Source organism: Pseudomonas soli (assembly GCF_900110655.1).
In the GTDB taxonomy this organism is placed as follows: domain Bacteria; phylum Pseudomonadota; class Gammaproteobacteria; order Pseudomonadales; family Pseudomonadaceae; genus Aquipseudomonas; species Aquipseudomonas soli.
Window position 1 is genome coordinate 1 of record NZ_FOEQ01000003.1, and the last position, 57,671, is coordinate 57,671.

Annotated in this window: 49 protein-coding genes and 1 pseudogene (1 of these 50 running past the window's edge); 30 read left to right on the top strand and 20 right to left on the bottom strand. The window is 64.4% G+C overall.

Features of this window, described 5'->3' with window-relative positions; translation table 11 throughout:
- Positions 1-388: 388 nt before the first annotated feature.
- A complete protein-coding gene (locus BMY03_RS07960; protein ID WP_094010762.1) occupies positions 389-1,609 on the bottom strand; it encodes a CaiB/BaiF CoA transferase family protein in 1,221 nt (406 codons plus the stop codon).
- A gap of 15 nt (positions 1,610-1,624) precedes the next feature.
- On the bottom strand, positions 1,625-2,806 hold the full coding sequence (locus BMY03_RS07965; RefSeq protein ID WP_023630017.1) for an acyl-CoA dehydrogenase: 1,182 nt from the start codon (positions 2,804-2,806) through the stop codon (positions 1,625-1,627).
- 163 nt (positions 2,807-2,969) lie between these two features.
- Here BMY03_RS07965 and BMY03_RS07970 point away from each other — a divergent pair, with 163 nt between their 5' ends.
- From BMY03_RS07970 to BMY03_RS07990, 5 genes are all read left to right on the top strand, one after another.
- Positions 2,970-3,869, top strand: a complete 900-nt coding sequence (locus BMY03_RS07970; RefSeq protein ID WP_094010763.1) for a LysR family transcriptional regulator — start codon at positions 2,970-2,972, stop codon at positions 3,867-3,869.
- A gap of 438 nt (positions 3,870-4,307) precedes the next feature.
- Complete coding sequence (locus BMY03_RS07975) at positions 4,308-5,429, top strand: Re/Si-specific NAD(P)(+) transhydrogenase subunit alpha (protein WP_094010764.1); 1,122 nt, start codon at positions 4,308-4,310, stop codon at positions 5,427-5,429.
- Positions 5,430-5,440: 11 nt separating this feature from the next.
- Entirely contained in the window at positions 5,441-5,755 is a 315-nt protein-coding gene (locus BMY03_RS07980) for an NAD(P) transhydrogenase subunit alpha part 2 (RefSeq protein WP_023631272.1), read from the top strand.
- Between the two features lie 2 nt (positions 5,756-5,757).
- Positions 5,758-7,194: an NAD(P)(+) transhydrogenase (Re/Si-specific) subunit beta gene (locus tag BMY03_RS07985; protein ID WP_023631271.1), complete on the top strand. Its 1,437-nt coding sequence runs from the start codon at positions 5,758-5,760 to the stop codon at positions 7,192-7,194.
- Positions 7,195-7,387: 193 nt separating this feature from the next.
- Positions 7,388-8,881 carry a succinyl-CoA:acetate CoA-transferase ScpC gene (locus BMY03_RS07990; RefSeq protein ID WP_094010765.1) on the top strand — a complete coding sequence of 498 codons (1,494 nt, stop codon included), beginning with the start codon at positions 7,388-7,390 and terminating at the stop codon, positions 8,879-8,881.
- Positions 8,882-8,982: 101 nt separating this feature from the next.
- On the opposite strand, the gene BMY03_RS07995 is transcribed toward BMY03_RS07990, so the two are convergent.
- Positions 8,983-10,650 carry a putative bifunctional diguanylate cyclase/phosphodiesterase gene (locus BMY03_RS07995; RefSeq protein ID WP_094010766.1) on the bottom strand — a complete coding sequence of 556 codons (1,668 nt, stop codon included), beginning with the start codon at positions 10,648-10,650 and terminating at the stop codon, positions 8,983-8,985.
- A 256-nt stretch (positions 10,651-10,906) separates the two neighbouring features.
- On the opposite strand from BMY03_RS07995, the gene rep reads away from it, so the two are divergent.
- Positions 10,907-12,916, top strand: coding sequence for a DNA helicase Rep (gene rep, locus BMY03_RS08000; protein ID WP_094010767.1), 2,010 nt, complete (start codon positions 10,907-10,909; stop codon positions 12,914-12,916).
- Positions 12,917-13,137: 221 nt separating this feature from the next.
- Positions 13,138-13,710, top strand: a complete 573-nt coding sequence (locus tag BMY03_RS08005; RefSeq protein ID WP_011536381.1) for a xanthine phosphoribosyltransferase — start codon at positions 13,138-13,140, stop codon at positions 13,708-13,710.
- Positions 13,711-13,749: 39 nt separating this feature from the next.
- Here the strand turns inward: BMY03_RS08005 and BMY03_RS08010 are convergent, their stop codons facing one another.
- The 5 genes from BMY03_RS08010 to dadA form a co-directional block, all read right to left on the bottom strand.
- The gene (locus tag BMY03_RS08010) at positions 13,750-15,612 is read right to left on the bottom strand and encodes an acetyl-CoA hydrolase/transferase C-terminal domain-containing protein (RefSeq protein ID WP_094010768.1); all 1,863 of its coding nucleotides are present in this window, start codon (positions 15,610-15,612) and stop codon (positions 13,750-13,752) included.
- Between the two features lie 145 nt (positions 15,613-15,757).
- Positions 15,758-16,162 carry a c-type cytochrome gene (locus BMY03_RS08015; RefSeq protein ID WP_038707641.1) on the bottom strand — a complete coding sequence of 135 codons (405 nt, stop codon included), beginning with the start codon at positions 16,160-16,162 and terminating at the stop codon, positions 15,758-15,760.
- A 154-nt stretch (positions 16,163-16,316) separates the two neighbouring features.
- Positions 16,317-16,865 carry a cupin domain-containing protein gene (locus BMY03_RS08020; protein WP_023629132.1) on the bottom strand — a complete coding sequence of 183 codons (549 nt, stop codon included), beginning with the start codon at positions 16,863-16,865 and terminating at the stop codon, positions 16,317-16,319.
- A gap of 108 nt (positions 16,866-16,973) precedes the next feature.
- Positions 16,974-18,047 (bottom strand): alanine racemase, encoded by a 1,074-nt coding sequence (gene alr, locus BMY03_RS08025; protein ID WP_094011052.1) that lies wholly within the window; start codon positions 18,045-18,047, stop codon positions 16,974-16,976.
- A 164-nt stretch (positions 18,048-18,211) separates the two neighbouring features.
- Positions 18,212-19,513, bottom strand: coding sequence for a D-amino acid dehydrogenase (gene dadA, locus BMY03_RS08030; protein WP_094010769.1), 1,302 nt, complete (start codon positions 19,511-19,513; stop codon positions 18,212-18,214).
- A 156-nt stretch (positions 19,514-19,669) separates the two neighbouring features.
- Between dadA and dadR the strand changes: the two genes are divergently transcribed.
- Positions 19,670-20,158: a transcriptional regulator DadR gene (dadR, locus tag BMY03_RS08035; RefSeq protein ID WP_003258963.1), complete on the top strand. Its 489-nt coding sequence runs from the start codon at positions 19,670-19,672 to the stop codon at positions 20,156-20,158.
- Between the two features lie 4 nt (positions 20,159-20,162).
- Here dadR and BMY03_RS08040 read toward each other — a convergent pair whose 3' ends face one another.
- Complete coding sequence (locus BMY03_RS08040; RefSeq protein WP_023630241.1) at positions 20,163-20,516, bottom strand: YkgJ family cysteine cluster protein; 354 nt, start codon at positions 20,514-20,516, stop codon at positions 20,163-20,165.
- 117 nt (positions 20,517-20,633) lie between these two features.
- Here BMY03_RS08040 and BMY03_RS08045 point away from each other — a divergent pair, with 117 nt between their 5' ends.
- Entirely contained in the window at positions 20,634-21,926 is a 1,293-nt protein-coding gene (locus BMY03_RS08045; RefSeq protein ID WP_094010770.1) for an NAD(P)/FAD-dependent oxidoreductase, read from the top strand.
- Here BMY03_RS08045 and BMY03_RS08050 read toward each other — a convergent pair.
- Positions 21,923-22,153, bottom strand: a complete 231-nt coding sequence (locus BMY03_RS08050; protein ID WP_031314941.1) for a DUF1127 domain-containing protein — start codon at positions 22,151-22,153, stop codon at positions 21,923-21,925. The genes BMY03_RS08045 and BMY03_RS08050 overlap by 4 nt on opposite strands.
- Positions 22,154-22,329: 176 nt before the next feature.
- Between BMY03_RS08050 and BMY03_RS08055 the strand changes: the two genes are divergently transcribed.
- The 3 genes from BMY03_RS08055 (at position 22,330) to BMY03_RS08065 (ending at position 26,487) form a co-directional block, all read left to right on the top strand.
- Entirely contained in the window at positions 22,330-23,760 is a 1,431-nt protein-coding gene (locus BMY03_RS08055; RefSeq protein ID WP_023630244.1) for an aminotransferase-like domain-containing protein, read from the top strand.
- A gap of 60 nt (positions 23,761-23,820) precedes the next feature.
- Positions 23,821-25,371 (top strand): phospholipase D family protein, encoded by a 1,551-nt coding sequence (locus tag BMY03_RS08060; protein ID WP_094010771.1) that lies wholly within the window; start codon positions 23,821-23,823, stop codon positions 25,369-25,371.
- A gap of 204 nt (positions 25,372-25,575) precedes the next feature.
- Positions 25,576-26,487 (top strand): LysR substrate-binding domain-containing protein, encoded by a 912-nt coding sequence (locus tag BMY03_RS08065; protein ID WP_023630246.1) that lies wholly within the window; start codon positions 25,576-25,578, stop codon positions 26,485-26,487.
- Positions 26,488-26,571: 84 nt separating this feature from the next.
- On the opposite strand, the gene BMY03_RS08070 is transcribed toward BMY03_RS08065, so the two are convergent.
- From BMY03_RS08070 to ycaC, 3 genes are all read right to left on the bottom strand, one after another.
- Positions 26,572-28,542, bottom strand: a complete 1,971-nt coding sequence (locus BMY03_RS08070) for an amidohydrolase (protein WP_143067534.1) — start codon at positions 28,540-28,542, stop codon at positions 26,572-26,574.
- Positions 28,543-28,752: 210 nt separating this feature from the next.
- On the bottom strand, positions 28,753-29,304 hold the full coding sequence (locus BMY03_RS08075; RefSeq protein WP_038707131.1) for an antibiotic biosynthesis monooxygenase: 552 nt from the start codon (positions 29,302-29,304) through the stop codon (positions 28,753-28,755).
- A 57-nt stretch (positions 29,305-29,361) separates the two neighbouring features.
- Positions 29,362-29,991 carry an isochorismate family cysteine hydrolase YcaC gene (gene ycaC, locus BMY03_RS08080; protein WP_046853656.1) on the bottom strand — a complete coding sequence of 210 codons (630 nt, stop codon included), beginning with the start codon at positions 29,989-29,991 and terminating at the stop codon, positions 29,362-29,364.
- A 242-nt stretch (positions 29,992-30,233) separates the two neighbouring features.
- Between ycaC and BMY03_RS08085 the strand changes: the two genes are divergently transcribed.
- On the top strand, positions 30,234-31,661 hold the full coding sequence (locus tag BMY03_RS08085; protein ID WP_094010772.1) for a mechanosensitive ion channel domain-containing protein: 1,428 nt from the start codon (positions 30,234-30,236) through the stop codon (positions 31,659-31,661).
- 123 nt (positions 31,662-31,784) lie between these two features.
- Here BMY03_RS08085 and amaA read toward each other — a convergent pair whose 3' ends face one another.
- Positions 31,785-33,071 (bottom strand): L-pipecolate oxidase, encoded by a 1,287-nt coding sequence (gene amaA / locus BMY03_RS08090; RefSeq protein ID WP_094011054.1) that lies wholly within the window; start codon positions 33,069-33,071, stop codon positions 31,785-31,787.
- Between the two features lie 143 nt (positions 33,072-33,214).
- The gene (amaB, locus tag BMY03_RS08095) at positions 33,215-34,705 is read right to left on the bottom strand and encodes an L-piperidine-6-carboxylate dehydrogenase (RefSeq protein ID WP_094010773.1); all 1,491 of its coding nucleotides are present in this window, start codon (positions 34,703-34,705) and stop codon (positions 33,215-33,217) included.
- A 136-nt stretch (positions 34,706-34,841) separates the two neighbouring features.
- Here amaB and BMY03_RS08100 point away from each other — a divergent pair, with 136 nt between their 5' ends.
- Both BMY03_RS08100 and hglS read left to right on the top strand, forming a co-directional pair.
- On the top strand, positions 34,842-35,741 hold the full coding sequence (locus tag BMY03_RS08100; RefSeq protein WP_094010774.1) for a LysR family transcriptional regulator: 900 nt from the start codon (positions 34,842-34,844) through the stop codon (positions 35,739-35,741).
- A gap of 145 nt (positions 35,742-35,886) precedes the next feature.
- Positions 35,887-37,272, top strand: coding sequence for a 2-oxoadipate dioxygenase/decarboxylase HglS (hglS, locus tag BMY03_RS08105; RefSeq protein WP_094010775.1), 1,386 nt, complete (start codon positions 35,887-35,889; stop codon positions 37,270-37,272).
- Positions 37,273-37,333: 61 nt separating this feature from the next.
- On the opposite strand, the gene BMY03_RS26950 is transcribed toward hglS, so the two are convergent.
- The 3 genes and pseudogenes from BMY03_RS26950 to BMY03_RS08115 all read right to left on the bottom strand — a co-directional run bounded on the left by BMY03_RS26950 (position 37,334) and on the right by BMY03_RS08115 (position 40,425).
- On the bottom strand, positions 37,334-38,203 hold the full coding sequence (locus BMY03_RS26950; protein ID WP_371920595.1) for a methyl-accepting chemotaxis protein: 870 nt from the start codon (positions 38,201-38,203) through the stop codon (positions 37,334-37,336).
- Positions 38,201-39,313: pseudogene (locus BMY03_RS26955) on the bottom strand (Cache 3/Cache 2 fusion domain-containing protein); the annotation flags it as partial. The pseudogene BMY03_RS26955 and the gene BMY03_RS26950, both read right to left, overlap by 3 nt.
- Before the next feature lie 182 nt (positions 39,314-39,495).
- Complete coding sequence (locus tag BMY03_RS08115) at positions 39,496-40,425, bottom strand: LysR substrate-binding domain-containing protein (protein WP_038707125.1); 930 nt, start codon at positions 40,423-40,425, stop codon at positions 39,496-39,498.
- A gap of 155 nt (positions 40,426-40,580) precedes the next feature.
- Here BMY03_RS08115 and BMY03_RS08120 point away from each other — a divergent pair, with 155 nt between their 5' ends.
- From BMY03_RS08120 to BMY03_RS08145, 6 genes are all read left to right on the top strand, one after another.
- Positions 40,581-41,969: a NorM family multidrug efflux MATE transporter gene (locus BMY03_RS08120; protein ID WP_094010777.1), complete on the top strand. Its 1,389-nt coding sequence runs from the start codon at positions 40,581-40,583 to the stop codon at positions 41,967-41,969.
- Between the two features lie 353 nt (positions 41,970-42,322).
- Positions 42,323-42,535: a DUF1127 domain-containing protein gene (locus BMY03_RS08125; RefSeq protein WP_011531561.1), complete on the top strand. Its 213-nt coding sequence runs from the start codon at positions 42,323-42,325 to the stop codon at positions 42,533-42,535.
- Between the two features lie 297 nt (positions 42,536-42,832).
- Entirely contained in the window at positions 42,833-43,150 is a 318-nt protein-coding gene (locus tag BMY03_RS08130) for a DUF2388 domain-containing protein (RefSeq protein ID WP_023631742.1), read from the top strand.
- Positions 43,151-43,236: 86 nt separating this feature from the next.
- Positions 43,237-43,530, top strand: a complete 294-nt coding sequence (locus BMY03_RS08135) for a DUF2388 domain-containing protein (protein WP_094010778.1) — start codon at positions 43,237-43,239, stop codon at positions 43,528-43,530.
- Positions 43,531-43,565: 35 nt separating this feature from the next.
- A complete protein-coding gene (locus BMY03_RS08140; RefSeq protein ID WP_038707122.1) occupies positions 43,566-43,886 on the top strand; it encodes a DUF2388 domain-containing protein in 321 nt (106 codons plus the stop codon).
- Positions 43,883-45,841 carry a DUF7844 domain-containing protein gene (locus BMY03_RS08145; RefSeq protein WP_094010779.1) on the top strand — a complete coding sequence of 653 codons (1,959 nt, stop codon included), beginning with the start codon at positions 43,883-43,885 and terminating at the stop codon, positions 45,839-45,841. The genes BMY03_RS08140 and BMY03_RS08145 overlap by 4 nt, the downstream gene beginning before the upstream one ends.
- Before the next feature lie 37 nt (positions 45,842-45,878).
- On the opposite strand, the gene BMY03_RS08150 is transcribed toward BMY03_RS08145, so the two are convergent.
- A complete protein-coding gene (locus BMY03_RS08150; RefSeq protein WP_094010780.1) occupies positions 45,879-46,280 on the bottom strand; it encodes a GFA family protein in 402 nt (133 codons plus the stop codon).
- A 269-nt stretch (positions 46,281-46,549) separates the two neighbouring features.
- Here BMY03_RS08150 and BMY03_RS08155 point away from each other — a divergent pair, with 269 nt between their 5' ends.
- The 9 genes from BMY03_RS08155 (at position 46,550) to BMY03_RS08195 (ending at position 56,733) form a co-directional block, all read left to right on the top strand.
- Positions 46,550-47,857 (top strand): CitMHS family transporter, encoded by a 1,308-nt coding sequence (locus BMY03_RS08155; protein ID WP_094010781.1) that lies wholly within the window; start codon positions 46,550-46,552, stop codon positions 47,855-47,857.
- A 72-nt stretch (positions 47,858-47,929) separates the two neighbouring features.
- On the top strand, positions 47,930-48,700 hold the full coding sequence (locus BMY03_RS08160; protein WP_023629725.1) for a TerC family protein: 771 nt from the start codon (positions 47,930-47,932) through the stop codon (positions 48,698-48,700).
- Between the two features lie 225 nt (positions 48,701-48,925).
- The gene (locus BMY03_RS08165) at positions 48,926-50,584 is read left to right on the top strand and encodes a Na/Pi cotransporter family protein (protein ID WP_094010782.1); all 1,659 of its coding nucleotides are present in this window, start codon (positions 48,926-48,928) and stop codon (positions 50,582-50,584) included.
- A gap of 31 nt (positions 50,585-50,615) precedes the next feature.
- Complete coding sequence (locus BMY03_RS08170; RefSeq protein WP_094010783.1) at positions 50,616-52,019, top strand: M16 family metallopeptidase; 1,404 nt, start codon at positions 50,616-50,618, stop codon at positions 52,017-52,019.
- Between the two features lie 136 nt (positions 52,020-52,155).
- Positions 52,156-53,166: a DUF5924 family protein gene (locus BMY03_RS08175; RefSeq protein ID WP_094010784.1), complete on the top strand. Its 1,011-nt coding sequence runs from the start codon at positions 52,156-52,158 to the stop codon at positions 53,164-53,166.
- A gap of 107 nt (positions 53,167-53,273) precedes the next feature.
- Entirely contained in the window at positions 53,274-54,398 is a 1,125-nt protein-coding gene (locus BMY03_RS08180) for an ABC transporter permease (RefSeq protein WP_094010785.1), read from the top strand.
- Positions 54,395-55,180 carry an ABC transporter ATP-binding protein gene (locus BMY03_RS08185; RefSeq protein ID WP_094010786.1) on the top strand — a complete coding sequence of 262 codons (786 nt, stop codon included), beginning with the start codon at positions 54,395-54,397 and terminating at the stop codon, positions 55,178-55,180. The genes BMY03_RS08180 and BMY03_RS08185 overlap by 4 nt, the downstream gene beginning before the upstream one ends.
- Positions 55,181-55,183: 3 nt before the next feature.
- Complete coding sequence (locus BMY03_RS08190; RefSeq protein ID WP_023632377.1) at positions 55,184-56,122, top strand: MlaD family protein; 939 nt, start codon at positions 55,184-55,186, stop codon at positions 56,120-56,122.
- Positions 56,119-56,733 (top strand): ABC-type transport auxiliary lipoprotein family protein, encoded by a 615-nt coding sequence (locus tag BMY03_RS08195; RefSeq protein WP_094010787.1) that lies wholly within the window; start codon positions 56,119-56,121, stop codon positions 56,731-56,733. Before BMY03_RS08190 ends, BMY03_RS08195 begins: the two co-directional genes overlap by 4 nt.
- Here BMY03_RS08195 and BMY03_RS08200 read toward each other — a convergent pair.
- Positions 56,715-57,671, bottom strand: the 3' portion of a protein-coding gene (locus BMY03_RS08200) for a nucleoside recognition domain-containing protein (protein WP_046853634.1). Its footprint extends 273 nt past the window's final position; the window shows 957 of its 1,230 coding nt (coding positions 274-1,230); its start codon lies beyond the right edge, outside the window — the gene reads right to left on this strand; its stop codon occupies positions 56,715-56,717. The genes BMY03_RS08195 and BMY03_RS08200 overlap by 19 nt on opposite strands.

The following is a 57,671-nucleotide window of genomic DNA, read 5'->3' on the forward strand; positions in this document are numbered from 1 at the left end:
TTCGTCTCAACCGAGGCGCGCATTCTACGCTTTCCTCATTGGCTGTCAAGCGTTTATTTTGAAGTATTTTGCGAGAAACCCGTTCAACTTCAAACACTTGACTCGCTGCGATCTCTCGTAGCGGGAGGCGAATCATACAGCGTTACAACCTGCTGTCAACTGCCTTTTTCACCACTGCCGATCTGACGACCGAAGCACCTCCGCAACCCTCTTGATCGATCAACCCATTGATATTCAAGGAGTTTTTCGTTCCGATGTCGCTGGAAGTGGGCGCATTATAAGGGGATCTGAAAGCCCGTCAACCTTTATTTCACAAAACCTTCAGATTGTTGAAAAGCAAAGCGGGGCGGCCTGCCGGCCGCCCCGCTTCTTACATCTATAGCGCGTATTACAGCACCCCTGCGCCCCGAAGGCTCTGCACCGCTTCCCCGCTCAGCCCCAGCACATCCATGAGCACCGCCTCGGTGTGCTCCCCCAGCAATGGAGGCGCATGCCGATACTCCACCGGCGTCTCCGACAACCGAATGGGGCTGGCCACCTGCGGCACGCTGCCCGCCAGCGGATGTGGAACATTCACCGCCAGCCCACGCGCCAATACCTGTGGGTCCTGGAACATCTGCGCCAGGTCATTGATCGGCCCGCATGGAACACCTGCCTTCTCCAGCTCAGTGACCCATTCAGCCGTGGTCTTGAACACCGTAGCCTGGCGAATCAACGGAATCAGCTCCGCACGATTGGCTACCCGCTGCTTATTAGTAGAGAACCGCGGGTCATCCGCCCACTGTGCCTGCCCCGCCACTTCAGCAAACTTGCGGAACTGCCCGTCATTACCCACGGTGAGAATGAAATTGCCATCCGCCGTCGGGAAGTCCTGGTAGGGCACGATATTGGGGTGCGCATTGCCCAACCGCCGGGGTGGGTTGCCTGTGGTGAGGTAGTTCATCGCCTGATTGGCCAGGCAGGCAACCTGCACATCCAGCAACGCCATGTCGATATGCTGGCCTGTGCCCGCCTGATCACGATGCGCCAAGGCCGCAAGAATCGCCACGGTGGAATACAGCCCGGTCAGGATGTCAGTGAGCGCCACCCCAACCTTCATCGGCCCCGCACCCTCCTCCCCCTCCGGGCGCCCGGTCAGGCTCATCAGCCCGCCCAACCCCTGGATCATGAAGTCATAGCCGGCACGCTTGGCATACGGCCCGGTCTGACCAAAACCGGTGATCGAGCAATAGATAAGCTTCGGATTGATGGCCTTCAGGCTTTGGTAATCCAACCCGTATGCCGCCAACCCTCCCACCTTGAAGTTCTCAATGACGATATCCGACTTCGCCGCCAACTCACGCACCAGGCGCTGGCCTTCGGGCTGAGTGAAGTCGATGGTCACCGAGCGCTTGTTGCGGTTGGCCGACAGGTAGTAGGCCGCCTCGCTGGTATTCTCGCCCTGGGCATCGCGCAAGAAAGGCGGCCCCCAGGAGCGGGTGTCGTCACCTGCGCCGGGGCGCTCCACCTTGATTACATCCGCTCCAAGGTCGGCAAGGATCTGGCCGGACCAGGGGCCGGCCAATACCCGGGAAAGATCCAGCACCCGCAGATGGGAAAGCGCGCCCATGGCCTGGCTCCTCTATTAATAGAACGCCTGGATGCCGGTCTGCGCACGCCCAAGGATCAGCGCATGCACGTCGTGAGTACCTTCATAGGTGTTGACTACCTCGAGGTTGACCAGGTGGCGGGCGACGCCGAACTCGTCGGAAATACCATTGCCACCCAGCATGTCCCGCGCCAGGCGAGCGATGTCCAGGGCCTTGCCGCAGGAGTTGCGCTTCATGATCGAGGTGATCTCGACCGCCGCGGTCCCTTCGTCCTTCATCCGGCCCAGGCGCAGGCAGCCTTGCAGGGCCAGGGTGATCTCGGTCTGCATGTCGGCCAGCTTCTTCTGGATCAACTGGTTGGCAGCCAGCGGGCGGCCAAACTGCTGACGATCCAGGGTGTATTGGCGAGCGGTGTGCCAGCAGGCCTCGGCGGCCCCCAGCGCACCCCAGGAGATGCCGTAGCGGGCCGAGTTCAGGCAGGTGAACGGGCCTTTGAGGCCGCGCACGTCGGGGAAGATGTTCTCTTCCGGCACAAACACGTTATCCATGACGATCTCGCCGGTGATCGAAGCGCGCAGGCCGACCTTGCCATGGATGGCCGGAGCACTGAGGCCGTCCCAGCCTTTCTCCAGCACGAAGCCGCGGATATCGCCGGCATCGTCCTTGGCCCAGACCACGAATACATCGGCGATCGGGCTGTTGGTGATCCACATCTTGCTGCCGCTCAGGCGATAACCACCGTCGACCTTGCGGGCGCGGGTGATCATCGAGCCAGGGTCGGAACCATGGTTGGGCTCGGTCAGGCCGAAGCAGCCAATCCATTCGCCACTGGCCAGCTTTGGCAGGTACTTCTGCTTCTGTGCCTCGGTACCAAACTCGTTGATCGGCACCATGACCAGCGATGATTGCACGCTCATCATCGAGCGGTAGCCGGAGTCGATACGCTCCACCTCGCGGGCGATCAGGCCGTAGCAGACGTAGTTCAGGCCGCTGCCGCCGTACTGCTCGGGAATGGTCGCGCCGAGCAGGCCGACTTCGCCCATCTCACGGAAGATCGCCGGATCCGTCTGCTCGTGACGGAACGCCTCCAGCACACGGGGTGCCAGCTTGTCCTGGGCGAACTGATAGGCGCTGTCACGGACCATGCGCTCTTCTTCAGTGAGCTGCTGATCCAGCAGCAGCGGGTCGATCCAGTTGAAGCTTGCCTTGCCAGCCATGTGCGGATTCCTCGAAAGATGGGAACGAATTGTTGTGCTGGATTGATCCTAGGCCTGTTTGGCGTGAGGGACAAACGAGGATTGCGCACCGTTTAGTGATATTTTCTCACTTCGTAATCATCAAAATGCCCTGCTCAACGCCTGACATGTGAGGTTCACGTACATGCGCCGCAAGATTCCCAGCACCACTGCCCTGGTCTGCTTCGAGGCGGCCGCACGTCACGAGAGCTTCACCAAGGCCGCTCAGGAACTGGCCCTGACCCAGGGTGCCGTCTGTCGGCAGATCGGCAGCTTGGAGACCTTCCTCAATGTCGAACTGTTCCGCCGTTCGCGCCGGGGCGTGAAATTGACCGAAGCCGGGCTCTCCTATAGCCGCCAGGTAGCCGCACAGCTGGATGCGGTGGAGCGCGACACGCTTTCGGTGATGCGCCAGCAAGGCGCCAATGTCATCGAACTGGCGGTGGTGCCGACCTTCGGCACCCAGTGGTTGCTGCCGCGCCTGAAGGACTTCCAGCAGCGTCACCCCGAGGTCACGGTCAACCTGACCAACCGCACCCGCCCCTTCCTGTTTGCCGACACGCCCTTCGATGCCGCCATTTACTTCGGCGACGCAGACTGGTCGGGCACCCAATCCCACCGACTGATGGGCGAGAACCCCATGCCGGTGTGCAGCCCTTCCCTGCTGGAAGGGCAAGCCAGCCTCGACGCCCAGCGCATTGCCGGCTTGCCGCTGCTGCAGCAGACCACCCGCCCCTATGCCTGGCGACAATGGTTCGACGGCTTGGGGATGAGCGTCGAACGCGACATGACCGGCCCGCGCTACGAGCTGTTTTCGATGCTGGCCCAGGCCGCCATGCATGACATGGGCATTGCGCTGATTCCACCGTTCCTGATCCAGCGTGAGCTGCAGGAGGGCCGACTGGTGGTCGCTAACAGGCATGCCCTCTCCAGCGACAAGGCCTACCATCTGATGATCCCCGAGCGGAAGGTCGAGTCCGCCTCGCTACGGGCGTTCCGCGACTGGCTGGTGGCGCAGGCGCAACAGTACACCGCCACGGAATAGGGTGAAACGGCCAAAGCTGACCCCGTAGTCAATTATTTTGAACACCTACAGATATATGGATTTGTCGCAAATCCGTAATCTGTTCCGTTCACCCTGAAAAACCTAGCAACCCTAGTTACTGCGCGGGTTTGCAGCTAATTTTGCGACATTCAGCAAACTGAGAACGAAAATAGCGGAATTTTTTTCAAATTTTCTCCTAAGCTCCGCATAGCGCGTGCTTGACGGGTCGAGGGCAGGTCGTTGCGACATACGGTCACAGGGTGACTTGTAGTTTTAACTTCGTTTCGCTTCAGAACCGGTTGAAGGCCCTCGGGTTCGTCTGCAAAATGCCTCCCCCGCCCCGGATCCGGCGGGGTCGTGCTCTACGACCACCCAGCCGCACCACCCGAAGTGCGCTGGTTCCTATAAAGACAAAAGGTCACCGCAGGAGACAAAGTCGTGCACATTGGTGTTCCTCTCGAGACGCAGACGGGTGAGACAAGGGTCGCCGCGACCCCGGAAACCATCAAGAAATTGGTTGGCCAGGGCCATCAGGTCACCGTGCAACGGGGGGCAGGGCTCAAGGCCAGCATTCCGGACAGTGCCTATGAGGCCGTTGGCGCCAACTTGGGCGAAGCCGCCGACGCCTTCGGCGCTCAGCTGGTGCTCAAGGTGGTCGCGCCCAGTGATCAGGAACTGACGCTGATCAACAGCGGCAGCCTGCTGGCAGGCATGCTCAACCCGTTCAACAACGAACTGATCGCCAAGATGGCCGAGCGCGGCATCACCGCCTTCGCCCTGGAGGCTGCACCGCGCACCTCACGCGCGCAAAGCCTCGACGTGCTGTCGTCGCAAGCCAACATCGCCGGCTACAAGGCCGTGCTGCTGGCAGCCCACCACTACCCGCGCTTCATGCCCATGCTGATGACCGCCGCCGGCACCGTGAAAGCCGCCCGTGTGCTGATCCTCGGTGCCGGTGTGGCCGGCCTGCAGGCCATCGCCACGGCCAAGCGCCTGGGCGCGGTGATCGAGGCGTCCGACGTGCGCCCGGCAGTGAAGGAGCAGATCGAGTCGCTCGGCGCCAAGTTCATCGACGTGCCCTACGAGACCGACGAGGAACGTGAGTGCGCCGAAGGTGTGGGCGGCTACGCCCGGCCAATGCCGGCCAGCTGGATGCAGCGCCAGGCCCAGGCCGTGCACGAGCGTGCCAAGCAGGCTGACATCGTCATCACCACCGCATTGATCCCCGGACGCAAGGCACCGACCCTGCTCAGCGCCGAGACCGTGGCGCAGATGAAACCCGGTTCGGTGGTCATCGACCTGGCCGCGGTCCAAGGCGGCAACTGCCCGCTGACCGTGGCCGACCAGGTGGTGATGGCGCACGGCGTGACCCTCGTCGGCCCGACCAACCTGCCGGCCCAGGTCGGTGCCGACGCCTCGGCGCTGTACGCGCGCAACCTGCTGGACTTCATGAAGCTGCTGTTCGACAAGGACGGCAACCTGGTCATCAACCTCGAAGACGACATCGTCGCCGCGTGCCTGATGTGCCGCGACGGCCAGGTCGTGCGCAAGAACGGCTGAGGAGCACGACAATGGAAGACATGCTGATTTCTCACGGCATCTACAACCTGATCATCTTCGTGCTGGCCATCTACGTGGGCTACCACGTGGTGTGGAACGTCACCCCGGCCCTGCACACGCCGTTGATGGCAGTCACCAACGCCATTTCCGCGATCGTCATCGTCGGTGCCATGCTGGCTGCCGCGCTGACCGTCACCCCGGCCGGCAAGGTCATGGGCACCCTGGCGGTGGCGCTGGCCGCGGTCAACGTGTTCGGTGGCTTCCTGGTCACCCGCCGCATGCTTGAGATGTTCAAGAAGAAAACCAAGAACGAGGGGCAGAAGTAAGCATGAGCATGAATCTGGTAACGCTCCTCTACCTCGTCGCCTCGGTATGCTTTATCCAGGCGCTCAAGGGCCTGTCGCACCCGACCACTTCGCGGCGCGGCAACCTGTTCGGCATGATCGGCATGGGCATCGCCATCCTCACCACAGTTGGCCTCATCTATAAGCTTGGCGCCGAGCTTGCGACCGCGGGTATCGGCTACGTGATCGTCGGCTTGTTGGTCGGTGGTACTGCCGGTTCGATCATGGCCAAGCGTGTCGAGATGACCAAGATGCCGGAGCTGGTCGCCTTCATGCACAGCATGATCGGCCTGGCCGCGGTATTCATTGCCATCGCCGCCGTGCTCGAACCACAGTCGCTGGGCATCGTCGCCGCCATCAGCGACCCGATCCCCACCGGCAACCGCCTCGAGCTGTTCCTTGGCGCGGCCATTGGCGCCGTCACCTTCTCAGGTTCCGTGATCGCCTTCGGCAAGCTGTCGGGCAAGTACAAGTTCCGCCTGTTCCAGGGCGCACCGGTACAGTTCGCCGGCCAGCACAAGTTGAACCTGATCCTGGGCTTGGCGACCATCGCCCTGGGGCTGCTGTTCACCTTCACCGGCCACTACAGCGCCTTCACCCTGATGCTGGCCCTGGCCTTCGTCATGGGCGTGCTGATCATCATCCCGATCGGCGGCGCAGACATGCCGGTGGTGGTGTCGATGCTCAACAGCTATTCGGGTTGGGCAGCAGCCGGTATCGGCTTCTCGCTGAACAACTCGATGCTGATCATCGCCGGCTCCCTGGTCGGCTCCAGCGGTGCGATCCTCTCGTACATCATGTGCAAGGCGATGAACCGTTCGTTCTTCAATGTGATCCTCGGTGGCTTCGGTGCCGACGTCGATGCCGGTGCCGCGACGGGTTCGAAAGAGCAGCGCCCGGTGAAATCCGGCTCGGCCGACGACGCTACCTTCCTGCTGAGCAACGCCGACAGCGTGATCATCGTCCCGGGCTACGGCCTGGCGGTGGCCCGCGCCCAGCACGCGCTCAAGGAACTGACCGAGAAGCTGACCCACAACGGCGTGACCGTGAAGTATGCGATCCACCCGGTAGCGGGGCGCATGCCCGGGCACATGAACGTGCTGCTGGCCGAGGCCGAGGTGCCGTACGACCAGGTGTTCGAGATGGAGGACATCAACGCCGAGTTCGGCCAGGCCGACGTGGTGCTGGTGCTGGGCGCCAACGACGTGGTCAACCCGGCAGCGAAGAATGATCCGAAGTCGCCGATCGCCGGCATGCCGATCCTCGAGGCCTTCAAGGCCAAGACCATCATCGTCAACAAGCGCTCCATGGCCAGCGGCTATGCCGGCCTGGACAACGAGTTGTTCTACCTGGACAAGACCATGATGGTGTTCGGTGACGCGAAGAAGGTCATCGAGGACATGGTCAAGGCTGTGGAATAGGTCCAAGGACCGCATCACGACCGCTTGTACAAGACAAACCCCGGGAAGCCATTTCCGGGGTTTGTCGCATTTGCCTGATCCAGATCAACGGCTCTATTTCCGGGCCGCTCATACGACCATGGTCGCGGGACGGCACCGGGCGAAATCTCTAGACTGCGCTTCCAGTAGCTTCAGTAGCCTGAGATAACAATCCATGTACCGTGATCGTATCCGCTTGTCCTCCCTGCACAGCAAGGTAATGAGTGCGGCTGACGCCGCTGGCCTGATCGAGGACGGCATGACCGTCGGCATGAGCGGCTTTACCCGCGCCGGTGAAGCCAAGGCCGTGCCCCACGCACTGGCCGAGCGCGCCAAGCAGTCGCCGCTGAAGATCAGCCTGATGACCGGCGCCAGCCTGGGCAACGACCTGGACAAGCAACTGACCGAAGCCGGCGTACTCGCCCGGCGCATGCCGTTCCAGGTCGACAGCACCCTGCGCAAGGCCATCAACGACGGCAAGGTAATGTTCATCGACCAGCACCTGTCGGAAACCGTCGAGCAGTTGCGCAACAAGCAACTGACCCTGCCGGACATCGCGGTCATCGAGGCAGTGGCGATCACCGAGCAAGGCCATATCGTGCCGACCACCTCGGTGGGCAACTCGGCCAGCTTCGCGATCTTCGCCAAGCAGGTCATCGTCGAGATCAACCTGTCGCACAACGCCAACCTCGAAGGCCTGCACGACATCTACATCCCGACCTACCGTCCGACCCGCACGCCGATCCCGCTGGTGAAGGTCGACGACCGCATCGGCAGCACTGCGATCCCGATCGACCCTGCGAAGATCGTTGGCATCGTCATCAGCGACCAGTCGGACTCGCCGTCCACCGTGCTGCCGCCGGATCACGAGACCCAAGGCATCGCCGACCACCTGATCGCCTTCCTCAAGGGCGAGGTGGACGCCGGCCGCATGAGCAACAACCTAGGCCCGCTGCAGGCCGGCATCGGCAGCATCGCCAACGCGGTGATGTGCGGCCTGATCGAGTCGCCGTTCGAAAACCTGACCATGTACTCCGAAGTGCTGCAGGATTCGACCTTCGACCTGATCGACGCCGGCAAGCTGAGCTTTGCCTCGGGCAGCTCGATCACCCTGTCGAGCCGACGCAATGCCGATGTGTTCGGCAATCTGGAGCGCTACAAGGACAAGCTGGTGCTGCGTCCGCAGGAGATTTCCAACCACCCTGAAGTCGTGCGTCGCTTAGGCATCATCGGCATCAACACGGCGCTGGAGTTCGACATCTACGGCAACGTCAACTCCACCCACGTCTGCGGCACCAAGATGATGAACGGCATCGGCGGCTCGGGCGACTTCGCCCGCAACGCCCACCTGGCGATCTTCGTCACCAAGTCAATCGCCAAGGGCGGCGCGATTTCCAGCGTGGTGCCGATGGTCAGTCACGTCGACCATACCGAGCACGACGTGGACATCCTGGTGACCGAGGTGGGCCTGGCCGACCTGCGCGGCCTGGCGCCACGCGAGCGCGCCCGGGTGATCATCGACAACTGCGTGCACCCGGACTACCGCGCCGCGCTGAACGATTACTTCGAGCGCGCCTGCCAGCGTGGCGGGCATACCCCGCATATCCTGCGCGAGGCGCTGAGCTGGCACGAGAACCTGGAGGAGACCGGGCGCATGCTCGCCGGTTGATCCAAAGGCGACAGGCGCCGCTGACGCGGCGCATCGCCGGCAAGCCACCTCCCACAAGGACGGCACAAAACCTATGGGAGCCGGCTTGCCGGCGATGGGGGCTAAAGGGTCTGCACCAGGCCCGGAGCCGGCACCTGCAACAGGTACTCGATCAACGCCTCCACCGGCAACGGCCGACTGACCAGGAAGCCCTGCACCTGGTCGCAACCGAACGCCCGCAGCAGCGCCAGCTGCTCCTCACTCTCCACACCTTCTGCCACCACCTCCAGGTTGAGGTTGTGCGCCAGGTTGATCATCGCGTGGACCAGCTTGGCGTTCTCTTCGCGTTGCTCCATGCCGCCGACGAAGCTCCGATCGACCTTCAGCAAGGTGATCGGCAAGCTGTTCAAGTGCACGAACGATGAAAAGCCGGTGCCGAAGTCATCCAGCGAGAAGCGCACCCCCAGCCGCCCGAGGGCATCCATGGTCTGGCGCACCAACTCGTTGCGCCGCATCACGGCAGTCTCGGTCAGCTCGAACTCCAGCCAGCGCGCATCGACCCCGTGCTCGACGATCAGCCGGCTCAGGGTTGCCAGCAACTGGCTGTCCTGGAATTGGCGGAAGCTCAGGTTCACCGCCATGTGCAGCGGTGCCAGGCCGCGCTCGCGCAAAGCCTGCATATCACTCAGCGCCCGCGAGATCACCCAGTAACCCAGAGGCACGATCAAACCGCTCTGCTCGGCCAACGGCACGAACTCGCTCGGTGCCAGCAGGCCGCGCTCGGGATGGTTCCAGCGCACCAGCGCCTCGAGCCCGACGATACGACCGTCGGCGAGGTTGAGCCGCGGCTGGTAGTGCAGTTCCAACTCGTCACGACGCAGGGCGCGGCGCAGTTCGCTTTCTAGGTCGGCCAGGCTGCGGGCGTTGCGATTGATGCGCTCGTTGAACACATGGAAGGTACAGCCCTGACTGCTCTTGGCCTGGCGCATGGCAATGTGCGCGTGCCACATCAGTGGGTCGGCGCCGGCCTGGGCGCGGGCATGGGCGATGCCCAGGCTACAGCCGAGCAGCAGGCTTTCGCCATCGATCCAATAGGGCTCGGTCAGAGCCTCGGTGATGCGCTCGGCCATCCACTCGGCGCGGTTGGGATCGCGCCGGGTGTCGATCAACAGGGCAAATTCGTCGCTGCCCAGACGCGCGAGTTGGTCACTTGCCTCCAGCTGATGCTTCAGCCGGGCGACCACCTGCAGGATCAGCCGATCGCCTCCCTGGTGGCCGAGGGCATCGTTGACGTGGCGAAAATTGTCCAGATCGAGGTGGCCAAGGGCCAGGCCACGGCCATCGTTCTCAGCCAAGCGGGCGGTCAACAGGGCCTGGAAGCCTTGCCGGTTGGCGATGCCGGTCAGCGGGTCTTGTTCGGCCAGGCGCTGCAGAGTGGCCACCAGCACGCCGCGCTCACGCACATGGCGCAGCGAACGACGCAGCGTGTCGGTAGTCAGCTGCGCCAGCACCAGCCAGTCGCTTGCGCCCAACGGGGCAGTGAGGGGCTCCTGCTCCAGCAGCAAGATGGTCGGCAGCTCGCAACGCCCCGGCGCAGGCTGCAGCTCGGGGGTAGCCAACACCACGGCCTGGCGGTCATTGGCAAACAGGCTGTCCACCGCCGCCCAGTTCGGCGCAGTCAGCAGCACAACGCTGCCACCCATCGGTTGCAGGCACTCGCGCAAATGCACGGCCCATTCCGACTCATCAGCCAACAGCAGCAAACGCAGGGGTTCGACAGGCGTGGACAAGCGGGCTCCTTAGACATGGGCGGTGGAACGGCGAGCGCGGGCAATCCTACCCGATTAATTGGAAATGATTTTCACTTTTAGTCGTTGCCTGTCCCTGGCCGCCATCCCGACGCAATCTGACGTGCATCCTGCGCGAAAGTAGCAGATGCGGCAAATCCGATTCGCGCCCTGCATCACAACGTCAGACGGTCGCGCATTAACCAGCCCATGCCTGCTAGAATGCGCGGCTATTTTCTGGTTACCCCCGGTTTCTAGCATGTCCCGACTCAATCCCCGGCAACAGGAAGCCCGCGACTACGTCGGCGGCCCTCTTTTGGTGCTCGCCGGTGCAGGCTCCGGCAAGACCAGCGTGATCACGCGCAAGATTGCCCACCTCATCCAGAACTGCGGCATCCGTGCCCAGTACATCGTCGCCATGACCTTTACCAACAAGGCCGCGCGCGAGATGAAGGAGCGAGTCGCCACCCTGCTGCGTCCGGGGGAAGGCCGTGGCCTGACCGTGTGCACCTTCCACAACCTTGGCCTGAACATCATCCGCAAGGAGCATGACCGCCTGGGCTACAAGCCGGGGTTCTCGATCTTCGACGAGTCCGACATCAAGGCATTGCTGTCGGACATCATGCAGAAGGAATACTCCGGCGACGACGGCATCGACGAGATCAAGAACATGATCGGTGCCTGGAAGAACGACCTGGTCCTGCCGCCCGAGGCCCTGGAAAAGGCGCGCAACCCGCGCGAGCAGACCGCGGCCATCGTCTACACCCACTACCAGCGCACGCTCAAGGCCTTCAACGCGGTGGACTTCGACGACCTGATCCTGCAGCCGGTGAAGCTGTTCCAGGAACACCCCGACGTGCTCGAACGCTGGCAGAACCGCGTGCGCTACCTGCTGGTGGACGAATACCAGGACACCAACGCCAGCCAGTACCTGCTGGTGAAGATGCTGATCGGCATGCGCAACCAGTTCACCGTGGTCGGCGACGACGACCAGTCGATCTACGCCTGGCGTGGCGCCCGCCCCGAGAACCTGATGCTGCTCAAGGAGGACTACCCCTCCCTGAAGATCGTCATGCTCGAGCAAAACTACCGCTCCACCAGCCGCATCCTGCGCTGCGCCAACGTGCTGATCGCCAACAACCCGCATGCCTTCGAAAAGCAGCTGTGGAGCGAGATGGGCATCGGCGACGAGATCCGCGTGATCCGCTGCAAGAACGAGGAAGCCGAGGCCGAACGCGTGGCCATGGAAATCCTCACCCTGCACCTGCGCACCAACCGCCCGTACAGCGACTTCGCCATCCTCTACCGCGGCAACTACCAGGCCAAGCTGATCGAATTGAAGCTGCAGCACCACCAGGTGCCGTATCGCCTGTCCGGCGGCAACAGCTTCTTCGGTCGCCAGGAGGTCAAGGACCTGATGGCCTACCTGCGCCTGCTGGTGAACCCCGACGACGACAATGCCTACCTGCGCGTGATCAACGTACCGCGCCGCGAAATCGGCTCGACCACGCTGGAAAAGCTCGGTAACTACTCAACCGAGCGCGGTATCTCGATGTACGCCGCCAGCGAGGAGATGGGCCTGGGCGAGCACCTCGACGCTCGCTACACCGAACGCCTGCAGCGCTTCAAGCACTGGCTCGACGGGGTACGCCACAAAGTCGCCCTGGACGACCCGATCGCCGCGCTGCACGAGATGATCCGCGACATCGACTACGAGAACTGGATCCGCCAGCAAACCGCCAGCGACAAGGCCGCGGAGTTCCGCATCAGCAACGTCTGGTTCCTGGTTGAAGCGCTGAAGAACACCCTCGAGAAGGACGAAGAGGGTGACATGACCATCGAGGACGCAATCGGCAAGCTGGTACTGCGCGACATGCTCGAGCGCCAGCAGGAAGAGGAAGAAAACGCCGAGGGCGTGCAGATGATGACCCTGCACGCCTCCAAGGGCCTGGAATTCCCTTACGTGTTCATCATGGGCATGGAGGAGGAGATTCTTCCCCACCGCTCGAGTATCGAGGCCGACACCATCGAGGAAGAACGCCGCCTGGCCTACGTGGGCATCACCCGCGCGCGCCAGACCCTGGCCTTCACCTTCGCCGCCAAGCGCAAGCAGTACGGCGAAATCATCGATTGCACACCGAGCCGGTTCCTGGATGAACTGCCGCCGGACGACCTGGCCTGGGAAGGCCTGGACGATGCGCCCGTGGAAGTGAAAGCCGCGCGCGGCAACAACGCCCTGGCCGATATCCGGGCAATGCTCAAACGCTGATCAACCATTATTCTTAAACTTTGCCGCTATTTGCGGCCACGGTGGCTTGTATGGCCGATTTGTGAGTTCAAATTCGAGTGCCAGGGTTCGGCACACAAGGCGACACGACGAGTCGTAGCCCAGCTACGGCGAGGAGTGGCAACGCAGTGTGACGAAGTCTGGCGCCGAAGTTGGACTTACAAATCGGCCATACAGGCCACTCATTACATCGGAGACACACAGTGGAAGCACTGCAGCAGAAGATTCGCGAAGAAGGCATCGTGCTTTCCGACCAGGTACTCAAAGTCGATGCGTTTCTCAACCACCAGATCGACCCGGCGCTGATGCAGCTGATCGGTGACGAGTTCGCCCGCCTGTTCGCCGACTCCGGCGTGACCAAGATCGTCACCATCGAAGCCTCGGGAATTGCCCCGGCGGTGATGACCGGCCTGAAGCTCGGCGTGCCGGTGATCTTCGCCCGCAAGCACCAGTCGCTGACCTTGACCGAGAACCTGCTGACTGCCTCGGTGTATTCCTTCACCAAGCAGACCGAGAACACCGTGGCCATCTCGCCGCGCCACCTCAACAGCAGCGACCGCGTGCTGGTGATCGATGACTTCCTGGCCAACGGCAAGGCGTCCCAGGCGCTGATCTCGATCATCAAGCAAGCCGGCGCCACCGTGGCCGGCCTGGGCATCGTCATCGAGAAGTCGTTCCAGGGCGGCCGCGCCGAGCTGGACAGCCAGGGCTACCGCGTCGAATCGCTGGCCCGGGTGAAGTCGCTGGAAGGTGGCGTGGTCACCTTCATCGAGTGATGGATCCGTGGGAGCGGGCTTGCCCGCTCCCACGCAGCCTCACGGCTTGGTAGCCTGAAGCCCCGCCAGCAGCAGCCGCTGGTACAACTCCTCCTTCAGCCCCTGTGGCTCCCCCAGCCCCATGCGCGCCAACTGCGCTGCATAGGCCTCGGGCGCCGGCGCATCCAGCGCCGCCTTGCCCAGCTCCAGCACCTCGCTCAGCTTGAACTTGCTCTTGAGCCAATTCAGCGCCCGCAACAAGTCACGCTCCTCGGCCGTGAAATCGCTGCCCAGCGGATATTCCGGAAACAATCGCGCATGCCGCGCGCGGGTTGCCTCCAGGCGCTCGGGAGTGTTGTCGGTATAGCGCGCATCCAGCACGAAGTCCTTCGCCAGCTTGCCCGCCGACTTGGCCCGCTCCATCAGCTCGCGCTGAAAACGAGAATCACTGATCGCCAGCAGCCGCGCAATCACCTCGCTGTCGGTCTGCCCGCGCAGGTCGGCAATGCCGTATTCGGTGATCACGATGTCTCGCAAGTGCCGGGGTATGGTGCAGTGGCCGTAGGTCCAGTAAAGGTTGGAGGTCACCTCACCACCGGCCTCGCGCCAGCTACGCAGCAACAGGATCGAGCGACCGCCCTCCAGCGCATGGCCCTGGGCGACGAAGTTGTACTGCCCGCCCACGCCGCTGAGCACCCGGCCATCTTCGAGCTGGTCGGCGACACCGGCCCCCAGCAAGGTCATGCCGAATACCGTATTGATGAAACGCGCATCTCGGCGCTGACGGCGCTTGCGCTCTTCCTGGCCGTACAGCTCGTTGATGTAGCTGATGGCGGTCATCGCGAAGCGTGCGCGCTGCTCCAGCGGCGTCTCGCGTAGGCGCTGGTAGAACGCCCGTGGGCCAAGGAAAAAGCCGCCATGCACCAGCACGCCGTGCTCGTCCGCGGGGCGGCGCACTACCCCGGCTTCGGCCAGGGCCAGCAACCCGTTGACGAACATTTCGCTGCAGCCATATAGCCCCTGGGCGAAGGTATCCAGCCCCCCTTCCCGCTCGATCAGAGCCTGCCATGGGCCCACATCCAGCTCATCGAGCAGCGCACGATAGCCTTCGTTGTCGCCCTGGCGTGCCAGCAGCGCCGCCGCCACCGCATCGCCCATGGCGCCGATGCCGATCTGCAGGGTACCGCCGTCGCGCACCAGGGTGCTGGCATGCAGGCCGATGCAATGGTCCTGGGTGTTCACCGGCATGTTTGGCGTTGAGAACAACCGGCGACTTTCGGGCTGGTCGATCAACAGGTCGAACTGCTCCAGGCCCAGTTCCGCGTCCCCTGGCATGTAGGGCAGTTCGTCATGGACCTGGCCAAGCACCAGGATGGTCTCGCCCTCAGCACGGCGCCGGGCGATCATCGGCAGCAGGTCCAGGGTGATATCGGGATTGCAGGCCAGGCTCAGGTGATCGGGCCGCTCGGGCGTGGCCGCCACTAGCTGCGCGATCAGGTTCAGCCCCTTGGCGTTGATATCCCGTGCTGCGTGGCTGTAGTTGCTGCTGACGTAGTCCTGCTGGGCCGTATCGCTGTGCAGCAGGCTGCCGGGCTGCATGAAGAACTGCTCGACACGGATGTTCGGCGGGAGCTTGTCGCCACGCAGGTCGGCCAGGTATGCGAGCTCCTCATAGTCGGCGAATACACGCTCGATGAAAGGCTCAAGGAAGCGCCGTTGCAAGCCATCGCCCAACGGCGGGCGGCCAAGTGACAGGGCGGTGTAAAGGGTCAGACGACGCTCGGGCAACTCGCTGATGCGGGTGTACAGCGCGTTGACGAAGGCATTGGGTTTGCCCAGGCCAAGCGGTAGGCCCATGTGAATATGGCTGGGCAGTCGGGCCAGGGCCTGTTCGACAGCCTGGTCGATGGAGCAGCGATACATCTGGGCCTCCTGAGTCATCCGTGGGTTCAGGGGTTGGACACAAGGCACAGCGGGTTGGTTGCCTGTCCCGTCCTCGCAATAGGGCTATCGGCCCAAAAACAAAAGCCCGCCATCAGAGGCGGGCCTTATACAAGTCAGGCCTGGCTCACAGCCCGGACATCTTCTTGATCGCACCCTTCAGGTCATCATCCGAGCAATCGGCGCAGGTGCCCTTCGGTGGCATGGCGTTGATCCCTGTGATGGCCTTGGCCAGGATGCCATCGAGTCCGCCCTGGTGGTCGGCACGCTCTTTCCACGCGGCGGTATCACCGATCTTCGGCGCGTTCAGCAGGCCGGTGCCATGGCAGGCATTGCAATGCTTGGCGATGATTTCGTCTGGCGTCTTGGCACCGCCGCCACCGGCGCTGGCGGCCACTTCCATGCCCTTGCATTCCTGGCCCTGGACGCACACCTGGCCGACCGGCTCGAGACGCTTGGCGATGTCGTCGTTGGTTGCAGCGGTTGCGCTCATTGCCCAAAGGGCGAATACGGCTGCTGGTACGGCCAGCATCTTCTTGATTTGGTTCACGCGAACACCCTCATGGTGGCTAATCACGCCCGCGGCCACGGAATTGCGAGCGTTGAAAAGTATAGCGGGAACCTGGAAGGCGTGAAACGACCACACTCAGGGAAAGGGTATTGACCCGTCAATGCACTGCGCTGGATCAAAAGTTCGACGGGGTGGCGGCGCTGATCAGCCGGGCCGGCTCCTCGAACGGGTTGCGGAAGCGGTGCGGGCGGGTGCTTTCGAAGTAGTAGCTGTCGCCGGCCTCGAGGATGAAGATCTCGGTGCCGACCACCAGTTCCAGGCGGCCTTCGAGAAGAATGCCGGTCTCTTCGCCATCGTGGGTGAGCATTTCCGCCCCCGTGTCGGCGCCCGGTGGGTAGACCTCGGTCAGAAACGCGATGGCGCGATTGGGGTGCGACTTGCCGACCAGCTTCATGGTGACCGCGCCGTCGGAAATGTCGATGAGCTCGTGGGCCTTGTAGACGATCTGGGTCGGGCTTTCCGGGGCCAGCTCCACCGAGAAGAACTCGACCATGGACATGGGGATACCGCTGAGCACCTTGCGCAGGGAGCTGATCGAAGGGCTCACGCTGTTCTTCTCGATCATCGAGATGGTGCTGTTGGTCACCCCCGCGCGCTTGGCGAGTTCGCGCTGGGACAAGCCCTTGAGCTTGCGGATGGCTTGCAGTCGTTCACCGACGTCCAAAGCTTGCGCCTCCAGAAACGGTCGAGGTTGGGGGAGTGTGAACGATATGATGGCAATGCCGTTCAGTATTTACAACACACAGCCCCGCAGCCTGTCCGCTTTGGCGCTTTATTCGCCGATATAGTCCAGCGGCACGCGCTTGAGATTGCAGAAGATCTGGTACGGGATGGTCCCGGCCTGCATGGCCACGTCGCTGGCCAGTACTTGCTTGCCCCACAACTCGACCGGGCTGCCGACAGTGGCTTCGGGCACGTCTGTCAGGTCGACGCAGAGCATGTCCATCGACACGCGGCCAATCAGCTGGGTGCGTTTGCCGGCCACCACCACTGGCGTGCCGGTAGGTGCCTGGCGCGGGTAGCCGTCGGCATAGCCCATGGCGACCACGCCGACCCGGGTCGGGCGCGGACTAACGAATTTGGCCCCGTAGCCCACCGGCTCGCCGGCCGGCAATTCCCGTACGCTGATGATACGCGATTGCAGGGTCATCACCGGCTGCAGGCGAGCTGCTTCGGCCTGCGCCACCTCGAACGGGGTGGCGCCGTAGAGCATGATGCCCGGGCGAACCCAGTCGCTCTTGATGCTCGGCCAGCCCAGCACGGCCGGCGAGTTGCGCAGGCTGCACTCGGCGGCCAGGCCCTGGCGAGCAGCCTCGAACACAGCGACCTGCTGTGCGGTGGCGGCGGCATCGAGCTCGTCGGCGCGGGCGAAGTGGCTCATCAGCACAATGCGCGAGACCTTGCCGCTGGCCAGCAGGCGCTGGTAGGCATCGGCGTAGTCCTTGGGGTGCACGCCGACACGGTGCATGCCGGTGTCCATCTTCAACCAGACGGTCAGCGGCTTGTGCACCGAGGTCTTCTCGATCGCTTCCAACTGCCATGGCGAATGCACCACGCACCACAGATCATGTTCGGCGATCAGCGAAAGCTCGCTGGCCTCGAAGAAGCCTTCGAGCAACAGAACGGGTGCCTTGATGCCTGCCGCGCGCAGCTCCAGGGCCTCCTCGATGCAGGCCACGGCAAAACCGTCGGCCTCGGCCTCGAGCGCCAGGGCGCACCGCACCGCGCCATGACCGTAGGCGTCGGCCTTGACCACGGCCAGGGCCTTGGCGCCGGTCAGCTCACGGGCGAGGCGGTAGTTGTGTCGGAGGGCTTGGAGGTCGATCAAGGCACGGGCGGGACGCATGGCGGCAGCCTTCTGGCAGTTCTGGTTATCGATAAAGCCCCGGCGCGGCAGATGGGGGTAGGTACCCACCGCTCCGGGGTGAGGGAACAGGTCAATCGGTTTCGGGCCTCATCGTGGGGCAAGTCGCATCGGCGCACCACGATGAGGCCAACAGCATCGAATGCTTACTGGTGCGCAGGCGCCGGCTGTCCGTGCTTGGCAGTCTCGCGGCTATTGCCATAACGCGAGATGTCCAGGCCTTCGGCACTGATCTGTGGCTTCTTGCGCGCGATCAGGTCGGCCAGCAGGCGACCGGAACCGCAGGCCATGGTCCAGCCCAGGGTGCCGTGACCGGTGTTGAGGAACAGGTTACGGAACTTGGTCGCCCCGACGATCGGGGTACCGTCCGGGGTGGCCGGGCGCAGGCCGGTCCAGAAGCTCGCCTGGCTCAGGTCGCCGCCGCGAGGATAAAGGTCGTTGACGATCATCTCCAGCGTTTCGCGTCGACGCGGGTTCAGCGACAGGTCAAAACCGGCGATCTCAGCCATGCCGCCGACACGGATGCGGTTGTCGAAACGGGTAATCGCGACCTTGTAGGTCTCGTCCAGGATGGTCGAGGTCGGCGCCATGTCGCCGTTGGTGATCGGCACGGTCAACGAATAGCCCTTGAGCGGGTAGACCGGGGCCTTGATGCCCAGCGGCTTGAGCAACTGCGGCGAGTAGCTGCCCAGCGCCAGCACGTAGCGGTCGGCGGTTTCCAGCTTGCCGTCGATCCATACGCCGTTGATGCGGTCACCGGCGACGTCCAGGCGCTGGATATCCTGACCGAAGCGGAACTCGACACCCAGCTTGATGGCCATCTCGGCGAGCTTGGTGGTGAACATCTGGCAGTCACCAGTCTGGTCGTTGGGCAGGCGCAGGGCGCCAGCGAGGATACCCTTCACGCTCTCCAGGGCCGGTTCGACCCGGGCAATACCGTCACGGTCGAGCAGCTCGTACGGTACACCAGACTGTTCCAGCACTGCGATGTCCTTGGCCGCGGCGTCCAGCTGCGCCTGGGTGCGGAACAACTGCGTGGTGCCCAGGCTGCGGCTTTCGTAGGCAATGCCGGTTTCGGCGCGCAACTCGTCGAGGCAATCGCGGCTGTACTCGGACAGGCGCACCATGCGCTCCTTGTTCACCGCGTAACGGCTGGCGGTGCAGTTGCGCAGCATCTGCGCCATCCACAGGTACTGGTCGACGTCGCCGGTCAGCTTGATGGCCAGGGGCGCGTGGCGCTCCAGCAGCCACTTGATGGCTTTCAGCGGCACGCCCGGGGCGGCCCAGGGCGAGGCATAGCCGGGCGAGATCTGGCCTGCGTTGGCGAAGCTGGTTTCCATGGCCACCGCTGGCTGGCGATCGACCACCGTCACCTCGAAACCTTGCCGGGCCAGATAGTAGGCACTGGCGGTACCGATCACACCGCTACCAAGTACCAGAACTCGCATTGTTGTATCCCTCGCACGCGGCTTGCCGCAGTCTTTTGTTGAAATGGCATGGATGCGCGCAGTATAAGAATCTCCGACCAGTGCTATTCACTATATAAGCAGCTATATTTGGCGAGAATTCTCGGCAAAATTGCCTTTCACGGAGGGGCATCCCCTATGAGAACCCAGCACCAGAGCAAGCGTGAGCTGGACAAGATCGACCGCAACATCCTGCGGATCCTGCAGAATGACGGGCGCATCTCCTTCACCGAACTGGGCGAGAAGGTCGGGCTGTCAACCACCCCGTGCACCGAACGGGTGCGGCGCCTGGAGCGCGAGGGGATCATCATGGGCTACAACGCCCGGCTCAACCCGCAGCACCTGAAGGGCAGCTTGCTGGTGTTCGTCGAGATCAGCCTGGACTACAAGTCCGGCGACACCTTCGAGGAGTTCCGCCGCGCCGTACTCAAGCTGCCCCATGTACTGGAATGTCACCTGGTATCGGGCGATTTCGACTACCTGGTGAAAGCGCGGATCTCGGAGATGGCGTCGTATCGCAAGCTGCTCGGCGACATCCTGCTCAAGCTGCCCCATGTGCGCGAGTCGAAGAGCTACATCGTGATGGAAGAAGTGAAAGAGAGCCTGTGCCTGCCGATTCCGGACTGAAGCCTTACACCAGCACCTGGCGGGTACTGGCTATATAGGTGTGAACCAGCTGCTCGGCCGCCGGGTCGATAGGCTGCTCCGGGCCCCGCCCCCTGGGGCAGGCCAGGCGCGGTGTGGTGCCGAACAGGCGGCAGATCATCGGGCGCTCTTCATACACGGTGCAGCCGTTCGGGCCCAGGTGCACGCAGTCCAGGCGCTCCAGCGCGGCGTCCTGCTCGGCCTGGGTCTTGCGCGGCAGGCGGGCCATTTCCTCGGCCGAGGTGGTGACCGGGCCGCAGCAATCATGGCAGCCGGGCTCGCACTCGAACGAAGGGATGAGCTCGCGCAGGAAATGGATCTTGTGGCGGTTGCAGGACATAAGCGGCGCATCTTGAACATGAGTGCTGGATTATAAGGCAATCGCGGGAACGGGCTTGCCCCGCGATTGGCCGGTTGCCTATCCTCGCCTTTTCGCCTTGCCCCCAGGAAACGACACATGGTCTACAGCGCGCAACACGCCGCCTCCTACTACGCCGCCAGCAGCGCGCCACACCCTGACCAGCCATTCCTGCAAGGCGAGCACAGCGCCGACGTATGCATCGTCGGCGGTGGCTACTCGGGCTTGAACACCGCTATCGAACTGGCCGAACGCGGACTGTCAGTGATCCTTCTGGAAGCACGCAAGCTCGGCTGGGGCGCCAGCGGCCGCAACGGCGGCCAGCTCATCCGGGGCGTCGGCCACGGTCTGGAGCAATTTCTACCGGTGATCGGTGAAGAAGGCGTGCGCAGCATGAAGCTGATGGGCCTGGAGGCGGTGGAGATCGTCCGCAAGCGCGTCGAGCGCCATGGCATCGACTGCGACCTGACCTGGGGCTACTGCGACCTGGCGAACAAGCCCGCCGAACTGGAAGGCTTCGCCGAGGACGCCGAGGAACTGCGCAGCCTGGGTTATCGTCACGAACTGCGCCTGGTGCAGCCCGGCGACATGCACTCGGTAGTAGGTTCTGATCGCTATGTCGGCGGCCTGATCGACATGGGTTCCGGTCACCTGCACCCACTCAACCTGGCGCTGGGCGAAGCCGCCGTGGCCAAGCGCCTGGGTGTCGGCTTGTACGAGCAGTCGGAAGTGACCCGCATCGAATACGGCCCGCAAGTGAAGGTGCATACCGCCCAAGGCCGGGTGCGCGCCAAGACGCTGGTGCTGTGCTGCAACGCCTACCACAACGACCTCAACCGCGAACTGGGCGGCAAGGTGCTGCCCGCCGGCAGCTACATCATCGCCACCGAGCCCTTGGGTGAGGAACGCGCCCGCCAGTTGCTGCCGCAGAACATGGCGGTATGCGACCAGCGCGTGGCGCTGGATTACTATCGCCTCTCTGCCGACAACCGCCTGCTGTTCGGCGGCGCCTGCCACTATTCCGGGCGCGATCCGCAGGACATCGCTGCCTACATGCGCCCGAAAATGCTCAAGGTGTTCCCGCAACTGGCCGATGTGCGCATTGATTACCAATGGGGTGGCATGATCGGCATCGGGGCCAACCGCCTGCCGCAGATCGGCCGCCTGGCCAGCCAAGCCAACGTCTACTATGCGCAGGCCTACTCCGGACATGGCGTCAACGCCACCCACCTCGCCGGACGTCTGCTCGGCGAGGCCATCAGCGGCCAGCAGAGCGGGCGCTTCGATCTGTTCGCCAAGGTCCCGCATACCACCTTCCCCGGCGGCAAATTGCTGCGTTCGCCGCTGCTGGCACTGGGAATGCTCTGGTATCGACTCAAAGAGCTGGCCTAGTCACGCCAGAAGGGTTTGCTCGCCTCATGCCGAGCCTGCTCCCAGCTGATGCCGATATCGCGCAGTTGGTAATCCTCCAACTGCAACAGGGCCCTGCGGGTGCGCCAGCGATGCAGCATCAGGCCCCAACGACCCATGCCTTGAGGCGCGCTGAAGACCCGGGGACGCTGCTCCGACTCCAGCTCACTGGCCAACAGTTGCAAGCGCACATCGCTCATGCCACCCATCACCACGTCCTCCGTTAAGTACCTGACGTAGAGACAGCATGCGGGTATGCCTCGTACCAATACAGAGCCAAAATCGACTTATTATTCCCATACAGAATTGGCGCAAAGAGGGCTGCATGCAGTATTTTTCGCCTATCTGTACCGGTCCTTGGTCATCAGCTGAGCAGGAGTATGCAGTGACGCTCTATTTCAACCTCGCCGAACTGCTCGGTTCACGCATCGAGCAGGGGCTGTATCGCCCCGGCCAGCGCCTGCCGTCAGTGCGCGCCCTGAGTGTGGAGCACGGCGTCAGCCTGAGCACCGTGCAGCAGGCTTACCGCCTTCTGGAGGACAACGGCCTGGTCTCGCCGCGCCCCAAGTCCGGCTACTTCGTCGCCGAGGACCGCCAGCTACCAGCCCTGCCAGCCATCAGCCGCCCCGCACAACGCCCTGTGGATATCTCCCAGTGGGAACAGGTGCTGGAGCTGGTGCGCGCCACCCCTCGCCCGGATGTGATCCAGCTTGGCCGTGGCATGCCCGATGTCGACAGCCCCACGCTCAAGCCGCTGCTGCGTAGCCTGGCGCAGATCAGCCGGCGCATGGATATGCCCGGCCTGTACTACGACAACATCCACGGCAACGCCCTGCTGCGCGAACAGATCGCCCGGCTGATGCTCGACTCCGGGTGTCGTCTGGGCCCGGCGGACCTGGTGGTGACCACCGGTTGCCACGAGGCGCTGTCGTGCACCATTCGCGCGGTATGCGAGCCCGGCGACATCGTCGCGGTCGATTCACCCAGTTTCCACGGTGCCATGCAGACGCTGAAAGGCCTGGGCATGAAGGCCCTGGAAATCCCCACCGACCCCATCACCGGGATCAGCCTGGAAGCCCTCGAACTGGCCCTCGAACAATGGCCGATCAAGCTCATCCAGATCACCCCCAGCTGCAACAACCCGATGGGCTACATCATGCCCGAGGCGCGCAAGAAGGCCCTGCTCACCCTGGCGCAGCGCTACGACGTGGCGATCCTCGAGGACGACGTGTACGGCGACCTGGCCTACACCTACCCGCGCCCGCGCACCATCAAGTCGTTCGACGACGATGGCCGCGTGCTGCTCTGCAGTTCGTTTTCCAAGACCCTGGCGCCAGGCCTGCGGGTCGGCTGGGTGGCTCCGGGGCGCTATCTGGAGCGGGTACTGCACATGAAATACATCAGCACCGGCAGCACCGCCTGCCAGCCGCAGCTGGCAATCGCCGACTTCATTGCGCAAGGCCACTACCAGCCCCACCTGCGCCGGATGCGCAGCCAGTACCAACGCGGCCGCGACCAGATGTGCGATTGGGTAACCCGACATTTTCCGTCAGGCACCCGCGCCAGCCGCCCCCAGGGTGGTTTCATGCTGTGGGTGGAATTGCCGGAAAGTTTCGATACGCTGCGCCTGAACCGCGCTTTACTCGAACAGGGTGTGCAGATCGCGGTGGGCAGCATCTTTTCTGCCTCGGGCAAGTACCGCAACTGCCTGCGCATGAATTTCGCCGCGCGGCCCACCGCGCAGATCGAAGGCGCCGTACGCAGCGTCGGTGAAACCGCCCTTCGTCTACTGGATGCCGAACACGCTGGCGAGTAACTTTGCCCCGCCTGCCACGGTCCAACCTCTTAAGCCCTTGCCGCACAGGACGATTCACCCTTGAGACCCCAGCGAGCCTTGCCCCTGCTGCTGGCGCTGCTGCTTGGCCTATCGGGCTGTACCAGCGTCGTCACACCGCGTGAAGTCAGCCACGCACTGCCAGCAGCCGACTCGGCCTTTGGCCGTTCGGTACAACGCCAGGCCGCCCCGTACGAGGGGCGCTCGGGCTTTCGACTTCTGCCCAACAGCAACGAGGCCTTTCGTGCCCGCGCCGAACTGATCCGCAACGCCCAGGCCAGCATCGACCTGCAGTACTACATCGTCCATGACGGCCTCAGCACCCGTGCCTTGGTACACGAACTGCTGCGCGCCGCCGACCGCGGCGTGCGTGTACGCATCCTGCTTGACGACACGACCAGCGATGGCCTCGACAACCTCATGGGCACCCTCGCTGCCCACCCGAACATCCAGATCCGCGTATTCAATCCGCTGCACCTGGGACGCAGTACCGGGCCAACTCGCGCGGTAGGTCGGCTGTTCAACCTGTCGCGCCAGCACCGACGCATGCACAACAAGTTGTTCCTGGTGGACAACAGCATGGCCATTGTCGGCGGTCGCAACCTGGGTGACGAGTATTTCGACGCCGAGCCCAACCTCAATTTCACCGACATCGACCTGCTGGGCGTGGGGCCCGTGGCCGAGCAGTTGGGGCACAGCTTCGACCAATACTGGAACAGTGCCCTGAGCCGCCCCATCGGCGACTTCCTCTGGCGCCAGCCCGACGCCGACGACCTGTTTATCAGCCGTCAGCGCCTGGAGGTTTCCCTGGCCGAGGCCCGGCTCAAGCGCAAGGCGCTATACGACCGGCTGATGGCCTATCAGTCGCAGCCGCGCCTGGACGTCTGGCGCAATGAGCTGATCTGGGCCCACAGCCAGGCGTTGTGGGACGCCCCGAGCAAAGTCCTCGCGGACGGCGAACCAGACCCACAACTGCTCTTGACCCAACAACTGGCCCCCGACCTGAACCACGTGCACAAGGAGTTGATCCTGGTGTCCGCCTACTTCGTACCCGGCGAGCCCGGCCTGCTGTATCTGACCAGTCGGGCCGACGCCGGCACCTCGGTCAAACTGCTGACCAACTCCTTGGAAGCCACCGATGTTCCGGCGGTTCATGGCGGTTACGCGCCTTACCGCCGAGCCCTGCTGGAGCATGGCGTGCAGTTGTACGAGTTGCGTCGCCAACCTGGAGACCCACGGCCACGGTTGGGCTTCCACGGCAGCTCCGACTCAAGCCTGCACAGCAAGGCGATGGTGTTCGACCAACGCAAGACGTTCATCGGCTCGTTCAACTTCGACCCGCGCTCGGTGCTGTGGAATACCGAGGTCGGCGTGATGGTCGATAGCCCGGAGCTGGCCGAGTATACCCGTGAGCTGGCGCTGCAGGGCATGGCGCCTGCACTGAGCTACCAGGTGAAGCTGCTGGAGGGGAAAATGGTCTGGGCGACCGAGGACAACGGCCAGCGCCATATATTGGTGACCGAACCTGGCGGCATATGGCGGCGGTTCAATGCCTGGATCAGCAAGGCCGTCGGATTGGAGAAGATGCTCTAGCCAACGATTCTCGCTTGATGGGTGTCGCTCACCAGGGATTTGCCGCACGGGCGGCGCTCGATCTCACAAGCGCTGCAAAACTGTCGTGGAATACGTGGCCGCCCTCGCACGATAGCCGTCAAGACCTTAAAAGCTCCTGCAAACTTATCGTAAATACCGCCACCCGGTAGACTGCGCCCCCTGCACCGCTGCGGAGATCGCCATTTGGAAGACCTCAACTCCCTCTACTACTTTACCCAGGTGGTCGAGCACGGTGGCTTCGCCCCGGCCGGACGCGCGCTGGACATGCCGAAGTCCAAGCTCAGCCGGCGCATCGCCGACCTGGAGGAGCGCCTCGGCGTACGGCTGCTGCATCGCACCAGCCGGCATTGCTCGCTGACCGAGATCGGCCAGGCCTACTACAACCGCTGCCTGGCCATGCGCGTCGAGGCCGAGGGTGCCGCCGAGATCATCGAGCGCAACCGCAGCGAGCCGAGGGGGCTGGTGCGCATCAGTTGCCCGACCACCCTGCTCAACTCCTGGGTCGGTCCGATGCTCACCCGCTACATGCTCAAGTACCCGCAGGTGGAGCTGTTCATCGAGAGCACCAACCGCCGCGTCGACCTGCTGCACGAGGGTTTCGACGTGGCGCTGCGGGTGCGCTTCCCGCCGCTGGAGAACACCGACATGGTGATGAAGGTGCTGAGCAACAGCACCCAGTGCCTGGTCGGGCATCCGTCGTTTCTCGAACAGCTTGCCGAAGGCTTCGACCCGCAACAGCTCAGTGAGCTGCCCAGCGTCCATTGGGGCAGCGCCCAGCGTGAATACCAGTGGGAGCTTTTTCAGGGCGAGGACATGAGTCGCAGCCTGGTGATCCCGCACAGGCCGCGAATGGTCACCGATGATCTGTTTGCCTTGCGGCACTTCGTGGTGGCGGGCGTGGGGATCGCGCACCTGCCAAGGGTGGCGGTGCGTGAGGACCTGGCGGCGGGGCGCCTGGTGGAGATTCTGCCGGACTGGCACCCGCGTTGCGGCATCGTGCATGCGATCTTCCCGTCGCGGCGCGGGCTGCTGCCATCGGTGCGGTCGTTGATCGATCATCTGGCGGAAGAGTTCGCGGTCAGCGACATGGCGTAGCACGCCATCGCCGCTCCCACGAAGGTCAGTTACCTTGCGTGGGAGCGGCGATGCGGCGACCCGACCTGCTCCGCGATCAGGCCATCAGAAGGCGAAGCAGGAACAGCCCAATGCGCCCCAGAAGCCCTGGTAATCGCTCACCGGCACACTGGAGTGCCGCGCTTTCTCATGGCTGTGAGCATGCACCCCGCACGGCCCCACGCACTGGTGCAAGGCCGCCGCCATCGGTGCCCCGGCGCGCCAGTGCCCCGGGACCTTGGCCACCGGCGACCACTCGGGCAACACCGGCACCTGCGCCGGGCCCAGCGTGTTGAACTCGGCGGCGCCGTACACCACCTTGCCGTCGACAACAGTGAGCACCGACTCGATGCCCTTGATCGCCTCTTCATCGACGCTGAAGAAGTCCAACGACAACGCCGCCAGGTCCGCCAGCTGGCCGACCTTGATCTGCCCCTTCTTGCCCTGCTCGCTGGAGAACCAGGCGCTGCCGTGGGTGAACAGCTGCAGCGCGGTCTCGCGGCTCAAGCCCTCCGGGTACAGCTCCAGGCCACCGACAGTCTTGCCGCTGACCATCCAGTACAGCGACGTCCACGGGTTGTAGCTGGACACCCGGGTCGCGTCGGTACCGGCACCCACCGGCACGCCCATGTCGAGCATGCGCTTGATCGGTGGGGTGTGCTCGGCGGCCTTGGCGCCGTAGCGATCGACGAAGTATTCACCCTGGAAGGCCATGCGGTCCTGGATGGCGATGCCCCCGCCCAGCGCCCGCACCCGCTCGATGTTCTGCGGGGTGATGGTCTCGGCATGATCGAAGAACCATGGCAGGCCATTGAACGGAATGTCGCGGTTGACCTTCTCGAACACGTCGAGCATGCGCGAGATCGACTCGTCGTAGGTGGCGTGCAGGCGGAACGGCCAGCGCTGCTCGACCAGGTGGCGCACCACCGGCTCCAGCTCCTGCTCCATGGTCTGCGGCAGGTCCGGGCGCGGCTCGAGGAAGTCCTCGAAGTCGGCGGCGGAGAACACCAGCATCTCGCCGGCACCGTTGTGGCGGAAGAAGTCGCTGCCGTCGCCCGGTTTGACCTTCTGCGTCCAGTTCTTGAAGTCGGTGAGCTCTTCCTTGGGCTTCTGGGTGAACAGGTTGTAGGCAATGCGCACGGTCAGCTGGTCGTTGTCGGCCAGTTCCTGGATCACCTGGTAGTCGTCCGGGTAGTTCTGGTAGCCGCCGCCGGCATCGATGGCGCTGGTCAGGCCGAGGCGGTTGAGCTCGCGCATGAACTGGCGAGTGGAGTTGACCTGGTACTCCAATGGCAGCTTCGGCCCCTTGGCCAGGGTGGCGTAGAGGATCGTGGCATTGGGCCTTGCGATGAGCATGCCGGTGGGGTTGCCGAACTTGTCACGCTGGATCTCGCCACCCGGCGGATTCGGCGTGTCCTTGGTGTAGCCCACGGCCTTGAGCGCGGCGCGGTTGAGCAAGGCGCGATCGTACAGGTGCAGCAGGAATACCGGGGTGTCCGGCGCGGCCTGGTTGATCTCTTGCAAGCTGGGCATGCGCTTTTCGGCGAACTGGAATTCGTTCCAGCCACCAACCACGCGCACCCACTGCGGGCTCGGCGTGCGCTCGGCCTGGTCCTTGAGCATGCGCAGGGCGTCGGCCAGGGACGGTACGCCTTCCCATCGCAGTTCGAGGTTGTAGTTCAGGCCGCCGCGGATCAGGTGCAGGTGCGAGTCGTTCAGGCCCGGGATGACCGTGCGCTGTTTGAGGTCGATGATCTGAGTAGCGGCGCCCTTGTGGGCCATGGCTTCGGCATCGCTGCCCACTGCGAGGAACTTGCCGTCCTTGATGGCGACGGCGCTGGCGGTGGGTTTCTCGCGGTCAACGGTGTGCAACTTGCCATTGAACAAGATGAGGTCGGCGTTCATGGGATCTCCTGAAAGGGCGGCATGGGCGGAATCGGTGAACGGCAATGCGCTCCACAGCGCGCCGGCGGCACCGAGCACGGTGCTGGTGGCGAGGAACTTGCGGCGGCTCTGGTCGGTAGGGTCCTGACTCATGGTGCTTTCCGTCCGGGTGGGTGATCGGCAGGCGGTTGAAGGCTAGGCTTTGTACGAAAAGTGCCTGCGCGACGATCATGCGGCGTTGAAAACAGGCTCGGAATGCTCATTTGCAACCAGCAAACTCCGCTTCCTCGCCTGTTTTCGCCTTACCTGATCGCCGCTCGGCGACTTTTCGTACAAACCCTAGCAATGGATCACGGCGGGTGCTCAGCGGCGCAGCCAGCCGGCACAGCGGCGGGTCACCCAAGGCATGATGTAGAACACCACGGGCAGGATGACGAACAGGTTGGTGATCAAGTTGCCGGTGATCTGGCCACCCAACAGCGGATAGCGGGCAAACAGCGGCGCCAGTAATTGCGGAATGACCAGGGTCATCGGGCAGATCACCAGGTAAGTGAGCACAGCCTGCTTCCAACGCGGTGGCTGCGAAGCGCCTGTAGCGCTTGGGGTGAACCAGAACTCCGGATCGTCATGCACCTGGGTCTGATCGCCCTCCTCCAGCAGCGGCAGCACTTCGGCCACCAGCGCTTGGCGCTCGGTGGAGTCGACCCAGGCCTGCAGCTGGCTGGCCTCGGCAAAGCGCACCACGGTGGTGAACTGGCGACCACCGTCGTCAGGGCGAATCACGTTGACGTCCAGATGGCCCGGTTGCCGACGGGCCACGCCGACGGTGTGGCGCAGCCAGGTTTCATAGCGTGCCAGGGCTTCGGCGCGGACCTTGTGCTGGATGACCAGCGTGACCACGGTGCTGTCGTTCATCGCGGCGTACCTGAAAGGGGTGGGGCCAGGCACCGGGCCGGTGCCTGGCGGAGCGGCTTACTTGCCGGCGGTCAGGGCGTTGTAGCTGGTGATCAGGTTGCGGTAATCAGGGATGTGGTTGGAGAACAGCGCCGCCAGCCCTTCGACATCGTTGCGCCAGTCGCGGTGCAGCTCACAGGCCACGCCGAACCAGGTCATCAGCTGGGCACCGGCCTGGCTCATGCGGTCGTGGGCAGCGTCGCGGGTCATTTCGTTGAAGGTGCCGGAGGCGTCGGTGACCACGAACACATCGAACTCTTCTTCAAGGGCCGCCAGGGCCGGGAAGGCCACGCACACTTCGGTCACCACGCCGGCAATGATCAGCTGCTTCTTGCCGGTGGCCTTCACTGCCTTGACGAAATCTTCGTTGTCCCAGGCGTTGATCTGGCCGGGGCGGGCAATGTACGGGGCATCCGGGAACAGCTCTTTGAGTTCCGGCACCAGCGGGCCGTTGGGGCCTTGCTCGAAGCTGGTGGTGAGGATGGTCGGCAGGTTGAAGTACTTGGCCAGGTCGGCCAGGGCCAGTACGTTGTTCTTGAAGCGGTCCGGCTCGATGTCGCGGACCAGGGACAGCAGGCCGGCCTGGTGGTCGACCAGCAGTACGGCGGCGTCGTCTTTGTTCAGGCGGTTGTATTTGAAGTTGTTCATTGCCGGTTCTCCTTGGGTTTCGATCTTCAGTGGTTTAGGTGTTTCGCGTTGATGGGAGAAGATTAAAACCAGGACCTTTTTGGCGGTAGATAGTGAAATTTGGCTTTAGCGTTCTATTTTACGAACGATAGATTGGCATTGCCTGTTCTGGCCTTATCGCGGGGCAAGTCGCATCCAGTCATTGCCCGCCACCCCAACCTGCTCTATTACTACCCACAGCCCTCCCCTGCACCGAGACCACCATGCTGGCGTTCATCCAGTCGTACCCGCTGTTGCTCGGCACCTTGCTGATCTTCTTCGACTTGTTGCTCTGGCAGCTGATCCCGCTGCAGCACAGGGTCTGGCGCATCGCCACGCGGCTGGTGATCTTCCTGTTGTTCAGCGCGGTGTTGCTGACGGCCGGCATGAGCCCGCTGCAACCGCCACCCTGGGCCGACGACGTGTCACGCAACCTGATGGCCACGGTGCTGGCGATCGGCTGGTGGCTGTTTGGCGCGCGCACGGTGACCGTGGTGTTCGGCCAATTGCTGGTGGCCCGCGGCAGTCACGGTGGGCGCCTGCTGCAGGATGTGCTGGGGGCGTTGATCTTCCTCGCTGCGGTGGTGGCGGCGGCGGCCTATGTGATGCAACTGCCGGTCAAGGGGCTGCTGGCCACCTCAGGGGTCATGGCCATCGTCATCGGCCTGGCGCTGCAGAGCACCCTGGCCGACGTATTCTCGGGGATCGTGCTGAACACCACGCGGCCCTACCAGATCGGCGACGCGATCTCCATCGACGGCACCGAGGGCAAGGTGGTCGATATCGACTGGCGGGCCACCCGGCTGATCACTGGCAACAGCAGCCTGGCGGTGATCCCCAACTCGGTGGCGGCCAAGGCCAAGATCCTCAACTTCAGCCGCCCGGCCGAGGTGCACGGGGTGTCGATCAGCGTGGTGGTGCCGGCCAAGGTACGCCCGCAACGGGTGTTCGACGCGCTGGAGAAAACCCTGCAAGGCACCAGCATCCTGCTGGACAAGCCGGCGCCCAAGGTCACGGTAAAGGCTTCGACACTGGAGTCAGTGGAGTACGAGGCCAGCGGCTTCATCGCCGAGATGTCGCGCAAGACCGAAGTGCGCAACCAGTTGTTCGACCTCGCCCACCGCCACCTGGAAGCCAGCGGCGTGACCTGGAACACCGAGCTGGGCGCCCCGGTGCGCAGCCGCCAGCGCGAGCTGCTGGACGAAGTGCGGGTGTTCCGTTCGCTGAGCAACGAAGAGCGCGACGCCCTGAGCCAGCGCATGACCACGGTGGAATACCTCGCTGACCAGGTGATCCTCGACATCGACGAGCGCTCGGAGCATGTGCTGCTGATCAGCCGCGGCGTGGTGCTGGCGTCGGTTCGCGATGGCGAGCGGCTTATCGAGGGTGGCCGCATGGGGCCCGGCGAGGTGCTCGGGCTCGAGGGCCTGGTGGATGACGAAGCCTCGCCTGTCGAGTTTCGCGCCTTGAGTGGCTGCATGCTGTATCGCATCGACAAGGAACAGGTGCGTGGGTGTCTGGCCGAAAGCGGCGATGTGAAGTCGGCACTGACCAAACTGCAGCGGTTTCGGCGGCAGAAGCGCGAGTCGCTGTTGTTGCAGAAACCGGCGGTTGTGAAGAAGGGTGGGTTCCTCAGCTGGTTACACAAATGACCTAGCTTCGTCGCCCGCACGGGCCCTATCGCCGGCAAGCCGGCTCCCACAGGGCACGTGGAAAAGCCTGTGGGAGCTGCGGTTCGCCGCCGCGATTTGCCGGCGATGAGGCCGGAACAGGAATTACAGCACCACCCGCAGGCACTGCCCGGCGTGATACAGCGAGAACCCCGACTCGTAGAACGCCGTGCGCAACGATGGCGCGCTCACCGGCCTCATCGGCGAGAACGGAATCGGCAGGCTGTCCGGGTCATCCTTGAGCAGAAATTCCGCAAAGGCCCGGCCGATCACCGTCCCGGTGGTGTTGCCCCGCCCGTTGTAGCCGGTGACCGCCACCAGCCCCGGCGCCGGTTCGAACAGGCGCATCAGGTGGTCCGGAGTGAAGTCGATGCAGCCGGTCCAGTGCATCTCCCATTCGACCTTGCCCAGCGCCGGGTAGTAGTGGCTCTGGATGCGGTCGGCCCAGCTGCGCACGAACCAGGCTGGCTTGTTGTCGACCCGGCCGAGGCTGCCGAGCAGCAGCCGGCCCTGTTCGTCGCGGCGGATGCTGCTGAGCACCGTGCGGGTGTCCCACGAGCCTTGGCCATGGGGCAGGACCTGGTCGGCGGCGGCGCCGTGCAACGGCTTGGAAGCGACCTGGTAGTAGTAGCCGCGGAAGAAGTGCTTCTGCAGGTTGCTCCAATCGCCTTCGGTGTAGGCACCGGTGGAGATCACCACCTTGTCGGCACGCACTGCGCCCTGTGCTGTGCGCACCCGCCAGGCATCGCCATCGCGCGCCAGGCCTTCGACCGCGGACTGCTGGAACAGCTTGCCGCCCAGCCGGGTCACGGCAGCGGCCAGGCCCTGGGTGTAACCCATGGGGTTGATGGTGCCGGCGCGGCGGTCGAGCAGCGCGGCGGAAATCTTGTCGGTACCGCAGTATTCCTGGCATTGCGCGCCGGTCAGCAGCTCGACGTCGGCGCCGCGCCGGGTCCACTGCTGGTGGCGGGCTTCGAGGTCGGCGATGCCGGTGGCATTGTGTGCCATGTGCAGCGTGCCCTGGTGCCGGGCCTGGCAGTCGATACCCAGGCGCTCGATCATGGCGAACACTTCGCCCGGCGCATCGCCGAGCACCTTGTTCAGGCGTCCGCCCTGCTTGTGCCCGAGGGTGGCCTCGACGTCGTCGGGGCGGATCCAGGTGCCGGCGTTGACCAGGCCGACGTTGCGCCCGGAGCCGCCATGGCCGATCTTCCAGGCCTCCAGCAGGATCACCGACTTGCCCTGCTCCAGCAGATGGATGGCCGCCGACAGGCCGGTGATGCCGCCGCCGATCACGCAGACATCGGCCTTGTGCTGGCCGGCCAGGGCCTGGGCGGCAACGGTCGGCTGGGTGACGTGTTCCCACAAGCATTCTTGACGCAGTTCGGACATGATCGGCTCCAGCAAATTTTATTCTTGTTGCGGCCCATCGTCGCGGTTCGTCGCCACGACAAGCCGGCTCCCACAGAGATCGACGCGGTCGCTGTGGGAGCCGGCTTGCCGGCGAAACTGGGGCAAAGCCCCCGCGACGATCATCAGTCGAACACGATCCCTTGCGCCAGCGGCAATTCGCGAGAGTAGTTCACGGTGTTGGTCTGGCGACGCATGTAGCCTTTCCAGGCATCCGAACCAGACTCACGGCCACCGCCGGTTTCCTTCTCGCCACCGAACGCCCCGCCGATCTCCGCGCCGCTGGTGCCGATGTTGACGTTGGCGATGCCGCAGTCGCTGCCCGCGGCGCTCTGGAAACGTTCGGCCTCGCGCAGGTCGGTGGTGAAGATGCACGACGACAGGCCTTGCGGCACTTCGTTGTTCAGGCGCAGGGCCTCTTCGAAGTCGTCGTAGGCCAGCACGTAGAGGATCGGCGCGAAGGTCTCGTGGCGCACCACCTCGCTCTGGGCCGGCATCTCGGCAATGGCCGGCGACACGTAGTAGGCGTTCGGGTACTGCTCGGCGAGCTGGCGCTCGCCACCGAATACCTGCCCACCTTCGTCGCGGGCCTTGGCCAGCGCGCCCTGCATGGCATCGAACGACTGCTTGTCGATCAGCGGGCCGACCAGGTTGTCCTTGCGCGGGTCACCGATGCGCACCTTGCCGTAGGCGGCTTTGACACGGGCGACCACGTCGTCCTTGATCGAACGGTGCACGATCAGCCGGCGCAGGGTGGTGCAGCGCTGGCCAGCGGTGCCCACGGCAGAGAACAGGATGCCGCGCACGGCCAGGTCGAGGTCAGCGCTCGGAGCCAGGATCATCGCGTTGTTGCCACCCAGTTCGAGGATGCTGCGGCCGAAACGCGCCGCCACACGGGGGCCCACTTCGCGGCCCATGCGGGTGCTGCCGGTGGCACTGACCAAGGCCACGCGTGAATCGTCGACCAGAGCTTCGCCGGCGTCACGGCCACCGATCACCAGTTGCGCTATGCCTGCAGGGGCATCGCCGAAGGCTTTCAGCGCTTTGTCGAACAGCGCCTGGCACGCCAACGCGGTGAGCGGGGTCTTCTCGGACGGCTTCCACACCACCGCGTTACCCGCCACCAGCGCCAGCGCGGTATTCCACGCCCACACCGCCACCGGGAAGTTGAAGGCGCTGATCACCCCGACCACGCCCAGCGGGTGCCAGGTTTCGCGCATATGGTGGCCCGGACGTTCGGAGGCGATGGTCAGGCCGTACAGCTGGCGCGACAGGCCGACGGCGAAGTCGCAGATATCGATCATTTCCTGCACTTCGCCCAGGCCTTCCTGGGTGATCTTGCCTGCTTCGATGGACACCAGCTCGCCGAGGTCGGCCTTGTGCTCGCGCAGCACCTCGCCGAACAGGCGCACCAGCTCGCCACGACGAGGGGCCGGCACGCTGCGCCAGGCTTCGAAGGCCTGTTGCGCCTGGTCGATGCGGGCAACGGTGTCGGCCTTGCCGAGCAACTTCACCGAGGCGATCTGGCTGCCGTCGATGGGGGTATGGACAGGGTAATCGCCCTGGGTGTGAGCCGCGGCGGCAACGCCAAGGCGCTCGAGCAATCCAGCAACCATCGTGCTTCTCCTTACATCGGGTGAAGGGGTTGAAAATGTCGTGGGTCAGTATTAATCCGATTACTCGGGTGCAACAAACGACCTTTATTCCGCATATCATTCCACCAGGTAATGATTTCAGCCGCCGAGACCGCTTATGTCCAAACGCCTGGTACCGTCCATGACCGCCCTGCAGTGCTTCGAGGCCGCAGCCCGTCACCTGAGCTTCACCCGCGCCGCCGAGGAACTGCACCTGACGCAGAGCGCGGTGAGCAAGCAAGTGGCGCAGCTAGAGGAGATGCTGCGCCATCACCTGTTCCTGCGCATCCGCCGCCGCCTGCAACTGACGCCGGCCGGCAGCCTGTACCTGGCCGAGGTGAACAAGATCCTCACCCAGGTGGATATGTCCAGCCGCTATGTCCTGAGCTACGGCTCGCAGACCGAAGTATTGAAGGTAGCCACTCAACCGAGTTTCGGCGTGCGCTGGCTGATCCCGCACCTCAAGGGCTTCGGCAAGCGCCACCCCAACCTGCACCTGGACATCCGCAACGAGATGGAACCTTTCGCCCTGCTGCAGGGCTCGGCCGACGTGGTGTTCTTCTATGGCCAAGGCACCTGGCCCGGGGCGACCTGCATCGAGCTGTTCGGCGAAGAAGTGGTGCCGGTGTGCGCGCCGGAGCTGTTGCAAGGGCGCACGCTGCCTGACGCCGGCGCGGTGGCGGAGCTGGTGCTGCTGCAGAGCACCTCGCGACCGCAGGCATGGCACGAATGGTTCCTGGAGCAAGGGCTGCATACCGACAACAGCTATCATGGGCCGCGCTTCGATACCTTCTACATGGCGTTGAGCGCGGCGCAGGCCGGCTGCGGGGTGGCATTGGTGCCCAGTTACCTGGTGGCCAAAGAGCTGGCCGAGGGCGCCCTGGTGCTGGCCTGGGACCATGCGATGAAAAGCAATGGCGCGCATTACCTGGCGTATGCCGAACATGCGGCGGAAGTGCCCAAGGTGCGGGCGTTGGTGGAGTGGGTTGCCGAGCAGATCCAGCGGCGCGAACACTGACGCCATCGTGAGAGCGGGCTTGCCCCGCTATGGAGTCGTCAAGGTCGATCAAAAAAGGAATGAAACCCGCACTTTTTTTCGCTTGTACGGCATCTCCATTCCCAGCTTTCATGTAAGTGTCCTCCACTCACCCAGGAAGCTTGCGATGCCCGCCCACGATTTCGTCAGCCCCGACAGCATCCGTGCGCAGTTCTCTGCCGCCATGTCGCTCATGTACAAGCAGGAAGTCCCCCTGTACGGCACGCTGCTTGAACTGGTGAGCGAAACCAACCGGCAGGTCATGGCCGCGCAGCCCAAGGTGGCTGAGGCCCTGCGCTGGACCGGCGAGATCGAACGCCTCGACCAGGAGCGCCATGGCGCCATCCGCGTGGGCACCGCCGAGGAGCTCGCCACCATCGCCCGGCTGTTCGCGGTCATGGGCATGGCGCCGGTCGGCTACTACGACCTGAGCTCGGCCGGCGTACCGGTACATTCCACCGCGTTCCGCGCCGTGCATGAGCAGTCGCTGCATGTCAGCCCGTTTCGGGTGTTCACTTCGCTGCTGCGCCTGGAACTTATCCACAACCCGCAACTGCGCAAACTGGCCCAGGGCATTCTCGACAAGCGGCAGATCTTCACCTCCCGTGTGCTGGAACTGATCGTCCAATGCGAACGCGATGGTGGCCTGAACGCGAGCGATGCCGAGACCTTCGTCCAGGAAGCGCTGCACACATTCCGCTGGCACCAGGACGCCACCGTCACTGCCGAGCAGTACCAGCAACTGCACGACCAACACCGCCTGATCGCTGATGTGGTGGCGTTCAAAGGCCCCCACATCAACCACCTGACCCCGCGCACCCTGGACATCGACGCCATCCAGCTCGGCATGCCGGCCAAGGGCATCCCACCCAAGGCCGTGGTCGAGGGGCCGCCCACCCGTCGCCAGCCGATCCTGCTGCGCCAGACCAGCTTCAAGGCCCTGCAGGAAAAGGTCGCTTTCAGCGATGCCCAGGGCAGCCACACGGCGCGCTTCGGCGAGATCGAACAACGCGGCGCGGCGCTGACACCCAAGGGGCGCCAGCTGTACGACCGTCTGCTGGACGCGACCCGCGCGGCCCTCGGCGGCGCGCCGGCCGAGGCCAATGCCGAACGCTACATGACCCTGCTCGCCGAGCATTTCGCCGAATTTCCGGACGACCTGGGGCAGATGCGCGAACAAGGGCTGGCCTACTTCCGCTATTTCGCCACCGACAAGGGGCTGGCGGCGCGCGGGCAGCCCGGCCGCCCCACTACCCTGCAAGGGCTGATCGACGCCGGGCATGTGCATTACGAGGCGCTGGTGTACGAAGACTTCCTGCCGGTGAGTGCGGCGGGGATCTTCCAGTCCAACCTGGGGGATGATGGCCAGGCCGACTACGGCAGCAATGCCAACCGCGAGGCCTTCGAGCAGGCGCTGGGGCTGAAGGTGCAGGATGAATTGGCGCTGTATGCGCAAAGCGAGCGTAGGTCGTTGCAGGCGTGTGCGCAGGCGTTGGGGCTGTCGGCGCTATAAACGTCATCGCGGGCAAGCCCGTTCCCACAGGGTCGGTGGGAGCAGGCTTGCCGCGTAAGTCTTAGCGGCCCACTCGGAACCGATCCACTTCCTGGCGCAACTGCCCCGCCAGACCTTCCAGTTCGCGGGCCGTCGTGGCCAGCTCATTGGCCACATCTCGCTGCTCGCTGTTGGCCTGGGCGATGCTTTGCAGATTGCGGCTGAGCACCGTCGCGGTGCTGCTCTGCTCCTGGGTCGCGGTGCTGATCACCGCGAACTGCTCGCCCGCGACCCGGCTCTGCTCGTCGATGCGCGCCAGGGCTTCGGCCACCTTGTCGTTGCGCGCCAGGCCTTCCTGCATCAGCTGGTTACCCTGCTCCAGCGTGCTGATGGCATGGCCGGTCTGCTGCTGGATGCTGGCGATCATGCCCGAGATCTCGTCGGTGGCCTGGCGGGTGCGCGCGGCCAGGCCGCGCACCTCGTCGGCGACCACGGCGAAACCCCGGCCCTGCTCGCCAGCCCTGGCCGCTTCGATGGCGGCATTAAGCGCCAGCAGGTTGGTCTGCTCGGCAATCGAGGTGATCACGCCGACTATGCCGCCGATCTCCTGCGAGCGAGCGCCCAAGGTGTCCATCACACTGGCGGTTCCACCCAGTGCTTCGGCGATCTGCCGCAGGGAAACCGAGGCTTCGTCCATGGCGCTGCGACCGATTCGGGTCTGTTGGGCGTTGTCGCGGGCCATGCGCTCGGTCCCGGCCATGTTGTCGGCAATGTTCATCGAGGTGGCGCTGAACTCCTCCACCGCGCCGGCCATGCTGGTGATCTCGCCGGACTGCTGGTCCATGCCCTCGCAGGCGCCGGACGACAGACCCGACAGCGAGCGGGCGCGGCCACTGACCTGGTCGGAGGCGCTGCGGATATGCTCGACCATGGTCGCCAGCGCATCGCCCATCTGGTTGAAGCTGCGGGCGAGCTGGCCGATCTCGTCATGGCTGGTGACGCTCAGGCGGGCGTTGAGGTCGCCGGCACCCAGAGCCTCTGCCTGGCGCACCAGGTCGCCGAGCGGGCGCAGTTTGCGGCGCAGCAGCCAGAGAGTCGCGGCCACGGCCAGCAACATCGCCAGCAGGCTGCCAATGGCCAGGCGCAGGCCGACGCTCCAGGTCACTTCGCGGATTTCGCCCTCGGGCATGCTTGCCACCACGGTCCAAGGGCCTTCGGCGAACGGCTCGGTGACACTGAACAGTTGCTCGCCGGCACTGCTCCAGAACCGCCCTGCCCCCGGCGTGATCGCCTTGATCGCCTGGGCCGCCGCCTCGCCGTCACGCACCTCGGCCGGTGGCACCAGCCACTTGCCCTGCTCGTCCAGCAACGCCAGCGAGCCGGTCTGGCCAATGCGGAAACGCTTGAGGTTGGCGAACTGGGCATTCTGCGCGTCGGTGTAGTCGAAGCCGACGAACAGCACCGCGATCACCCGGCCACTGCCATCGCGCACCGGCACGTAGCGGGTCATGTAGTTGCGGTCGAACAACACGGCGCGGCCGACGTAGGTCTGCCCGGCCATCAGTTTCGGATAGGCCGGATGCTGGCGGTCGAGCTGGGTGCCGATGGCGCGGCTGCCGTCCTGCTTGGTCAGGCTGGTGCTGATGCGCACGAAGTCGTCGCCGCTGCGCACGAACAGGGTCGCGACGCCGGCGGTCATCTGCTGGAACTCGTCGACCTGGTGGAAATCGTTGTTCAGCAGGTGATCACCCAGGTACAACGCGGGCGTCGCGGCGCCTGCGACGCTGACCGTTTCCCCCGCGTGCAGCGCCAGGCCGGTGGCGAACCGGCGCTCGAACAGGCCGCTCAAACGCTGGGTGTTGTCCTTGAGCGAGCCATGAAAGGTGTCGAGCTGGTCGGCCAGCAGCCGCGCCTCGCTGGCCAGGTGCGCCTGACGGGTGGTGAGGTTGGCGTCGTCCAGCGAACGCAGGGCGAACAGGGTACTACCGGTGATCACCAGCGCCAGCACTATGGCGAGGGCGATCCCGAGCTGCGAGGCGATTCGGGCACGCGGTTGAGACATGGCAAGGCTCCTGGCAAGAGGCCGGGATCGTCCTGATCACGCTGACCGCCCGCTTCCTATCAACGGGGAATCGCGTCCTCTTCCGGGACGCTGGTGCAAGTTGATCGGCGTCTGTAGGAAATACTTGAGTGTGGGGCCGGGATATTCGCAAACGTTTTCTTTCCGTGGCTTTTCGAACATTGCTAGCCCTGCGGCGAAAGGATCTGCACAGCCGGCAAATCCATCGCCTCCGCCTCCTCCTGCAGAAATACGCTGAGCCTGCGCAAGCGCTCCCCGCCCGGCCGGGTCCGTGGCCACACCAGGTAGTAGTCCATGCCACTGGCCACCGCGGTCGGCCAGGGCAGGCTCAACCGCCGCTGCGCCACATCCTCGGCCACCATCAGCAGGTCGCCCATGGAGATCCCGTAGCCCCGCGCGGCGGCGATCATGCCCAGCTCCAAGGTGTCGAACACCTGCCCGCCCTTGAGCGAGACCTTGTCGGTCAGGCCCATGCGCGCCAGCCAGGCCCGCCAGTCGCGCTTGTCCGGTGTGGGGTGCAGCAACTCGATGCCGGCCAGGCGCCGTTCGTCCCAGGGCGCTTCATCAAGCAGGTCCGGAGCACCCACCGGAATCAGCAACTCGGAAAACAACCGGCGCACTTCCCAGTCCGCCGGGAAGCTGCCATCACTGAGCAGCACCGCGCAGTCGAACGGCTCCTGGTTGAAGTCGACATGGTCGACATCCATCCAGGCGCTGGTCAGTTGCACCTCGTTGCCCGGCTGCAGATGGCGGAAGCGACTCAGGCGCGCCAGCAGCCAGCGCATGGTCAGGGTCGAGGGGGCTTTCATGCGCAGGATGTCATCTTCACCGCGCAAGGTTTCGCAGGCCCGCTCCAGGGAAGCAAAACCATCACGCACACCGGGCAGCAACATGCGCGCGGCTTCGGTCAGCTGCAGGCTGCGACCATTGCGCACGAACAGGCGGCAGGCGAAATGCTCCTCCAGGGTGCGGATATGCCGGCTGACCGCGCTCTGGGTAATCGCCAGCTCTTCGCCGGCACGGGTAAACGAGCTCAGCCGAGCAGCGGCTTCAAATGCGCGCAGCGCATAGAGCGGAGGCAGTTGGCGGATCATGATGCACCTGTCATACGGGAGCTGGGCCGGTGCAGAGGATCATACAGGCATGAGCCATACTCATGACACTGATCGCATTTATCCTTTTGTGCAAAGCTGACCGAAGCCTCAGAATCGACGGCTCGCTTCCAGAATCACCAACAAGGACCGCCCCCATGCACGTCGCGCCCACCACCGAACTCAAGGCTTTGCTGCGCCTGGCCGGGCCGCTGATCGCCTCGCAGTTGGCGCACATGCTAATGGTGCTCACCGACACCCTGATGATGGCCCGCATCAGCCCGCAGGCCCTGGCCGGTGGCGGCCTGGGCGCGGCAAGCTATTCGTTCGTGTCGATCTTCTGCCTGGGCGTGATCGCCGCGGTCGGCACGCTGGTGGCCATCCGCAAGGGCGCCAACGACATCGAGGGCGTCACCCGCCTGGCGCAGAGCGGCCTGTGGCTGGCCTGGGGCCTGGCGCTGGTCTCGGCGCTGGTGATGTGGAACCTCAAGCCGGTGCTACTGCTGTTCGGCCAGAAACCGGAGAACGTCGACTCGGCGATGCAGTTGCTGACCCTGCTGCCGCTTGCCCTGCCCGGCTACATGACGTTCATGGCCCTGCGCGGTTTTACCAGCGCCCTGGGCCACTCCACACCGGTGATGGTCATCAGCCTGGTGGGCACGGTGTTCAACTACCTGTTCAACCACGCCCTGATCGAGGGCATGTTCGGCCTGCCCAAGCTGGGCCTGATGGGGATCGGCCTGGTCACGGCGGTGGTGACCCTGGGCATGGCTATCGCGCTCGCACTTTATATCCGCTTGCACAAGGCCTATGCCGCCTACCCGCTGCGCAAGGGCCTGCTGCGCCCTTCCCTGCCGGCACTGCGCGAGCTGTGGCGGCTGGGCCTGCCGATCGGCGGCACCTATATGGTCGAAGTGGGCTTGTTCGCCTTTGCCGCCCTGTGCATGGGCGTGCTTGGCAGCACGGAGCTGGCGGCGCACCAGATCGCCCTGCAGATCGTCTCCACCGCATTCATGGTGCCGACGGGCCTTTCCTATGCGGTGACCATGCGCGTTGGCCTTTACTACGGCGCCGGCAACTTGCTGGCGGCCCGTAGCGCCGGGCGCGTGGGCATTGGCTTTGGCGCATCGCTGATGTTCGCCTTCGCCGCACTGTTCTGGTTGCTGCCGGATGCCCTGGTCGGGCTGTTCATCGACCGCAACGACCCGGCCTTCGCCGCTATCTTCATGCTGGCAGTGCAATTGGTGATGGTGGCGGCGTGGTTCGAACTGTTCGATGGCGTGCAGACCATTGCCATGGGTTCGATCCGCGGGCTGAAGGACGCCAAGACCACGTTCCTGATTGGCCTGGTGTGCTACTGGCTTGTGGGTGCGCCAAGTGCCTGGCTATTCGCCTTCACCTTCGGTGGCGGTGCACAGGGTATCTGGTGGGGGCTGGCCCTGGGTCTGGCCTGCGCGGCGGTGGCGCTGACGTTCGGCTTCGAATGGCGGATGAAGCGGCTGCTGGGCAAGGCTGAGCGTGCACGGCGGGCAGCATTGTCGGTCTGATACACCCGAAGCCGCTGCGCGCGCCATAGCCGCGCGGGCGGCGCTCGATATCACAAGCGCCGCAACTGTATCGCTGAACACTTTGAACCCAGCACCCATCAAAAACTGTACTACTGTACTGCTATATACCTCACTTCCTGCCGACCATTTCCCTGCCGACACCACAAAACCGCACCAAAAAAGTGCGCACCAGTACAGTTCCCTCAATAACCGGTGCAACAGTCGCTTTCAACAGTTAACTGGCCCATCACAATACACCTGAACTGTACCTACTGTTCTGGACGAGAGAGGAGGAAGATGGGCACCAGTTAAATCACTCCCTAATGCCGCCACAAGCGGAAGGATGACACATCATGGAACGTACCCTCAGTTCCGACCTGGTTTTTGAAAACGCCCAAGCTTCCAACGCCGCCCTGCCGCTGCGCGTCCTGTCCACCCTGGTACTGTGGCAGCGCCGCATGGCCAGCCGCCGCCAGCTGGCGCGCCTGGACTCCCGCCTGCTGGCCGATGCCGGTATCAGCGAGTCGCAGCGCTACGAAGAGCTGAGCAAGCCTTTCTGGCGCTAAGCGCCGGCCGCCGGCCCAGGCCGGCACCGTGAATTCTCAAGAACCCGCCGCAGGCAACTGCGGCGGGTTTTTTGTTTTAAGCCGCGCAGTAGAGCACTTGTGCACGCAAGCGTAACAGTTTTATAGAACTCAAATTCTATAGATACAGTTACGATTTGATCTGTTTTTCGCGCCCAGGCGTCAGAACCGCCGCGTGTTACGCTTGTCTTACGCGCCTGGCATATAAAGTACCGTGACGAGCCAAGCGAGCGTCCGATAACCAGAACCACCCTTGACCCTGTGCAGGAGTCCACCAACATGCCCCGTTATCACCTGATTGGCGCCGCCTTGCTGCTGTCCCTCGCCGGTGCCGCAAACGCCACCAGCTTCGTCGTCACCACCGACGCCGTCGTCGGCGCCGTAGCCGCCTCGACCGACGCCACGTCCGATATCTCCTCCTCGTTCCGCGACGACAAGATCGTCAAGGCCGCCCGTGACGATGCCGCCAGCTTCGTCGGTAGCGATGGCGCCATCCGCGGCGCCAAGCTGGAAAGCGCATTCGTGCACATCCGCCAGCAGCTGCCGGCCCTGCAAGCCAGCGATGCGCAGCTGGCCCGCGCCATCCTCGCCATCTGACCCTGCCCTTGCCCCGGATTCACTGGCCCCGAACCGTGCATCCGGGGTAGCCTTCGCAGCCCGAGACAATCGCCACTTCAAAGCCCATGCGTTACCTATTGCTTTCCCTTGTCGCCCTGACCTGTATGAACAGCGCCCATGCGATGGATGCCACCACCCAGAGCCTGGTCATCACGGGCTACGTCACCAGCCAGGTGACGGCCGCCCCCTTCGACCGCAAACGGATCGTCGCGGCCCGTGACGATGCCGCCGTGTTCGTCGCCAGCGACGGCCTGATCCGTGGCGCGCGCCTCGAGGCGGCGTTCGACGCCCTGCGCCACGGCTGCGCCCGATACTCTGTCGGCGACCGTGAACTGGCCGAGGCGATACTCGTCCAATAACTACACCCGCTCCCTTGTATTTCCGGAGATGCTCCATGCGTAAACCGCTGATCGCCGCCACCCTCGGTATGCTGCTGCTAGCCGACTTGGCCCAGGCACACACCCTGGTGGCCACCAGCAATATCATCGTCCGCGCCTTTGGCCGGTCGATCGACTTCACCTCCGACACCACCACCTCGATCCGTGATTCGAAATTGGTGCGTGAAGCCCACGACGACGCCGCCAGCTTCGTAGCCAGCAATGGCGACATCCGCGGCGCGCAGCTCGAAGCCGCCTTCGACACCCTGCGCGCCCGCGTGCCCGAAGCCCGCGACGCCAGCGACCAGGTACTGGCCGAAGCCATCCTCGCCCTGTGAAGCGCATGCGTGCCTGGCTGCTGGGCTGCGCCCTGACGCTGCTTGGCACGCCCGCCCTGGCCGATCTGCAGCTGGTGCTGCAGACCGACGGCCTCGACCCTTCGCAACAGCAGGCCAGCCAACTGCTGCTCGACGAAGCCATGGCGAAGCTGCCACCGCGTTTCAAGCAGCAGCTCGACCGGCAGATCCTGGTCAGCTGGACCTCGCGCATGCCCGAGGATGCCTACGGCCAGGCTTCGCCGGTCGCCAGCCTTGATCTCAACCGGCGCCTGCTGCCGGGCCTCGTAGACGGCAGCGCCGCCCGCGAGAAGACCAACCGCCCCCATGGCACGGTCCGCGAAGAACTGCTCGCCACCGTGCTCCACGAGCTGACCCATATCTATGACCGCGCCCGCCTGTGGCCGCAGGCCGAACGCCAGCTGATCAGCCGCTGCAAGCGCCAGCAGGGCGCGCTTGGCAAGGTCGGCCTGCCGCAGGACTGTCGCGGCCAGGCCGAACGCCGCTTCACCTTGAGCGACGACCCGCGCCTGCTGGACCTGGCCGGCTGGCCGCAGTACGTCGGCCGGCGCGGCGAGCGCGAGCAGCACAATGGCCAGCTGGTGCGCAGCCCGGATCCCTACGAGCTGAGCAGCCCGAAGGAGTTTGTCGCGGTCAACATGGAGTACTTCCTCCTCGACCCCAGCTACGCCTGTCGCCGCCCGGCGCTGAACCAGTACCTGCGCGACCACTTCGACTGGGCGCCGCAACAAGATGCCTGCGCCAAGGGCCTGCCGTTCCTCAACGCCGGCAACGACTTCGCCCGCCAACCCTTGGGTGAGATCGACCCGGAGCGGGTCTACGAGGTCGACTACCTGCTGGCCGAAGCCAACCAGAATTGGGTCAGCCGCTGGGGCCACAGCATGCTGCGCCTGGTGATCTGCGCCCCGGGTCGCCCACGCGGGCCGGCCTGTCGCCTGGACCTCGACCAGAGCCTGGTGCTGTCATACCGCGCCTTCGTCAACGATGTGCAGCTGTCCAGCTGGGACGGCCTGGTCGGCGCCTACCCGTCGAGGCTGTTCGTGCTGCCGTTGGGGCAGGTGATCGACGAGTACACCAAGACCGAGCTGCGCAGCCTGGCCTCGGTGCCGCTCAGGCTCAGCCGCGCCGAGATCGAAAACCTGGTGCGCCAGGCCGCGGAGATGCACTGGAGCTACGACGGCAACTACTACTTCCTGTCCAACAACTGCGCCGTGGAGTCGCTCAAGCTGCTGCGCAGCGGCACCGGTAATGCACGCCTGAACGACCTGGACAGCATCATGCCCAACGGGCTGCTCGAGGTCATGAAGGGCAGGGGACTGGCTGATACCAGCGTGCTCGACGACCCACGCGAAGCGCTGCGCCTGGGCTATCGCTTCGACTCTTACCGCGACCGCTACCAGGCGATGTTCGAGGTACTGCGCAAGCAGCTACCAATCAAACAGACGACGGTGGAAGGCTGGTTGGCGCTGGACGCCGAGCAGCGCCGCCAGTGGTTCGACCGCGCCGACCTGCGCACCAGCGCGGCCTTGCTGCTGCTCGAACAGGCCGGGCTACGGCGCCAGCTGCTGCTGGCCCAGGATGAGGTCAAGCAACGCTACCTGAACGGGCGGGCGCTCAAGGACGGCAGCTTCGACAAAGCCAACGAAACCTTGCAGGCGATGCTGGCCAACAGCGGCTTCCTCAGCCGCCCGGCGGAGTTGCTCGGGGCAGGGGGCTACGGCCTGCCGCAGCCGGACGAGCGCAAGCAACTGGAGCAGGTGAGCAGCGAGCGCCAGGCGCAGCTGCTGCGCCTGAGTACCGACCTCGACCAGCAGGTGAGGGCGCTGCTGGGGCCCGAGCGGGGCAGGGAGATCAAAGCCGTGGAGGCCAATATCAAGCAGGTGGGCGAGCACCTTCGGGCGTTGCACAAGGCGGCCGGGGGGTTGCAGCTGCCCTAGTACATGGCGATAGGGCCAGAAGAGGCAGCACAATGCCCTACAGGTTTTCCTCGTCTTCCTCCGGCAACCCTTGATCCACCTGCAACCACGGCAAGCGGCTCCCCACCCAGATATGCCGATTGGCCGGCACCCGCTCCGGGTGATCCAGCGTCGCCACGGTTACGTCGATCGAATCCGGGCTATGGGCCGTCACCAGTGCCACGTGCGCCCCGCAACTGCCACAGAAGTACCGACTGCAGGTTTCCGGCGCCATGTAGCGCTGCGGTGAGCCCGCCAGCCACTGGAAAGCCTTGAAGGGCAGGGTGACCCAGGTTACCAGAATGCCCCCGCTGACCCGCCGGCAGATCGAGCAATGGCAATGGGCGACATCGCCCAGGGCGCCCGACAAGCGATAACGCAGGGCACCGCAATGGCACCCGCCTTCTTCGACATCCACCATCGAAACGACCTCCCGTCGCCTGGCACCAGCCGAAAGCTGGCTGAAAGCTTGCCCACATAGGATAGCGCCACCACCGGCAGCAGACCGGCCAGCCAGGGCACCCGGAAACTTCCGCGCCCCGGCCCAATCAACAACAACAATGGTGATTCTGATGTTTTCCTGTGCCCGCCTTTTCGCAGTCCCCCTCCGCCAGCTCCTCGCGCAGCGCCTGACGCGCTGATCCGCCCGAATCGTCCTTCCTTTCGCCGCGCCACGCCTGGAGTACCGCCATGCTGACCTTCCTCGGCTTCGCCATGGTCATCACCTTCATGTACCTGATAATGACCAAGCGCCTGTCGGCCTTGATCGCGCTGATCCTGGTACCGATTTTGTTCGCCCTGTTCGGCGGCTTCTACAGCGACATCGGCCCGATGATGCTGCAGGGCATCAGCAAGCTCGCGCCCACTGGCGTGATGCTGATGTTCGCCATTCTCTACTTCGCCCTGATGATCGACTCCGGCCTGTTCGACCCGGCCGTGCGCAAGATCCTCAAGCTGGTCAAGGGCGACCCGCTGAAAGTCTCGATCGGCACCGCGGTGCTGGCCCTGGTGGTGTCCCTGGACGGGGACGGCGCCACCACCTACATGATCTGCTGCGCCGCCATGCTGCCGATGTACAGCCGCCTGGGGATGAGCCCGCGAATCATGGCTGGCCTGATCATCCTCGCCGGCGGGGTGATGAACATGACCCCATGGGGAGGGCCGACGGCGCGCGCCGCCAGCGCCTTGCACGTTGACCCTTCGGACATCTTCGTGCCGATGATTCCGGCCATGGCATTCGGCGTGGTGGCGATCCTGGCCATCGCCTACTGGTATGGCCTGCGTGAACGTGCCCGCCTCGGTGAACTGCACCTGCCGACCGACGACCTCGACCACAGCGAAATCAGCGTGTCGCAGTTCCCGGAAGCCCGCAGGCCCAAGCTGCTGTGGTTCAACGGCGCCCTGACCGCCGCGCTGATGGTCGCGCTGATCGCCGGCGTGCTGCCACTGCCGGTGCTGTTCATGATCGCCTTCAGCATCGCCATGATCGTCAACTACCCGTGCCTGCAGCAGCAGAAGGACCGCATCGCCGCCCACGCCTCCAGCGTGCTGGCCGTGAGCGGGCTGATCTTCGCCGCGGGCATTTTCACCGGCATCCTGTCGGGTACCGGCATGGTCGATGCCATGTCCAAGAGCCTGCTGGCGGTAATCCCGGAAGCGTTCGGCCCCTACATGGCGGTGATCACCGCCCTGGTCAGCATGCCGTTCACCTTCTTCATGTCCAACGACGCCTTCTACTACGGCGTGCTGCCGGTACTCTCGGAGTTCGCCAGCCATTACGGCGTCACCCCGGTGGAAATGGCCCGTGCGTCGATCGTCGGGCAACCGGTACACCTGCTCAGCCCGCTGGTACCCTCCACCTACCTGCTGGTGGCCCTGGCCGGCATCGAGTTCGGCGATCACCAGCGCTTCACCCTCAAGTGGGCAGTGCTGGTATGCCTGTGCATAATGGCCGGCGCGCTGGCGCTGGGGACTTTCCCGCTGTTCAGCAGTCTGTAATACAAGCGCCTCATCCAACCGCAAAGCGCCCGTCACCAGGGCGCTTTGCCTTTACCGCTCGAAGGAATACACATGGAATGGCTGACCAGCCCGGAAATCTGGGTTGCCTTTTTTACCCTCACCGCGCTTGAGATCGTGCTCGGGATCGACAACATCATCATGATCTCGATCCTGGTCAGCCGCATGCCCAAGCACATGCAACCACGCACGCGGATCTTCGGCCTGGCCCTGGCCATGGTCACGCGGATCATGCTGCTGCTGTCGATCACCTGGGTCATGCGCCTGACCGACGACCTGTTCCATGTACTGGGCGAGGGTATCTCCGGGCGCGACCTGATCCTGTTCTTCGGCGGCCTGTTCCTCCTGTGGAAAAGCTCTCAGGAGATCTACCACGGCCTGGAAGGCGAGGACGAGAACCCCGACGAGCCGAAAGGGGCAGGTGGCAAGTTCTTCTACACCATCATCCAGATTGCCATCATCGACATCGTGTTCTCGCTGGACTCGGTGATCACCGCGGTGGGCATGGTCTCCCACGTGCCGGTGATGATCGCCGCGATCATCGTCGCGGTACTGGTGATGATGCTCTGCGCCGGCACCATCAGCGATTTCATCGACAAGCACCCATCGCTGAAGATGCTCGCGCTTTCGTTCCTGATCGTCGTAGGCACCGTGCTGATCGCCGAATCTTTCGATGTGCATGTGCCGAAAGGCTACGTCTACTTCGCTATGGCTTTCTCGCTGGCGGTGGAGGCGATCAACATCCGCATGCGCACGGCGATGGCACGCAAGAAGGGCAAGGAGCACGATCCAGTGAAACTGCGCAAGGACATCCCGGGTCAATAAGCCCAGGAAGCGCGGTAGCGAAAGGGCCCTTCGGGGCCTTTTTTGTTGCCGACGATGAGGCCAGAGCATGTTTCAAATACGTTTCACCCATGCCAAGCTGGCACCAGCCAGGCAAAACAACTAAAGCTTCAGTGAGCACTGGGAAAAACAGCCCACCCCCGGGCCAGGCTCACCGCTGCACCCATTGGCCCCGCCCAGGGGCATAGAAGAAAAGGGGGCCCGACCATGCTGACCCTGCTCAATCTGCTCTCCGCCGTGGCGTTGCTGGTGTGGGGCACCCATATCGTGCGTACCGGCATCCTGCGGGTCTATGGCTCGAACCTGCGCCGCGTGCTCGGCCAGAACATGAACAAGCGCCCGCTGGCCTTCATTGCCGGGATCCTGGTCACCGCCATGGTGCAGAGCAGCAACGCCACCGCCATGCTGGTCACCTCGTTCGTCGGCCAGGGCCTGATGGCCATGACCCCGGCCCTGGCGATCATGCTCGGCGCCGACGTCGGGACCGCGCTGATGGCGCGGGTGCTGACCTTCGACCTGTCCTGGCTGTCGCCGCTGCTGATCTTCCTCGGGGTGATCTTCTTCCTTTCGCGCAAGCAGACCCGCGCCGGCCAGCTGGGCCGCGTCGGCATCGGCCTGGGCCTGATCATCCTGGCACTGCAACTGATCGTCCACGCCGCCGCGCCGATCACCCACGCCCAAGGGGTTAAGGTGCTGTTCGCCTCGCTCACCGGCGATATCCTCCTCGACGCCCTGATCGGCGCGCTATTCGCCATGATTTCCTACTCAAGCCTGGCCGCCGTGCTGCTCACCGCCACCCTGGCGGGCGCCGAAGTGATCAGCCTGCCGGTGGCCATCGGCCTGGTGATTGGTGCCAACATCGGCAGCGGCCTGCTCGCCTTCCTCACCACAAGCCTGCAGAACAGCGCCGGGCGCCGGGTGGCGCTGGGCAGCCTGCTATACAAGATCATCGGCCTGCTGCTGATCATCCCGGTGCTACACCCCTTGGTAGCGTGGATGGACAGCTTGAGCTTCAGCCCGCAGGAACTGGTGATCGGCTTCCACCTGCTCTACAACACCTTGCGCTGTCTGCTGATGCTGCCGACGGTCAAGCCCATGGGCCGCGTGTGCAACTACCTGTTGCCTGAACGCGACAATGGCAATGGCCACAACCAGCCCCGCCACCTGGATCCGACCGCGCTGAACACCCCCAGCCTGGCGCTGGCCAATGCCGTACGCGAGACTCTGCGCCTGGGCGATATAGTCGATAATTTGCTCGAGGCCGTGCTCGGCGCCCTGCGCGGCACCCAGACGGCCATGCCCCAGCAAGTCAGAGCCTTGGGCGAGGATGCCGAAGCGCTGTACAACGCCATCAAGCTGTACCTGGCACAAATGCCCCGTGAAGACCTCGGCGAGCAGGACAACCAGCGCTGGGCCGAGATCATCGAGCTGGCGATCAATCTGAAGCTGGCCAGCGATCTGATCGAGCGCATGCTTCGCAAGGTCCAGCAGCAGAAGACCTCGCAGCGTCGGGAGTTCTCCCAGGTTGGCTTGGAGGAGCTGACTGGCCTGCAGGAACAATTGCTGGCCAACCTGCGCCTGGGCCTGTCAGTGTTCCTCAGCGCCGACCCGCAGAGCGCGCAGCAGTTGCTGCGCGAGAAACGTCGTTTCCGCGCCCAGGAGCGGCGCCTGGCCCACGCCCATGTCAGCCGCCTGCAACGTAAAGTGGTGCAGAGTATCGAGACCAGTTCGCTACACTTGGAGCTCATTGCCGACATGAAGCGTTTGAACTCTTTGTTCTGCAGCAGTGCCTATGTGGTACTGGGCGGCACCGACACCGGCGGGCTGATGCTCGACAGCGTGCCGGACGAAGCCCGTCAGCCTTGAGCCAAGACACTCCGGAGACCTGAGCTCGCCTATGCGTTGCCTGTTGTTCGTTTGCCTGCTGATTTGTAGCCTGCCCACGCTCGCCCTCGACCGCTCGCGGGTCGAGGGCTACCTGTTGCCCAACGGCCTGCAGGTCATCCTCAAGTCCGGCTATGAGCGTGATCATGTGTCGATCCGCCTGGTGGTGGGCGTGGGCCTGGACGACTTCGACTGTGACCAGCGCGAGCTGCCGCACCTGCTCGAGCACCTGCTGTTCAGCGGTATCGACGAGACGGGCGAGGGCGGGCTGGAGGAGCGTATCCAGGCCCTGGGCGGGGAGTGGAACGCCTTCACCAGCAGCGCCGACACCACCTTCGTCATCGAAGCCCCGGCGCGCAACCAGCGCAAGGTGCTCGACCTGCTGCTGGCGGTGGTCCGCGATACTCAAATCGACACGAAGGCGCTGGCCACCGCGAAAAAGATCATCGAGCGCGAGGACGGTGGCCATTACGGCCGACTGCAGCGCTGGCTGGACCGTCAGGACATCGGCCACCCAGCCAGCGACCAGCTGGCTACCGAGCTGGGCCTGAAATGTCCCGAGCGCTCCAACTTCGACGACATGACCCTGGAACAGGTCCAGCAGTTGCGCGAGCACTGGTATGTGGCCAACAACATGTCGCTGATCGTCGTCGGCGGCCTCGACCGCCTGCTGCCAGCCTACCTGGAACGCACTTTTGGCGAGCTGCCGGCGACCGAGCCCGAAGAACGCCGCAACCTCGAAAGCATCAGCCAGCAGGCCGAGCAGCGCCGCGACCTGACCCGCGGCTGGCTGGGCGACAGCGTCAAGTTGCACTGGCTGTTCATCGAGCCGACCCTGGAGGAGGGGCACGACCAGACCCTCGAGCTGCTGTCGCGCTACCTGGACTGGGCGCTGTACGACCAGTTGCGCCTGCGCCACGGGTTGTCCTACGGGCCGTCGGTACAACGCGAGAGCTTCGGCGACAGCGGGCTGCTCACCCTGAATGCCGACCTCGAGCGCCAGGACCTCGACAAGGCACTCAAGGTACTCGAGCAGTTGTTCGACCATCTGCGCAAGCATGGCCTGGACCCGGACACCTTCGCCCGCATCAAGGAGGCGACGATCGCCCGGGAGAGCTGGACCACCCAGGGCAACGCAGCGCTCGCCGACTACTACTGGGGGGCGCTCAACGCCTACGAGGACGGACGTTTCACCGATCCGGTGCGAGAACTTCGCCAAGTCAGCCTGAAACAGGCCGATGCGGCGCTGCGCGAGCTGCTCAAGGAGCCGGGGTACCTGCGCATCGAGAAGCCGTTGCTGGGGTATGACGAGCTGTATGGGTTGGTGGCCTTGTTGCTGGGGTTGATCCTGGCAGTCGGGCTGATCCGCCGCCGCGGGCCTCGCGCCAAGCCCAGCGGTGCTACACGGGCGCCCTGATTCGGCGGTATCCTGTAAGCCTTTCGCTAGCACTCATCGCGGGGCAAGCCCGCTCCCACGACAATTCATGCGTGGGAGCAGGCTTGCCCCGCGATGAAGCCGGCACTGCCATCCACCGCTCCCTGTTGCTTGCCTCATGCCCCCAATCCCCAGCTTCATCCTGCGCATCATCGAGCTGCTCAAGCGCTACCCCGGCATCATCGCGCTCTACGGTTTCCTCTCGGGCATCGGCAGCTTCATGCTGGTCGACCGCCAGGCCGGCCTGGCAAGGTGGATCGCCATCGCGATGCTGGTCAGCTGGGTCTGGCTGATGCTGGAGAACACCCTCACCGAGCTGTTCGCCCGCACCTTCAAGCGCGAGATCCCGCAACCGTTGCTGCGCTTCGCGACACAGATGATCCATCAGGAAAGCCTGTTCTTCGTCTTGCCGTTCTTCTTCATCACCACCACCTGGAACAGCGGCCAGCTAATATTCACCGGCCTGCTCGGTGCCGCGGGGCTGATCTCGATCATCGACCCGCTGTACCACAAGTGGCTGGCGCCGCGGCGCTGGCTGTTCCTGGCGCTGCACACCCTGACGCTGTTCGCGGCCATGCTCACGGCATTGCCAATCATCCTGCATCTGACCACCGCGCAAAGCTTCAAGCTGGCACTGATCGCCGCCATGGCGCTGTCGTTCCCGAGCCTGGCCAGCAGCTTCCCGATCAACAGCTGGCGCCGTGGCGTGGCCCTGGTGCTGGTGACCCTGGCGGTGGGTGGCGGCGGGTGGCTGCTGCGCTCGTGGGTGCCGCCGGCCACACTGTGGATGACCGACGTGGCGATCAGTACCGAGGTGCTCAACCGCCAGCCAGGCGAATCACTGGACGAAGTGGCGGCCAGCCGTATCCGCAGTGGTGGGCTGTATGCCTACACCGCCATTAACGCGCCGCGCGGTCTGAACGAGCGCATCTACCATGTGTGGCAGCTCGATGGCAAAGAGGTCGACCGTATCGCCTTGGACATTCACGGCGGGCGCAAGGAAGGCTACCGGGCCTGGACCCACAAGCAGAACTTCCCACCCAATCCCGCAGGCAAGTGGCAGGTGAGGGTGCTGACCGAGGACGGGCAGGTGATCGGGGTTCTGCGCTTCAAGGTGGTGGAATCCTGACAAGGATCGCGGGGCACGCCCGCAACCATCATCGTGGTGGAAGCGGGCCGACCCCGCGATGGGCTATGATCTGACTCGCCGATTCGCCAGTCAGATGCAGGGAGCCTATGACCGCCCCGAGCGCCACCTTGGACACCCGGCAGCAGCCCACTCGCCTGCGCATCGCCGGAGACTGGACCCTTGCCCACTACGCCAGCCTCAAGCGCGAGTGCGAGCGACTGCGCGACCAGTACGGTGACGAAACCCTCGCCGACCTCAGCCAGCTGGGCCGCCTGGACACCGCCGGCGCCTCGCTGCTGGCCGAACTGCTGGGCTCCGAACGCCTGTCGCGCTGCAGCGACGAACTCCCCGATGCCAGCCGGGCCTTGCTGAAGAACGTCTACTGCTCGGTGCAGGACTACTGCATCCCGGTCAAGGAACCGGAGCAGCCAGTGCTGCTTCTCCTGCTGGCGCGCATCGGCCGCGCCGTCGACCAGCTGTGGCAGGACACCACCCAGGTGCTGGGTTTCATCGGCCTGATCCTGCAGACCTTGTTCCTGCGGCTGTTCCAGCCGCATCGCTGGCGGGTCACCCCGGTGGTCGCGCACCTCGAGCAGACCGGCCTGGACGCCGCGCCCATCGTCGCCTTGCTGACCTTTCTGGTCGGCGCTGTGGTGGCCTTCCTTGGCGCTACGGTGCTGGCTGACTTCGGCGCAACGATCTTCACCGTCGACCTGGTAGCGTTCTCCTTCCTGCGCGAGTTCGCCGTGCTGCTGACCGCCATCCTCATGGCCGGGCGCACCGCCAGCGCGTTCACCGCGCAGATCGGCTCGATGAAGGCCAACGAAGAGATCGACGCCATTCGCACCCTGGGCCTCAACCCGATCGAGCTGCTGGTTGTGCCCCGAGTGCTGGCACTGTTGATAGCATTGCCATTGCTGACCTTCGTCGCGATGCTCTGCGGCATGATCGGCGGCGCGGTGGTCTGTGCCCTGACCCTGGACATCTCGCCGGCCATGTTCCTCTCGCTGCTGCAGAGTGACATCGGCGTGCAGCATTTCCTGGTGGGCATGGCAAAGGCGCCGTTCTTCGCTTTCCTGATCGCCGCCATCGGCTGCCTGGAAGGCTTCAAGGTCAGCGGCAGCGCCGAGTCGGTGGGTGCCCACACCACCTCCGCCGTGGTGCAATCGATCTTCGTGGTCATCGTGCTGGACGCGGTCGCCGCGCTGTTCTTCATGGAGATGGGCTGGTGACTGAAGCCGTGATCGAAGCCCGGGGGCTGTGCAACCGCTTCGGCAGCCAGAGCGTGCACGAGAATCTCGACCTGGACCTGTACCGCGGTGAAATCCTCGCCGTGGTCGGCGGTTCGGGCAGCGGCAAATCGGTGCTGCTGCGCAGCATCATCGGCCTGCGCCGGCCCAATGAAGGCACGGTCAAGGTATTCGGCCAGGACCTGGCCACGCTCGACGAAAACCAGCGCTCGCTGGTCGAACGCCGCTTCGGCGTGCTGTTCCAGAAGGGCGCGCTGTTCTCCTCGCTGACCGTTACCGAGAACGTCGCCCTGCCGCTGATCGAGCATGCCGGGCTGTCGCGGGCCGACGCCGAGCACCTGGCCGGGGTCAAGCTGGCGTTGGCCGGGCTGCCGATCAGCGCTGCCGACAAGTACCCGGCCTCGCTGTCCGGCGGCATGATCAAGCGCGCCGCCCTGGCCCGCGCCCTGGCCCTGGACCCGGACATCCTGTTCCTCGACGAGCCCACCGCCGGCCTCGACCCGATCGGCGCCGCCGCCTTCGACCAGTTGATCCTTACCCTGCGCGACGCCCTGGGCCTGTCGGTGTTCCTCATCACCCACGACCTGGACACCCTCTACACCATTACCGACCGGGTGGCGGTGCTGTCGCAGAAGAAGGTGCTGGTAGCCGGGCCCCTGGCCGAGGTCGAGCAGACCGTTGATCCCTGGATTCACGAATACTTTCACGGCCCGCGTGGCCGGGCGGCCGAAGACGCCGCCCTGCGCGCCCGCCAGGAGCGCTGAACGATGGAAACCCGAGCTCATCATGTCCTGATCGGCCTGGTCACCGTGCTGGTGGTGGCGGGCGCCATGCTATTCGGCCTGTGGCTGACCAAGTCCAGTGTCGACGATGCTTTCAAGGACTACGAAGTGGTGTTCAACGAGGCCGTGTCGGGCCTGTCCCGCGGCAGCCCGGTGCAGTACAACGGCATCAAGGTCGGTGATGTCAGCAACCTGCGCCTGGACCCGAAGGACCCGCGTCGGGTCCTGGCTCGCGTGCGCCTTAGCGGCGACACGCCGGTCAAGGAGGACACCCAGGCCAAGCTGACCCTGGCGGGAGTGACCGGCAACTCGTTCATCCAGCTCAGCGGCGGCACGCCGCAAAGCCCGGAACTCAAGGGCAAGGACGGCAAGCTGCCGGTGATCGTCGCCTCGCCATCGCCAATCTCGCGCCTGCTCAACGATAGCAGCGACCTGGTGACCAACATCAACCTGCTGCTGCACAACGCCAACCAGATGTTCTCTTCGAGCAATATCGAGCGCCTCAGCAATACCTTAGCCAACCTCGAGCAGACCACCGGCGCCTTCGCCAACCAGAAGGGCGGGATTTCCGAGGCCATCGAACAGCTGGCTCAGGTCGGCAAGCAGGCCAATGCCACCCTGGCCGAGACCCAGGCCCTGATGCGCAATGCCAACGGCCTGCTGGGCACCCAGGGCAAGCAGGCCATCGGCAGCGCCGAGCAGGCCATGCAGTCGCTGGCCGAAAGCACCGCGACCATCAACAGCCTGTTGCAGGACAACCGCCAGTCCTTGGACGATGGTGCCCAGGGCCTGAACCAGATCGCCCCGGCAATCCGCGAACTGCGCGAGACCCTCAACTCGCTCAAGGGCATCTCCCGGCGCCTGGAAGCCGACCCCAGCGGCTACCTGCTGGGCCGCGACAACAACAAGGAGTTCCAGCCATGAAGCTGTCGCTGCGCCTGGCCGCACTCGCTACCACCCTGAGCCTGGCTACGGCCTGCTCGATCCTGCCGCAGTCCGAGCCTGTGGATATCTACCGCCTGCCGGTGAGCCAGACCGCCCGCAGTGCCGCGCCGCTGGACTGGTCGCTGCGCCTGAACAAGCCACTGGCCAGCGAAGCCCTGGCCGGGCCGCGTATCGCGGTCATTCCCCAGGGGGATGTGATCAGCAGCTACAAGGGCGCCCGCTGGAGCGACCCGACGCCAATGCTGGTGCGCAATCGCCTGCTCGACGGCTTCCAGCGCGATGGCCGGGTGCAGCGCCTGAGTGCCGACGACAGCAACCTGCAGGCGGACTACGAGCTGGGTGGCGAACTGCAGGCGTTCCAGAGCGAGTACCGCCCAGGCGGGGCTGTGGAGGTGGTGATTCGCTACGATGCACGGCTGGTGCAGGGCCGCAGCCAGCGCATCCTCGCGAGTAAACGCTTCGAGGTACGCCAGCCGCTAGGCAGCCAGCAAGTGCCGGCGGTGGTCGCCGGCTTCGGTACGGCCAGCGACCAGCTGGCGCGCCAGGTAATCGACTGGACCGTCAGCCAGGCTCAGGCAAAGAACCAGTAGCAGACGAAGATCGCCGCGATCACCCCGGACAGCTCGGCCAGCAGCGCGCAGCCCACCGCATGGCGCACGCGCTGGATACCCACCGCGCCGAAGTACACCGCCAGCACGTAGAAGGTGGTTTCGGTGCTGCCCTGGATGGTCGCCGCCACCAGCGCCGGGAAGCTGTCCACGCCCTGGGTCTGCATGGTCTCGATCAGCATCGCCCGCGCCGCGCTGCCGGAGAACGGCTTGACCAGCGCCGTGGGCAGGCCCTCGACGAAGCGCGTATCCAGGCCCATCCAGGTCACTGCGTGGCGGATGCCGTCCAGGGCCAGCTCCAGGGCGCCGGAGGCACGCAACACGCCCACGGCCACCAGCATCGCCACCAGGTAGGGCAGCAGCCCCTTGGCCACGTCGAAACCCTCCTTGGCGCCCTCGACGAAGGCCTCGTACACCTGCACCCGCCGCAACGCGCCGATCACCAGGAACAGGATGATCACGCCGAACAGCGTCAGGTTGCCCAGGATCGAGGACAGGCTGGCCAGCGCGGCCGCCGACAGCGTGCCGAGAAAAGCCATGAAGCCACCCAGCAACAGCGCGCCGGGGATCAGGTAGGCAAGCACCACCGGATCCCACAGGCGCAGGCGCTGCATCACCGCCACCGACAGCAGGCCGACCAGGGTCGAGCAACTGGTGGCCAGCAGGATCGGCAGGAACACCATGGTCGGGTCAGGTGCGCCTTGCTGGGCGCGGTACATGAAGATGGTCACCGGCAGCAGGGTCAGCGATGACGCATTGAGCACCAGGAACAGAATCTGCGCGTTGCTCGCCGTGGTGCTGCTGGGGTTGAGCTCCTGCAGCGAGCGCATGGCCTTCAGGCCGATGGGCGTGGCGGCGTTGTCCAGGCCCAGGCCGTTGGCGGCGAAGTTCATGGTGATCAGGCCCAGGGCAGGGTGGCC

Excerpts from the sequence above, each read along its gene's own strand:
- BMY03_RS08115 (WP_038707125.1), bottom strand. The coding sequence starts at position 40,425 with ATGATCCGCCAACTGCCTCCGCTCTATGCGCTGCGCGCATTTGAAGCC.
- BMY03_RS08170 (WP_094010783.1), top strand. The coding sequence starts at position 50,616 with ATGCGTTGCCTGTTGTTCGTTTGCCTGCTGATTTGTAGCCTGCCCACG.
- BMY03_RS08195 (WP_094010787.1), top strand. The coding sequence starts at position 56,119 with ATGAAGCTGTCGCTGCGCCTGGCCGCACTCGCTACCACCCTGAGCCTG.
- alr (WP_094011052.1), bottom strand. The coding sequence starts at position 18,047 with ATGCGTCCCGCCCGTGCCTTGATCGACCTCCAAGCCCTCCGACACAAC.
- BMY03_RS07960 (WP_094010762.1), bottom strand. The coding sequence starts at position 1,609 with ATGGGCGCGCTTTCCCATCTGCGGGTGCTGGATCTTTCCCGGGTATTG.
- BMY03_RS07990 (WP_094010765.1), top strand. The coding sequence starts at position 7,388 with ATGTACCGTGATCGTATCCGCTTGTCCTCCCTGCACAGCAAGGTAATG.
- BMY03_RS26950 (WP_371920595.1), bottom strand. The coding sequence starts at position 38,203 with ATGGGCGATGCGCTGGCGACCATGGTCGAGCATATCCGCAGCGCCTCC.
- rep (WP_094010767.1), top strand. The coding sequence starts at position 10,907 with ATGTCCCGACTCAATCCCCGGCAACAGGAAGCCCGCGACTACGTCGGC.
- BMY03_RS08175 (WP_094010784.1), top strand. The coding sequence starts at position 52,156 with ATGCCCCCAATCCCCAGCTTCATCCTGCGCATCATCGAGCTGCTCAAG.
- BMY03_RS08155 (WP_094010781.1), top strand. The coding sequence starts at position 46,550 with ATGCTGACCTTCCTCGGCTTCGCCATGGTCATCACCTTCATGTACCTG.
- BMY03_RS08070 (WP_143067534.1), bottom strand. The coding sequence starts at position 28,542 with ATGAGTCAGGACCCTACCGACCAGAGCCGCCGCAAGTTCCTCGCCACC.
- BMY03_RS08120 (WP_094010777.1), top strand. The coding sequence starts at position 40,581 with ATGCACGTCGCGCCCACCACCGAACTCAAGGCTTTGCTGCGCCTGGCC.
- BMY03_RS07965 (WP_023630017.1), bottom strand. The coding sequence starts at position 2,806 with ATGGCTGGCAAGGCAAGCTTCAACTGGATCGACCCGCTGCTGCTGGAT.
- BMY03_RS08045 (WP_094010770.1), top strand. The coding sequence starts at position 20,634 with ATGGTCTACAGCGCGCAACACGCCGCCTCCTACTACGCCGCCAGCAGC.
- BMY03_RS08150 (WP_094010780.1), bottom strand. The coding sequence starts at position 46,280 with ATGGTGGATGTCGAAGAAGGCGGGTGCCATTGCGGTGCCCTGCGTTAT.
- BMY03_RS08040 (WP_023630241.1), bottom strand. The coding sequence starts at position 20,516 with ATGTCCTGCAACCGCCACAAGATCCATTTCCTGCGCGAGCTCATCCCT.
- dadR (WP_003258963.1), top strand. The coding sequence starts at position 19,670 with ATGAGAACCCAGCACCAGAGCAAGCGTGAGCTGGACAAGATCGACCGC.
- BMY03_RS07970 (WP_094010763.1), top strand. The coding sequence starts at position 2,970 with ATGCGCCGCAAGATTCCCAGCACCACTGCCCTGGTCTGCTTCGAGGCG.
- BMY03_RS07985 (WP_023631271.1), top strand. The coding sequence starts at position 5,758 with ATGAGCATGAATCTGGTAACGCTCCTCTACCTCGTCGCCTCGGTATGC.
- BMY03_RS08165 (WP_094010782.1), top strand. The coding sequence starts at position 48,926 with ATGCTGACCCTGCTCAATCTGCTCTCCGCCGTGGCGTTGCTGGTGTGG.
- BMY03_RS08100 (WP_094010774.1), top strand. The coding sequence starts at position 34,842 with ATGTCCAAACGCCTGGTACCGTCCATGACCGCCCTGCAGTGCTTCGAG.
- dadA (WP_094010769.1), bottom strand. The coding sequence starts at position 19,513 with ATGCGAGTTCTGGTACTTGGTAGCGGTGTGATCGGTACCGCCAGTGCC.
- BMY03_RS08050 (WP_031314941.1), bottom strand. The coding sequence starts at position 22,153 with ATGGGTGGCATGAGCGATGTGCGCTTGCAACTGTTGGCCAGTGAGCTG.
- BMY03_RS08140 (WP_038707122.1), top strand. The coding sequence starts at position 43,566 with ATGCGTAAACCGCTGATCGCCGCCACCCTCGGTATGCTGCTGCTAGCC.
- BMY03_RS08190 (WP_023632377.1), top strand. The coding sequence starts at position 55,184 with ATGGAAACCCGAGCTCATCATGTCCTGATCGGCCTGGTCACCGTGCTG.
- amaB (WP_094010773.1), bottom strand. The coding sequence starts at position 34,705 with ATGGTTGCTGGATTGCTCGAGCGCCTTGGCGTTGCCGCCGCGGCTCAC.
- BMY03_RS08010 (WP_094010768.1), bottom strand. The coding sequence starts at position 15,612 with ATGTATCGCTGCTCCATCGACCAGGCTGTCGAACAGGCCCTGGCCCGA.
- BMY03_RS07980 (WP_023631272.1), top strand. The coding sequence starts at position 5,441 with ATGGAAGACATGCTGATTTCTCACGGCATCTACAACCTGATCATCTTC.
- ycaC (WP_046853656.1), bottom strand. The coding sequence starts at position 29,991 with ATGAACAACTTCAAATACAACCGCCTGAACAAAGACGACGCCGCCGTA.
- BMY03_RS08015 (WP_038707641.1), bottom strand. The coding sequence starts at position 16,162 with ATGCTGGCCGTACCAGCAGCCGTATTCGCCCTTTGGGCAATGAGCGCA.
- BMY03_RS08160 (WP_023629725.1), top strand. The coding sequence starts at position 47,930 with ATGGAATGGCTGACCAGCCCGGAAATCTGGGTTGCCTTTTTTACCCTC.
- BMY03_RS08085 (WP_094010772.1), top strand. The coding sequence starts at position 30,234 with ATGCTGGCGTTCATCCAGTCGTACCCGCTGTTGCTCGGCACCTTGCTG.
- BMY03_RS08075 (WP_038707131.1), bottom strand. The coding sequence starts at position 29,304 with ATGAACGACAGCACCGTGGTCACGCTGGTCATCCAGCACAAGGTCCGC.
- BMY03_RS08180 (WP_094010785.1), top strand. The coding sequence starts at position 53,274 with ATGACCGCCCCGAGCGCCACCTTGGACACCCGGCAGCAGCCCACTCGC.
- BMY03_RS08130 (WP_023631742.1), top strand. The coding sequence starts at position 42,833 with ATGCCCCGTTATCACCTGATTGGCGCCGCCTTGCTGCTGTCCCTCGCC.
- hglS (WP_094010775.1), top strand. The coding sequence starts at position 35,887 with ATGCCCGCCCACGATTTCGTCAGCCCCGACAGCATCCGTGCGCAGTTC.
- amaA (WP_094011054.1), bottom strand. The coding sequence starts at position 33,071 with ATGTCCGAACTGCGTCAAGAATGCTTGTGGGAACACGTCACCCAGCCG.
- BMY03_RS08135 (WP_094010778.1), top strand. The coding sequence starts at position 43,237 with ATGCGTTACCTATTGCTTTCCCTTGTCGCCCTGACCTGTATGAACAGC.
- BMY03_RS08125 (WP_011531561.1), top strand. The coding sequence starts at position 42,323 with ATGGAACGTACCCTCAGTTCCGACCTGGTTTTTGAAAACGCCCAAGCT.